Source organism: Thermoactinomyces sp. FSL K6-2592 (assembly GCF_038006465.1).
Lineage (GTDB): Bacteria > Bacillota > Bacilli > Thermoactinomycetales > Thermoactinomycetaceae > Thermoactinomyces > Thermoactinomyces vulgaris.
Genome location: NZ_JBBOVH010000002.1, coordinates 57,047 through 114,277, shown reverse-complemented (window position 1 = coordinate 114,277; position 57,231 = coordinate 57,047). Strand labels below are relative to the sequence as shown.

Below are 57,231 nucleotides of genomic sequence, written 5' to 3'. Positions count from 1 at the left end.
GCCGGCCTGATTCCGTTGCCGTCCGAAATGATGATCCGCAACCGCAAGTAACCGTTGCATTCGGATTATCGATACTGAATCCGCCGCCCATGACGGTCTCTTTGTAATCAATCACCGTTCCCTGCAGCAACGGTTGGCTTCGTTGATCAACCAAAATCCGGACACCAAACTGGTTCAATTCCATATCATTTTCTTTCTTTTCTTCATCAAAACCCATACTATATGAAAAACCGCTGCATCCGCCGTATTCCACGCCAACGCGCAGATAGAGGTTTTCCGGATGCTCTTGTTCGCTCAACATATCCTTCACTTTTAAAGCGGCTTGTTCCGTCAATGTAATCATGGGGCATTCCCTCCTTCTCTTTACAGTATACAAGGGAATCTTCCCCTGATACAACCGATGAGCTCAGATCGCTTTCATCATCGCCTGTTTGGAACGTTTTTTCGTTCTTTGCATCGGGGAACGAAGCGGATAGATGATTTCTTCTCCCCTTTGGTGAAGAATCGTTTCCTGCTCCCACAAATTATGCAGTTCGTCGAGCTCCCGGCTCAGTTCATAAACGGCCGGATGATTCAAACCGAAACGATCTGCCGCTTCTTCCATGCGTTTTCTTGCTTTTTCCAACTGATCTTTTAACGCCGGATCCCCACTCATCTTATGACCTCCTCTCCCCGGTCTTGACCCATCTCTCATCAAACAAGGCACATTTGTTCGAAATCTGCCAGTTATTTTCAGTATACAATGACAAAACTGAAAAGAAAAGCCGCATTTTTTACAAATTATTCAATTAAATATATTATTTAGACACAACTTCTTGTTATCTCCATCCTTTCCAAACTTTTTGCGCCGTTATGTAAAAAAATGTAACCCCCTTCCCTCCCGGGAAATTGACAAAATCCGGGCGACGGAAGAGGCCTTCCCGTTTGTTTTCCAATGATTATCCTTTGTGGTAGAATAATATAAGTTCGATTTGTTATTTAGACATTCGAAATAATTTCAGATATCATTGGTTCTTTGTTTGATCAGAAATGAGAGGAGGAACCCTCCATGTCGTTAACCTCCACGGTTTCAGACCGCAATTTGGATATGATTGTGGAGAAGGTGAAACATGGGGAACGCCTTACATTGGAAGACGGGCTCACTTTATACGAATCGCCGGACTTACTCACCATCGGCCAATTGGCCAATGAAGTAAACAGGAGAAAGAATGGGGATCGTGTTTACTTTATCCAGAATATGTACTTAAACCCGACAAACGTTTGTGAAGCCAGATGTGCATTCTGCGCTTTCCGGCGGGATCCCGGGGAAGAAGGGGCTTACACCATGTCGCCCGAGGAATTGCTGGAACATGTCGGCGAGCGGTACACGGAAGGAATCCGGGAATTCCACATTGTCGGCGGACATAACCACACGGTGCCGTTTGACTATTATCTTGAAACGGTAGCCATCTTGAAAAAACACTACCCGCATGTGACCATCAAAGCTTACACGGCGGCGGAAGTGGAATTTTTCTCCCGCTTGTCCGGGCGTCCGGTCGAAACGGTCTTGAAAGAACTGATGGACGCCGGCGTCAGCTCCCTGACCGGCGGCGGCGCGGAAATCCTGACCGAGCGTTACCGTTTAAAAATGAGCCCCGACAAAGCAAGCACCGACGACTGGTTGAATGTCCACCGCACCGCGCACCAGCTGGGAATGAAAACGCACAGCACCATGCTTTACGGATCGATTGAAACCAAGGAAGAACGGTTGATTCACATGATCCGCCTGCGTGAATTGCAAGACGAAACCAACGGCTTTTTGGTCTTTATTCCCTTGGCGGTACAACCCAAAAGCGTCAATGCTTCCATCAAACGTCGCACTTCGGCGATGGACGACCTGAGAACCATTGCCATCAGCCGGCTGATGCTGGATAATTTCCCGCATATCAAAGCTTATTTTATCAATATCGGAACGCAGCTGGCGCAATTGGCCACGCAATTCGGTTCTTCCGATCTGCACGGAACCCTGGTTCAGGAACGAATCAGCCATGCCGCTGGCGCTTTGACGCAACAAGCATTGACCAAAGACGAACTGATCTGGCTGATCAAAGGAGCCAACCGCACACCGGTCGAACGGGACACGTTCTACAACGAAATTGCGGTTTACTAGAAAAAAAGCATCCGGCTGAAACAACCGGATGCTTTTTTAATATCGAATTTCCATGTCTTCAATCTCCTCATAAATTTTCTTGAGAAGTTCTTTTCCGCTGTCCGCCGTGACGATTTCCCCGTTGACCAATGCATAGGGACCTTGCGCACAGATTCCGCAGTTCCCCAAACAGTCATACTCCAACACATCAATCCCCGGATCTTTTTCCAGCTCGTTTTTTACGGCCAACACTTCATCCGTCAAATTATTGATGCAAAACTCAACAAGAGGGATCATTTATATTCACTCCATCATTGACTTCATCTTTTGGTTGTTATTATATAACGATTCCATGGCTTTTCCCATTTCCAGAAAAAAACAGCACTCCGGGCCATGGATTCACCCGGAGTTTGGTGCATTCTGATTCTCTTCTTTGATTAATTTCAGGCCGGTTTCTTTCATCACCCGGATCGTCTCTGATTGGCTCCATTGCCGGTCCTCGATGATTTCATCCGTAAAAACCAAGGTGGACAAGTCGTCCAAGATGTCATGGGAAGCTCTCGTTCCCAATTTATTCTTTGCCTGGTTCAAATCCTGACGAAAAGCTTGGAAAAAAGCAAAGTACTTTCCGTTGTTTACATATTCGGGTTGATTAATGATGGATTCGATATTTTGAAATTCGCTCTCCGGATGATCGAGCGGGGCCCCCCATTCCGGCCCGAACACAAAATAGTGATCATGCTGATGGAGTGCGTCCAAAGATCTGGCAATCGCATCGAAATCCTCCCGCCGAAAAATCCCTTCATCCGGCTTGTCCAGTAAGGTTCCTTTCACCAACTGTTCCCGGTATTTTTCAATCGCTTGTTTTTCTTCAGGACTCAGCTGTTCCACATGACGAAAATCCATTAAAAAAAACAATATGGCTCCAATGATCAAAAAAGGAGTAAGTATTCGCAACAAACGCTTCATACCCATGCCTCCAACCCGTCTCCATTAGTCTGCACCAAAGCGAAAGGCTCCGTCCCGTCGTCCGTCAAACCCTCCTTCCATCTTGTTCTTACTCCGGTTCACCCGGATGCCTTGCACTCCCCCGTAATACATGCCCGTCGGTTTCACAATCACCTGATATCCTTTTTGTTCCAATTCTTTCTGGACATCGGCAGGCAACGCTTTTTCGACATAAACGATATTATCTTCCACGATAAACCGGGGGCGGTTGATGGCGGACTGGACCGAAAGATCATATTCCAAGACACGCAACACCACTTGTGTCAAAACCGGCGTAATCCGGCTTCCGCCTGCACTTCCGATCCCCAAAACCGGGCGTCCGTTTTTGGCAAAAATGGTCGGAGCTGTATAACTGACGGGCCGTTTCCCCAACTGGGGACGATTGGGAGAGCTTTTGATGATACTGAAATTTTTTAACTGGTTGTTTAAGAAAAAGCCATCCACGTATATCCCCGAGCCGAAAAAGTTACTCAAGGTATTGGTGGCCGTCACCATGTTTCCGTCTTTATCGACAACCACAAAATGGGTCGTATTGTCATGTTCCTCTTTGTCCGCGAGCGAATCGGCCACGGTTTGATACTGGCTCGAAATTTGTTTGAGGTTGATATCCTTTGTTAATTGTTGAATATATTGATCCGCCAACATCTCCTTTACCGGAACCTTGGAAAACTGAGGATCTCCCACGTTTTGGCGCCGCGCATGGTTCACCCTTTTGTCGATTTCCCCGAGCAAATGGATCTGATCGGCAGACAAGTCCTGGGTTTTGCCCACCTTCAGTTTATCCGCCATTTTTAACGACTCGGCCAACATAATTCCACCGGTTGGGGGAGAAGGGGTGATCATTTCATAGTCCCCGTATTTTACAACAATCGGTTCTTTGACCAACGGCTGATACTTGTGTAAATCACTGACTTTCACGCCTTGGGATTTATTCTCGATGTCTTTGGCGATCAAGCCTTCATAAAACGCTTTGGATCCGTCTTTTTGAATCGCCTTCAGTGTATTGGCCAGATCTTTTTGGACCAGCAAGCGGTGCGCCTGAATCGGCTCCCCGTCCGGGAACATGTGCTTCAGATCGTTGACCGGCAGCCGGTATTTAGCAGCCTGTAAGCGGCTGTTTAAAATCGGGGTGACTTCAAACCCCTGTTCCGCCAGCTCAATCGAAGGTTGAATCAACTGATCCATCGGCAATTTTCCGTATCGTTGATGAACGAGTTCCATTCCTTTCACAAACCCCGGAACCCCCACTCCGTTATCCGGAATGATCCCGGTGTATGGCGCTGTTTCCCGATAATCGATGACCACGGGGTCTTTCTCCTTGCTGTAAAAATCGATCAACATCGTTCCTCCGCCGCCAAGCCCCGATCCGTAAGGCTCAACGACGCCCAAAGCATATCCGACGGCAATCGCCGCATCCACCGCATTGCCGCCTTGCTCCAAAATGCGCATCCCCACTTTGACCGCTTCCGGATGCGCCGCTGCCACTCCGTATTTATGCTTGTTCTTTTGGTCAACGGTTTGCTCAAAGGCTTTGGAATCATACTCATTGCTTTTATAAAAATAAGCAAAAATGGTGCCGATAATAACAAAAACAGCCAAGATGACATGAAATTTTTTATTGTTCAACCTTTTTCCCTCCTTTCAGCCCGGGCGGAAGCGGAACCGTGCGGACAAGGATGTTGTTTTCCCGTTTCCATGTGCGATTCCACAAATCCGAATATATCCTCTCTTGTGTCATTTGCATAAACACCCGCTCACGCCGGTACGCCTGACTCCATCCCAGAAGCGGACGTGGTTGTCCTTCCCGGATCATTAACGGATAAATTTCCAACCGGGCTGTATCATTTTTTAACACCTTGTATTGCACCAGCACACTTTCGCGGGTACGGGTCCAACCCTGATCAAACACAAAATTGCCCAAGCTGTAGAAAATCACGCCGTTTTTATACACCTCGACCGGCTCCAACACATGGGGATGATGGCCGACCACAAGATCCGCGCCGGCATCGATCAAAGCATGCCCCAGATCTCTCTGCCGCGGATGATAGCGGCTGTCATATTCCAATCCCCAATGCATATGTACAATCACCAGATCCGCATTTTGTTTGGCTTTGGCCACTTGTGGAAACCAAACATCCGGATCCGCCGGGGCGATTCCGGAACGTTGATGCATCGCGCGGAAATCGACCGGCATCACATCGGAAAAGCCCAAGGTGGCAATTTTTATCCCGTTCACGGTTTGATATACCACTTCAACGGCTTCGTCCAAATGACTGCCAGCCCCGACGGTCTCCAATCCGGCATCCCGAAAAGCCTTCAATGTATCCAACAAGCCTTGTTTCCCATAATCCTTCATATGGTTGTTAGCCAGATTGACGGTGGAAAAACCGACCTTTTTCAATGCTTTGGCAGCTTCGGGTTTTGTGCTCAGATGAATAAATTTGTCCGCCTTGGGATAACCCGGCCGGTTCACGATGGGATTCTCGAAGTTACCCGTCACATAATCCGAATACTGAAAATAAGGACGAACATAATGAAACAAATATTCATAACCGTAGTTTTTGACGATCACATCCTCGATATGCCGCCCGAACATCATGTCCCCCACCAGCGTGACCGTCAGCCGGCTGTCGGGATCCTCCCGGACGGATACGGCTTTCACGCGATCCAAGGCCGCCCATCCCGTCATCAACACGATGACGAGGAACAAAGCAATGTACGAATGGATCACAGCCTTTTTTTTCTCGCGTTTCATGTATCGCTGGAACCTCTGCCGATAAGTCAACATTTCCTCCATTCGTCCCTTCACGATGTAATCTTAATCAAAATCAATTTCAAATGGAAGAAAATTTCCTATATCTTTTATGGAGCCAATTTTGCTTTTAGTTTCGGCGGAAGATCGATGGTGCGTACCAACGCGTCACCTTCCCGTTTCCACAAACGACTCCATTCCTTCGAAAAGACAGGCTCATCGGTGATTTGCATAAAAATCCTCTCCCGACGGTAAAAAGAACCAAAACCGGTTAAAGGCCTCGGGGTTCCCTGCCGAATGACAAGCGGGTGAATCACCAAATTCACCTTTCCATTCATCACTTTATACTGAGCCAAAGCACTTTCGCGGGTACGGGACCACCCCTGATCCGAAATAAAGTTCCCAAGGCTGTAAAAGATGACCCCGTGTTTGTAAACTTCCACCGGTTCCAAAACATGGGGATGGTGGCCGATCACGATATCGGCTCCGGCATCGATCAACGACCGTCCCAAATCCTGCTGTCTCGGGTGGAAGTTGCTGTCATACTCTTCACCCCAATGCATATGGACAATCACCAGATCGGCATTTTTTTTGGCTTTGGCCACATCATAAAAAAACACGTCCGGATCCGCCGGGGCCACACCGGACCGGTCGGACAAAGCGCGAAAATCTTTGGGAAGAATATCGGAAAACCCGAGGGTGGCAATTTTGATGCCCCGGATCATCTGATAGGTAACAGTGGAAGCATCTTGGATATTGTAGCCGGCTCCGACCGTCTTCACCTTTTGGTTTTGAAACACCCGAATGGTATCCAACAAGCCTTGTTTCCCATAATCTTTTATGTGGTTGTTGGCAAGGTTGACGGTCGTGAAACCTTCTTCTTTCAACACTTTGGCAATCTCCGGTTTGGTGGAAATATGCACCCGTTTGTCCGCTTTGGGATAATCTTCGCCTTCGGTGACGGGCTGATCAAAATTTCCGGTAATATAATCCGATTTCTTGAGATAAGGCCGCACATACTGAAACAACGACTGATATCCGTGATTGGGGACCACCACTTCATCGACATACCGCCCGAACAACATGTCTCCTGCCATGCTGATGGTCAAAAGGCTGTGATCATCTTTTTCCTCCACTTTTGGCGGCGAATCCAAAACCTGGCTGAGGACGATGAGCAAAACGGTGATGCCAAGAGCAATCAACGTGTGCTGCATCGTTTTTTTCTTTTGCCTTTTGATATAGCGTTGAAATTTTTGTTTCCAAGTTAACATGTAGAATCCATCCTTACACCTTGCATAAAAAATAAAGTTCGGGGTTAGAGCCTGTTTCTTTCTCCACCCCCGCATCTTTTGGCTGCCCTTTGATGTTTAGAAAAATTTCAGCAACACAAATTCGTATAAAAACATAATGACGAAAGTCGCCCCGCTTAATAACAACGTACTTCCGACGGTCGGAATCACGCCCTGTTTTTGAATGGTGTTGGCAATGAGTCCGGGAACAATCACACCGATCCCCCGGAATTCCTGCATTTCAAAAGGCAAATAAGGAAAAGTCATGGGAGCAAAATAATCAAAAACCAGCTTCAAGGCGACACCGACGGACAACATGGCGGCAAACTTTCTCCGCCCGTATAAAATGGTAAATCGCCCGACGACTTTTGTCACAATTATAAATGTTAAAAAACTAATCAACAAAATCACACAAATGAAAACAGGTTGATCAAAAACCAATCCCATATATCCGGGAACAATCAGTCCTGCAGGCATTACCCCCACTTTTTCCGCATACAACAGGCTGAGTACCACGCCGATAATTAACGAAACGTATAAGTCTGATCCAAACAACGAACTTTCCTCCTAGCTGACAATATGTGCCATTTTCTTGTTTTGTACCGCTTTTTGTTCATCTTCGGGTTGATTCGATTCAGACTCCAGCCGGGCGGTAAACTGCTCTTTGGCTTTTTGGTTCATCTGTTCAAACCATTCACACAACGGCTCCGCAGCCCCGTGAATGTTTCCGACGCCGTAAACCAACCGGTTATGTAATTTGCCTTGAATCGCTTGAACAATTTGTTCCACCGGCTGATTTTCCAGATCCAGCAGTTCACTGCACCGGATCAGGCCTTTTTCGCAGGCTTCCACGATCGGCTGAGTCGTTTGTCCGATGACGACAAGTGTATCGATGGACATATGCGGCAAAACATCCCTTGCGAATTGTTCGGTCCGATCCACCCGGTCCGGACGGCAGTTCATAATGACCACGGGATCTTTGACCGGATATCCCAACATTCCGACACGTTCCCAAATATTGAGGGTGGATGAAGCATCATTGGCTGCAAATCCGTTGACAAAATAGGCAGGATGTTCATCCGCACTCAGCGGAAGGATCCGCATGGCTCCCGGATCGGGATTTGCCTTCAACATGCCCCGGAAAGCCGTTTCCTGGTCAATGCCCAACGCTTCGGCAACAGCCAACGCCAATGCGGCATTCTCCGGAAACACCATGTAATCGAACTGGCGCAAAAACTTTTCCGAGATCTTGGAAGTATCGGCAACAAAAACACGCGTGCGGCGGCGACGGGCAACCTTTTTGAAAAAGGGAACGAAAGGCCCTTCGGATACAATCAGATATCCTTTGTACGGAATTGTCGCCGTAAACGCATCCGCCACCTCTTGCAACGTCGGCCCCATCACATCCATATGGTCTTCCAAAACATTGACAATCACGCCGACATTGGCTTGCAACATTTCTTCCTGAAATACAATCTGATAATCCGGATTCACTGCCATGCATTCGCTGACCAGACAATTGGCTCCGAGCTTGGCCACTTCTTCCACAACCACTTTTTGTTCCCGGATATTAGGCCCTTCCAGGCGTCTGCGAATCGGTTTTTCTTCCTTTTTATCCCAATAGATCATCCGGGCGGCCGTCCCCGTGGTTTTCCCGACCGCACGATATCCGGCTTCAATCATGACTCCGGTAATCAATCTGGTCACCGTGGATTTCCCGCGGATGCCGTTCACATTAATCCGCAACGGAATGGAATCAATATTTTTTTGGTGTTTTTTCTTTTCCCAGACCCCCAGGCCAAAAAGCGCCCCAAGCGACAGGGGGATCAACCACATATCCATCAACTCCTCGGTTCCTCCGTGATCCAAGCGGTGATGGCCATTTCATCACCCATCCGGAACATCCATTTTTTATCTGTTTATATTATACTATTAATGACTTTTAATAAGATTTTACTAGAACGTTAAATAGCAGACACATAATAAGATATCACGAACCCGCCGGAACTCGTAGCAAAAATAGAACAAAAATATTAAACCTTTTTGAGTTGCTGATGAAAACCCCCGATCCCCGAAGCAACAAAAAAAAATGCTGTGCAGAAACCTCTACACAGCAATCAAGCGGTCGATCACTTCACAGATTTTTTTCAGTTTCGGATTTCCTTCCGCAACCATTTCATCCTCAATGACCACGACGGGGTACCATAAATCTTCTTCGATGACCCGTTGGCTGAATGCTTTTTCTTTTTCTGTCTGGGGATGGAAAATATCCACATATTTTACCGTCACCTGCCCGGGATATTTTCGCCTGAGGGCCGCTTCCAACCAGGTTGCGGTCTCCTTGGAAGAAGGCAGGTTGACACAACTGGCACAAATTTCTTCCGCACCATAGACGTATACAACGACATGATTCACCGGCTTCCCTCCGCTTCTCTATTCTATTACCGAAGCGCCTGATCCAAATCCATGATCAAGTCTTCCACATCCTCCACACCAACGGAAATGCGGACCAATCCGTCCGTGATCCCGAGTTCCGCCCTGCGTTCGGCAGGAATCGATGCATGGGTCATGCGGGCCGGGACAGAAATCAGGCTTTCCACCGCTCCCAAGCTTTCCGCAAGGGTGAAGAAGCGGGTGTTCTCCAACAATTGATCCGCCTTTTCCGCGCAGCCCACATCAAACGAGATGATCCCGCCATAGCCTTTGGCTTGTACGGATGCCACTTCGTGCCCCGGATGGCTTTCCAATCCCGGATAATACACTTTCTCCACTTGCTCATGCTCATTCAACCAATCGGCAATCCGCCGGGCATTTTGTTCATGTTGGCGCATTCTCAATCCCAGCGTCTTCATTCCTCTCATCAAAAGCCAGGAATCTTGCGGTCCGAGAATGCCGCCGATCGAGTTTTGCAAAAAGTGGAGTTCCTCACCCAGGGATTTTTCTTTGGTGACAACCAGTCCGGCGACCACGTCACTGTGTCCCCCGAGATATTTGGTGGCACTGTGAAGAACAATATCGGCACCAAGGTCCAACGGGTTTTGCCAGTAAGGAGTCAAAAACGTGTTATCCACAATCAGCAACAACCCTTTTTCTTTGGCCAACTGTGCGATCGCCCGGATATCAGATACTTTTAAGAGTGGATTACTTGGTGTTTCCATATAAATGGCCTTCGTGTCGGGAAGAATGACCGCCTCGATTTGTTTTGGATCACTGGTGTCCGCAAACGTGGCTTTCAATCCCATCCGGTTAAACACCTTGGAAACCACCCGGTACGTCCCGCCGTAAACATCATCCCCGATGACCAAATGGTCTCCTTGATTGAAGTAAGAAAGGACAGTTGAGATGGCAGCCATTCCCGAGCTGAAAGCCAACCCGGCCGCACCATTTTCCAATTCCGCGATCAGCTGTTCCAATGCCGCCCGGGTCGGGTTCCCCGTCCGGGAATATTCATAACCGGAATGTTCACCCACCCGTTTTTGTTTATAGGTTGACACCTGGTATATCGGAACGCTGACGGCTCCGGTTTGGGCATCGCCAAAAACGCCTCCGTGAATCAATTTTGTATCCGTTTTCATCATTTACACCCCACCTTGGTAAATTTTTGAGCTGAGATAACGTTCGCTGCTGTCTGGAAAAATGACCACGATCTGTGCATCTTTGGAGCATTTTTTGGCTTCTTCCAAAGCGGCATAACAAGCGGCCCCGGAAGAACTTCCCACCAGCAACCCTTCCTTCGTCGCCAGTTCCTTGACGAGCCGGAAGGCATCCTCGTCCTTTACCGTATACACTTCATCGATCAAAGACCGGTCAAAGTAATCCGGGAACATTTCCATGCCGATTCCTTCCGTCTTGTGCGGCCCCGGCTTTCCGCCCCCGATGATGGATCCTTCCGGTTCCACGATCACCGTTTTGATCGCCGGATTTTTTTCTTTCAGGTAGCGGGCCGTCCCCATAAACGTTCCGGCTGAACCAGCCCCGGCCACAAACACGTCAATTTGGCCGTCCATCTGCTCCCAGATTTCAGGGCCGGTGCTTTGATAATGCGCCCGGGGATTGGCCGGGTTGACAAATTGTTGCGGGCAATAAGCGCCGGGAATGGATTGTTCCAATTCTTTCGCTTTTTCCATGGCCCCTTTCATCCCGAGCTCGGTCGGCGTATTGATCACCTCGGCTCCCAACGCGCGCATCAATTCTTGCTTTTCCACTGAAAACTTTTCCGGAACGACAAAAATCACCCGATAGTCCGTCCCCACCGCGGCCAAAGCAATGCCAATGCCTGTGTTCCCGGCTGTCGGCTCGATAATCGTCCCGCCCGGTTTCAGTTTCCCCGTTCTTTCCCCTTCGCGAATCAACGCCACTCCCAAGCGGTCTTTCACACTGCCACCGGGATTAAAAAACTCCAATTTCGCAAACAGTTTTATATTCTTCGGAGTTCCCATCCGTTTCAGACGTAACATCGGGGTTTGACCAATCAATTCCTTTACGTCTTCATAACGCTTTTTCATATACATACTCCTTTGAAATGAAACTGAGACATATCCATCATATCAATTTTCTGATTTGGAAAAAAGACTCGTTTTTCCCTGCCGGTTTCCGCCAATTAACCATTGATTTTGCTGGAAAAACCCCCTACAATGAATTTGATATTGGGATATCTGCTTGGTTTGTTACTCCTATTTAGAAAGGGGTTATGGTTGTGTCAGTAGAAGAACGCGTTAATGAAGTATTGGGCAAATTGCGCCCTTTCATTCAGCGTGACGGTGGAGACGTGGAACTGGTTGAAGTCGAAGACGGAATCGTGCGTGTGCGTTTGCTCGGTGCCTGCGGAAGCTGCCCCAGTTCCACCATTACACTGAAAGCCGGAATTGAACGGGCGTTGATGGAAGAAGTACCGGAAGTTCGCGAAGTCGAGCAGGTATTATAAGCTCTTTCTCAAATCCCTCTTACTTTTTGTAAAGAGGGATTTTTTATATTCATCTCGAAAACAAAAAAAGAAACTTATTTAATGTATAAATACAATTGCGATGAAGGAGGGATCTCCCGTACAAACCAAAACGCCTCCCAAAACATTAAAAGAACGTTTTTTATTGATCGGACCCGGGCTGGTTGCCGCCGCCACCGGTGTGGGAGCCGGAGACTTGGTCGCCGCCTTGGTGGCCGGAACCAAGTTTGGAACGGTTTTTGTTTGGACCATTATTGCAGGGGCCATCATCAAGTATTTCCTGAATGAAGGTGTGGGCCGTTTCCAACTCGCCTCCGGACAAACCATTCTGCAGGGATGGAGATCTTTGGGCCACTGGGCATTGATCTACTTTGGAATTTATATCGTGATATGGGGATTCATTTACGGAGCCGCCGGATCATCCTCCGCCGCTCTGGCCGCCACCGCCATCTTTCCACAAATCCCGTTGAAAGGCTGGGCCATCCTGCACGCCATTATTTGCTTAATATTCGTATGGATCGGAAGATATCAGTTTTTTGAAAAAGTGATGTCCCTGCTGACCGGCATTATGTTCATTACCGTCGTCGGCACCGCTGTCATCGTTCTGCCCCAGCTGGATCAAATTGCCACGGGACTCATCCCCCGCACGCCAAACGGCTCCATCACATATGCCTTGGGATTGATCGGCGGCGTTGGCGGATCCATCACCATCGCTTCCTATGGGTATTGGGTGCGGGAAAAAAACTGGTCGGGTCCTTCGTGGATTCCGGTCATGCGCCTGGATACCTGTGTCGCTTACACGCTGACCGCCATCTTCACCCTTTCGCTGTTGATCGTGGGAGCTGAATTTTTATACGGATCGGGCATTGAATTGCAAAACGAAGAAGGATTGATCCACCTTGCCGTCCTTTTGGGCAAAGAATTTGGCACCCCGGTCTATTGGTTGTTCCTGCTCGGTTTTTGGTCTGCGTCTTTCACATCGGTCTTGGGGGTGTTTAACGGTGTTCCCTATCTTTTCGCCGACTTGGTGCGCCATTTCAAAAAAGAAGTCCCGGGAACAAAAAAACCCGCTCCGGTTTCCGTGCGGGATCCTTTCTACCGCGGCTTTCTTTTGTGGATGACATTCCCTCCGATGTTGCTTTTGTTTTTGGAAAAACCGGTCGGCCTTGTGATTTTGTACGGAGTTCTCGGTTCCTTGTTCATGCCTTTTATCTCCGTCACATTGTTGATTTTGTTAAATTCCAAAAAATTGGATCCGGTTTACCGGAACCGTTGGTGGGCCAATGCCGTTCTGATCATCAGTCTGGTCTTGTTTGCCATCCTTGCTGTCATCCAAATCATGGATATGGTTTAGAAGAAGCCTTAAAAATTCTCATAAAAAAGAAATCCCGGTATGAAACCGGGTTTTCTTTATTGTTCATTATACAAATGGCAAGCCACCCAGTGTTTGGGTGCGGCTTCTTTCCATTCCGGAACGGCCTTGGCGCAAATGTCCATCGCTTTCGGGCACCGGGTCCGGAACCGGCAGCCGCTGGGAGGATCAATGGGACTGGGGACATCCCCTTCCAAAATAATCCGTTCCCGTTTTTTGGAAACATCCGGATCCGGGATGGGAACGGCAGACAGCAGCGCTTCCGTATACGGGTGCAACGGTTTGTCATACAGATCCTCACTGTCCGCAAGCTCCACCATGCTTCCCAGATACATCACGCCCACACGATCCGAAATATATTTCACCATTGACAAATCATGGGCAATAAACAGATAAGTCAGCCCTTTTTCTTTTTGGAGTTTTCGCATCAAGTTGACGACTTGTGCCTGAATGGAAACATCCAATGCCGAAATCGGTTCATCGGCAATGATAAACTCGGGATCGACTGCCAGAGCCCGGGCAATTCCGATCCGCTGCCGTTGACCCCCGCTGAACTCGTGCGGGAAACGGTTGGCATGCTCTTCATTGAGCCCGACCACTTTCAACAGCTCAATGACCCGTTTTTTCCGTTCTTCTCCTTGAGCCAGACCGTGGATGTCGATCCCTTCCGCAATGATATCCATGACTGTCATGCGTGGATTGAGCGAAGCATACGGATCCTGGAAAATCATTTGCATTTTCCGGTTAAATTCTTTCAGTTTCTTTCCTTTTAATTGATACACATCGTCCCCGTTAAACGTAACCGAACCTTCCGTCGCATGGTACAGCCGAATCAAGGTGCGGCCAATGGTGGACTTTCCGCAACCGGACTCCCCGACCAACCCGAAGGTTTCTCCCCGGTAAACGTCAAAGGTGACCCCGTCCACCGCTTTGACCACTTGGCCGTTACTGAGCCGGAAATGTTTTTTCAATCCCTTCACCGACAAAATCACATCTTTTTCCGGCCGTGTTTCATGATTTTTATTTTCTTGCTTACTCACTTTTCTCCCCTCCAATCGGTCCTTTCCGGACATTCGGCTTCGGCGCCATGGGATGTTCCAGCCAGCAAGTCACTTGATGCGTGGATGACACCTCGGTGACTCCCGGCATGTGTTCCTTGCAAACCTTCATCGCATGCTTGCAACGGGCTGCAAACGGACACCCTTTCGGAGGGGAAATCAAATCGGGAGGGGAGCCCGGAATCGGAAGCAATTCCTGCTCATGCGACAAATCCAGCCGTGGCATGGAATCCATTAACCCCCAAGTGTACGGATGGCGGGGATGATAAAACACTTCTTCCAAAGTGCCTGATTCCACGACTTGTCCGGCATACATCACCACGACCCGGTCGGCAATGTCGGCCACCACCCCGAGATCGTGGGTGATCAAAATGATGGAGCTTCCCGTTTTCCGTTGCAATTCTTTCATCAATTCAATGATTTGCGCCTGAATGGTTACGTCCAAAGCTGTTGTCGGTTCATCCGCAATCAGCAGTTTGGGCTGACAAGCCAGTGCAATTGCAATCATCGCCCGTTGCCGCATGCCTCCGGAAAATTGGTGGGGATACTGCTTGATCCGGGATTCCGGGCTGGGAATTCCGACCAATCTCAACATTTCCACCGCTTTTTCTCTGGCTTCCGACGCACTCAGATTCTGGTGTTTCATCAACCCTTCCGTGATTTGCCGTCCCACCGTCATGGTCGGGTTGAGAGAAGTCATGGGATCTTGGAAAATCATGGCAATTTCGGCCCCGCGGACTTTTTCCATCTCTTTGTCGTTGAGTTTTGTCAAATCTCTTCCTTCAAAAAGGATTTCGCCTTCTTTGATGATGCCCGGGGGTTGGGGAATCAAGCGCATGATGGTTTGCGAGGTGACACTTTTCCCGCATCCTGATTCTCCCACAACAGCCACGGTTTCCCCCTTGTTGACGTGAAAGCTCACACCTCTTACCGCTTTCACTTCTCCGTTATACGTTTTAAATGAAACATGCAAGTCTTTCACATCGAGTAATTTCTCCATACTGATTCCCCCCTTTATTTGCGCATTCTTGGATCAAGTGCATCCCTCAAGCCGTCTCCCAAAAGGTTGAAGGCGAGCATGATCAAACAGAGAATCGTTGCCGGATAAAAGACTTGATACGGAAAAATCTGCAAATATCTGGCGCCGTCATTCACAAGTGATCCAAGGCTTGCCAGCGGCGGGCGGATCCCCAGACCGATAAAACTCAAAAATGCTTCAAAGAAAATGGCTGAAGGAATGGCAAACGTCACCGCAACAATAATCGGCCCCATCACATTGGGAATCAAATGTTTGAGCAGAATGCGCCGGTGTCCGGCCCCCAACGTACGGGCCGCCAACACGTATTCCTGGGATTTCAGTTTCAGGATCTGCGCACGAACCACCCTGGCCATCGGCACCCATCCCGTGAGGGACAAGGCCAGCGCAATGGGGATAATCCCCGGTTCAAAGATCAGAAGCATCAAAATGATGATGATCAGGTTAGGAATGGAATATAAAATCTCCACCACCCGTTGCAAGATCATGTCCACCCGGCCGCCGAAATATCCGGAAACACTTCCGACGGTCACACCGATGCAAAGATCAAACAAAGCCGCCAAAAAAGCGATTTGCAAGGAAACCTGGGCCCCGTTCCATGTCCGTTGCCACAAGTCACGGCCAAAACTATCGGTTCCAAAATAATGGTCGGCAAACGGTTCCTTGTTTTGAGCGGAGTAATCCTGTGACCGGTAATCATAATCATTCATCAAGGGACCGGCAAAAGCGAAAAATCCAATAACCAAAATAATGACAAGGCCGATCATCGCTCCCCAGTTGGAACGAAAACGGCGTGCCGCATCTTTCCAAAAGCCGATCCGCTCCCGGGTAATCTGCTCCCCGGCCGATTCATCAGCGCCAATCGGCTCAAACATTTCCGGTGTGATCTCGTTGATTGTTTTTTCACTCATCGCTGATTCACTCCTTTGCACCCGTTAGTCGAATCCGGGGATCAATGATTCCGTACAAAATATCCACGAGAAAGATGGTGGCAAGAATCAAAATGGAGTAAAAAATGGTAACCCCCATAATCAAGGTGTAATCATTGACCTGGATTGACTCAACAAAGAATAACCCGATTCCGGGTACAGCAAAGATGGTTTCCACAACCAGCGAACCGGTAATAATATTCACCGCCAAAGGACCCAACACGGTAATCGCAGGGATGAGGGCATTTCGCAAAGCATGGCGGAAAACGATGGCCTGTCTTCCCAAGCCTTTGGCTTTGGCCGTTTTCATATAATCCTGATCCATCACTTCCACCATTTCGGTTCTCACATAACGGGACATCTGTGCAATAACGGTGAATGAAAGAGCCAACGACGGCAATATGGTATGTTCATAAGACCCCCACAACGCCGCCGGCAGAATTTGCCATTTCACGCCGACCCAATAAGATAAAAGAGCCGCCATCACAAAGCTGGGGATCGATATTCCCCCGACGGCAATCACTGTGGCCACATTATCCAGCCAGCCTCCGCGCCGGAGCGCCGCACCCACTCCGAGCAACAGTCCGACCAAAACCCCGAAAACCAATGCCTGTCCCCCGATAAAAGCAGACGCTTCAAATCCTTCCAACAGCATTTCGGTGACAGAACGTCCGTCGTGCGATAAAGATTTTCCAAAGTCCCCCTGCACCAGCCGTTTCATAAAGTTCACATACTGCACCGGCAACGGGTCATTCAAACCATAGGTTTCCATGATCTGTTCCCGGATCAAGGGAGGCAGTTTTTCTTCATTTTTCAACGGGGTTCCCGGCAAAGAGTGCATCAAAAAGAAAGTGGCCGTGACAATAATCCAAAGCGTAAGCACCATATACCCCAACCGGCTTAAAATATATCGCAGCAAACCGCTTCACTTCCTTTCCTTCCTGATTGAGCATGGATGAAGGTATATGCCAAACCGTTGACATATACCTTCTCCCGGCAAAACTCGGATCTTATTTTCCGGTATCCACTGATGCCCATTTCAACGTGTATTCCGGACCAATCGCGCTCCAGTACCAATCTTTGATAAACGGTCTTTTCACCGCAATTTTCGTACGGTAGTAAAGCGGTGCAATTCCTGCATCCTCAATCAGGATTTGCTCAGCCTTTTTCAAGTCTTCAAAACGTTGTTTAAAGTCCCCGTTTTCTTTCGATTTTTTAACAAGCTCATCATATTCCGGATTGCTGTACTTTCCGCGGTTGAAGGAGTTGTCGCTGGTAAAGAGATCGAGGAAAGTCATCGGGTCGTTGTAATCGGGTCCCCAACCGGAAATCAACAGATCGAACCGTTGGTTTTTCCCTCTTTCCAGACGCTCTTTAAACGGCACCGAGGTAATTTGGACATTAGCCCCCAAGTTGACGCGCAGTTGCTCTTGGATAAATTCCATACTTTGTTTTGCAGAAGCGGTGTCATCTCCAAGCAATTCAATGGCCGGCGCTTGGGACAAGCCCAATTCTTTCAATCCTTCTTGCCATAACTGTTTGGCTTTGTTCGGATCAAACTGCGGATCCATTTTCACCAAATCGCGGTATTTTTTGTTGTCATCCACGCCGCTGGCTTTGATAAACGGCGGAACCAATCCTCCTGCCGGAATCGATCCGTTTTTCAGGATATTGTTGACATACGTGTTTTTATCGATCGCCAAATTGATTGCTTGCCTGATTTTTTTGTTTTTAAAGAAATCTTTGGTTTGGTTCATTTCCAGGTACCAACTGGAACCGTCATAAATCGAAAAAGTGTTCGGATCGTCTTTAAATGCGTCGATAAACTCGGAATTTAAATAGGCAAAATCCAATTTTTCGGTGTTATAAAGGTTGACTTGTGTCGAGTTATCCTTTACAATTTGCCAGTTGATTTCTTCCAATTTGACAACCCCGCTGTCCCAATACCCGGGGTTCTTCTTCATTTGGAAGCTTTGGTTGTGTTTCCATTCGGAAAGAACGAACGGACCGTTGTAAACCAATGTGTTGGCTTCCAAGGAATATTTATCTCCATACTGTTCTACAATGTCTTTTCGTTGCGGCAAGAAAGTCGCAAAGCACAAGAGGTCTTTGAAGTAGGGAATCGGGCGCTCCAAAACCACTTCCAATGTTTTGTCATCCAAAGCCTTTACTCCCACATCGTCGGCTGAACCATTCCCGGTATTGTAAGCTTCAGCTCCTTTCAAGGGGTAAAGGATGTACGCATATTCGGATGCCGTTTTGGGATCCAGCGCCCGCTTCCATGCATATTCGAAGTCATGGGCCGTCACCGGCTTTCCATCACTCCATTTGGCATCACGCAAAGTAAAAGTCCATTTTAAATTGTCCTCGCTCACTTCCGGCTCTTTGGCTGCCATCCCGAGAACCGGTTTGCTGTCTTTATCCAAACGATATAGCCCTTCCATGGTGTTTCCCAAGATCATGAAAGACACCACATCTGTCGTTTTGGCACTGTCCAGGTTTGGCGGCTCGGACATTTCTGCCAAGTTCAATACCTGACTGTTTTTGGTCTCGGTCCCTCCCCCAAAGCAAGCCGTCAACACCATCGCTGACGCCAAAACCAGTGACAGCAAAGAAAACAATTTGATTCTCCGCCTCAAAACGTCTGCCCCCTTTTTTTAAAATAAAGTATATAGTTTAGACCAAAAAATGGTCATAAACCCTGAATGGAAAAAGACTGGTTGTTCCCTCCGCCTAATAATCTGAAAATAAATAATTCATCTGTTATTTTAAGGCAAGATGAGCGGTTCACCAAGAAAATCGAACAAAGAGTCAACTCAAATTTCTAACAATTTTTTATTCTAATTTTATCAAATTTTAGGCGTTATTTATATTTAACTCATATTTCATTGATTTGTAAAGGGGGTTTATCTTTTGTTGTATTAAATAAAAGTCTATAATAAAGGAATACCCTTTTTCATCCGCCTTTGATAACAAGCTGCACAAAAAAGCTCAAGCCCCTTTTGACAGTGGCTTGAGCTTTTCATCATTCTTCATTTTTCTCCACAATATATGCCCATTTCAAACTGTATTCCGGACCAAACGGATGGCGGTACAGGTCTTTGACATAAGACTTTTGCACAAACGCTTTAGAGTAGTAAATCAACGGCACAAAACCGGCACTCCCCTGATCATCCACGCCGGAAAGCAACGCTTCGGCCTGTTTTAACAACTCAAACTGCGCTTTCGGGTCTGAAGTTTGCCTTGCCTGATCCATCAACTGGTCAAATTTGGGATTGTTGTAATGGGAGAAGTTCATTTCATTATCCGACTCCCAAATTTCAAAGAAGTTGAACGGATCATTGTAGTCCGCCACCCAACCCAGCATGGCCATGTCAAAGTTTCTGTTTTTCACTTTGTTGACATGGGTTTTCCAAGTCGGGGAATCCAGCTTGATCTCCAAATTCAGCTTTTTCCGCAATTGCTCTTTGATGTTGATCGCCACATCCCTCAGCGGGGTTGCGTCATAACTGACCATCACGATATCCTTGGGCGGTTCGGACATTCCCAATTCCGTTAAACCTTCCTGAAACAAGGCTTGGGCACGGGCAACATCGGTTTTGACGTAGGATCCTGAAAGTTCACGGAAGTTTTTGCCGCCCACCCCGCTGATCGATGAAGGAATCAAAGCATCTGCCGGTTTGGATCCGCCTTTCATGATTTCGTTGGCAATCGTTCCCCGGTCGATTGCCAGATTGATTGCCTTCCTGATTTTTTCATTTTTAAAAAAAGGATCGTCATGATTAAACAGAATATAATAGTTTCTTGCCCTTTCCGCTTCCACATATTCTTCTGTATTTTTAAAGGCATCCACAAATGCCTGGTTCAGCGTGGCGGTGTCAATTTCCCCGGAGTTGTATAGATTGATTCCCGTTGCCAAATCCTTCACCACGTTGATTTCAACGGTTTCCAGCTTTACTCCGTTTTTATCCCAGTAATTTTCATTTTTTTTCAACAACACTTTTTGCGGTGTCCAACTGGCGACTTTAAATGGTCCGTTATAAATGGTTTCTTCCGCGGATGTTCCGTATTTACCCCCAAACTTTTCAACCACATCTTTACGTTGCGGCATGAAAGCGATCATGGTCGTACGCTGAATAAAGTTCAATGTCGGCTTTTCCAATTGCACTTCCAAGGTGTGATCATCCACCGCCTTGATTCCGACAGCAGACGCATCCACTTGCCCCTGGTTATACTGTTTGGCATTTTTAATCGGGAAAAAGACATAGGCATATCCGGAATCAGTTTGAGGATTGAGCACCCGTTTCCATGCATACTCGAAATCTTGCGCCGTCACGGGTTCGCCGTCACTCCATTTGGCGTCTTCCCGCAGTTTGAAGGTATACTTGGTTTTGTCCGGGCTGAGTTCATATTCATACGCAATCCCGTATTCCGGTTGTTTTTCCCTTCCCAATCGCATCAAGCCTTCATTCACATTATTCAGGACATTAAACGTGATCGCATCATTGGCCTTGACCGTGTCCAGTGTCGTGATGCCGCCTTCTTCGGCAATCCTCAACACCTGCTCGTCACTTAATTTCATGTTGGAACCACTGTTTGCTTGAAAACCGCACCCGCTCAGTACTAAACTGAAAGAGGCTGCGATTGCCAACAACACTTTCCCTGTCTTGAGCATGACTCCCCCTCCCTGCAGTCGAACCTTGGATACTTTCTTTTCTGACAATTCCCCTTCAGATCGTGGATCTGGACCGGGTTAACTTGTAACATTATAAATGAATTGCTAGCTTTAGAAAAGATTATATGGATATTGTCCAAAATAAACCATATTTCCATTTCAGACCGTAAACGGAGGAACGCCATGAAGATGCGAAATAAACGTGCTTGGGCAACCATTCTCATAACGATGGTCGTGTTTTTGTTTCTCGGCTTCATTTCCAAAGGGAATGCGCTTGCCTTTATCGATCAATCCTTTTTGGCCGGATTGCTCTTTTTGATCCTTGCCGCCGGCATTTTTGTCGTCCAAGGCGGTTTCTTTTCCGTCTTTTTGCGCACTTTTAAAAAATTCAACAAACTCCCCGGACAGAGGCGGGAGGATGAAGCCGAAGATGATTCCCCTTTGTCCAAAGCGGAACGGAGGGCTTTCCTCCAAAACCTGCAATTCATTTGTTTGAACGTTGGAATCATCTTCATTTTGGCGTCGCTTCTGTTCCTGTTCTTTCAGTAATCTTTTCTCACTCCCAAATAAAAAAGGCTGTTGAAAATCAACAGCCTTTTTTTTCGCCTGATTTTTCCAAACGGATCCATCCGTTTTCTTCCATCATTTGCAAAAACGTCGCAAGCCTGGGCAAAACCGGCTCTGCCTTTTCCCCGAATTCCGATTCCAGTTTTTTCTGTATTTCATCCACGGTATGGCGCCCGTCACACAGCCGGATCACAAAGCTTCCCAGTTCATCCAGTTTCACCTTGATGGCTTCCGGCTGTTTCAAAAAACGGATGGAAAAGCGTTCAATCCAGCTGGTCCGGGGGATCACCACAAAAACCAGCTCTTTGTCTTCCCTTGCCGGCTGCAAAGAAAGATGCGGCTTTAAACACGGGATTAATTCCAGCAGATTTTCTCTTTTCTTCTTCATCATTTGGCAGAAGAAGAAGATCCTTTTACATTTTTATTGGCAAATTTCACAGCGACAAATCCCAACAAGCCGACCAATGCAAGGAAAAGAAGCAATGGCAAGAGCTGGCTTTCCACTTTAAACGGAGCTTCCGGATCGATGATTCCCGGCACGATGAGCAAGGCAACGACAACGCTGAGCAACGCTTCCCCGGCAATCAAACCGGAAGCAAAGAGCGTTCCTGCTTCTTCGCGCCCTTGTTTTTCAGCTTCGGTTTTGCTGAACCGGGTCGTAAGCCAGCGGACAATACCTCCGACCATGATCGGCGCACTGATGGAAATCGGCAGATAAAATCCGACAGCCACCGTCAAGGAATTGATCCCCAAAAATTCAATCGTAATCGCCAGCGCCGCCCCCATTATGATGAGTTCCCAAGGCAAGTTTCCTTGCATCAGCCCCTCAACAATGATCTTCATTAACATGGCTTTGGGAGCCGGCAATGCTTCGCTTCCGATTTCATACGCCTGATCAAAGAGGTACAAAACGTATCCGATCAACAAACCGCTGGCCAGCACCCCGACCATCATGGCAATTTGTTGTTTCCACGGAGTTGCTCCCACCAGATAACCCGTTTTTAAGTCTTGGGAAATATCCCCCGCGACGGCAATGGCCACACAAACGATGGCTGCGGAGGTCAGTGAGACAATCATCCCCGTTTGACCGGTAAAGCCAATCGCCTTAAAAATTAAGGTGGTGATCAGCAAGGTGGCAATGGTCATGCCGGACACAGGCATGGATGAACTTCCGACAATCCCGACGATCCGGGAAGCAACCGCCACAAACAAGAACCCAAACAAGGCGATGCAAATCGCACCGATGATTCCGACTTTCGTCACCGGCACAAAAGCAATGATCAATATCAGCAAAATCGAACCGCCCAAAATATAATGCATCGGCAGATCCTTGTCGGTTCTTTCGATTTGCAAGGCCGCATTGTGATCTTGCTTCAACAAACCTTGCAGCGTATCACGTACGGAAGTGAACAATATGGGCAAGGTTTTCACCAACGTGATCAAACCGCCCATGGCCACCGCACCAGCCCCGATATATGTGATGTAACTGGAATAGATCGCGGAAGCATCCATTCCTCCCACTGGATCTTCCGACGGGAAAAAGACCGCAGGACTTCCTTGTGTAAAAAAGGAGATCATCGGAATGAAAACGACGGAAGCCAGAAGCCCTCCGGCAATCATTTGTCCCGCGATGCGCGGACCAATGATATATCCCACCCCAAGCAAGGCGGGCATGGTACTCATGCCGAGCACTGCATTTTTATAGCCAATGATTTGTGTTTCCACCGAAGTTTTAAACCATCTTAAACCATCTCCCAATGCTTTGAACAAGCCGCCGACAATAAACCCGGACAAAATCAGCTTGGCATTGGTTCCGCCGGTTTCGCCCGATTTTAAAACCTCTGCACATGCAGTTCCTTCCGGATACGGCAGCACTTCATGCTCGTTGACGATCAACAAACGGCGCAAAGGAACCATCATCAAAACACCGAGCAATCCACCGGTCACAACGATAAAAGCAATCATGGCCTGGCTTGGACTCAAATCCCACAAGTAAAGAGCCGGCAGGGTAAAAATCGCACCGGCCGCCACCGCTTCCCCGGCCGTGGTCATTGTTTGCACAATATTATTTTCCAAAATGGATTTTCTGCGGAACAACCCGCGCAAAATGGCCATTGAAATCACAGCTGCAGGAATGGAAGCAGAAACGGTCAATCCGATTTTCAGCCCCAAATAAGCGTTGGCCGCACCAAAAACAATGGCCAGCAAAATTCCGAGAATCATTGCGACAACCGTTAATTCCGGCAATGACTTGGACGCTGGAATATAAGGGACAAACTTTTGTTTGTTTTTTGACACTTTTTTCACCGCCTTTGATGTGTATCATTTTGACAAATTAAGTAAATTGACATGACCTAGTTCATAATAACATGGAAACCAAAATATATTAAATGTTTTTTATCGAAAAATAAAATTATTACTGTTACATCAACTGCCAATTCACTGCCCATTCCTATCCTCTCTGAAAAAACGGCATTTATCCATGTCGTTGTTTTTAGAAAAATTAAATTTATTAAATATTTTATATTATCACAACAATGGAGGTGGATACAAGCAAAACAAAGATTGTGGTAGCATAAAGATAAATCTTCTGCTACAGCCTTTTCATTTAGTATGGATGGGAAGTGAAAAGATGTCATTGGATCCTCAAATCATCCGTGAACTTGAAAAAATTGTGGGGCAACCATACTGCCGGACGGATCAGGAAGCCCGTCTCACCCATTCCTATGACGCCACACCGCTGTTTCAAGCCTTTCCTCATGCCGTTGTTTATCCGCAAAGCACAGAAGAAGTCCAAGCCGTCATGAAAGTGGCAAACCGATACCAAATCCCCGTAATTTCCCGCGGTTCCGGAACCAATCTCAGTGCTTCCGCCGTACCGGTCAATGGCGGTATTGTCATGGTTTTCAACCGAATGAACAGCATCCTGGAAATCGACACCCAAAACTTAACGGCCACGGTGCAGCCCGGCGTGATCACCCGGGACTTGCATGAAGCTGTTTCAGCCCACTCGCTTTTCTATCCGCCGGATCCCGGAAGCATGTCCATTTCCACCATCGGCGGCAACATTGCCCAGGGCGCCGGCGGATTGAGAGGATTAAAATACGGAACCACCAAAGATTACGTGCTCGGCCTTGAAGCCGTGCTCGCCAACGGGGAAGTCATCCGGACGGGAGGAAAACTGGCCAAAGATGTTTCCGGCTATGATGTCACCAAGCTTATGGTCGGCTCCGAAGGAACCCTTGCCATCATCACCGAGGCAACGTTGAAATTACTTCCCCAACCGGCTTTCCAACAAACCATGGTCGCCTATTTCCCTGAGCTTGATCTGGCTGCGGAAGCCGTTTCCAACATCATTTCCTCCCGGATCATTCCTTGCACTTTGGAATTTATGGATCAGGGCACGATGGAAGTGGTGGAAGCCTTCACCAACATCGGGCTGCCGACGGATCAAAAAGCCATGTTAATTTTGGAACAAGACGGCCCGCCGGAAGTGGTGGAACGAGATCTGGAGCAAATGGCTGAAATCTGCCGACGGCTTCAAGCCACCAAGATTGAAATCGCCCGTACACAAAAAGAAAGGGAATCGCTGTTGGAAGCACGCCGGACAGCCCTTTCCGCCCTGGCCCGTTCCACCCCCACCACCATTTTGGAGGATGCCACGGTTCCGCGCGCTTCGATTCCGGAAATGGTTCGCAAAATTACCGAGATATCGAAAAAATACAATATACGCATTTGTACGTTCGGCCATGCAGGAGACGGCAACCTGCACCCGACATGCATGACAGATGCCCGCAACAAAGAAGAAATCGGGCGGGTTAAAAAAGCATTTGACGAAATTTTTGAAACGGCTTTAAAACTGGGTGGCACCATCACCGGGGAACACGGTGTCGGAATAGCCAAAGCCCCTTATATGGAAAAACAGTGGGGAAAAGCGGGCATGGAGTTATTAAAACGCATCAAAGAGGCATTTGACCCTCATCATCTCCTGAATCCGGGGAAAATTTTGCTGCCATCCGAGGAGGAGTGATCATGGACAAATGGAACGAATCGCTTGCCAAACAGTTGCAAAACACGTTGGATGAAGACCAACTGACCCAATGCATGCGTTGCGGCTTTTGTCTCCCGGCTTGCCCCACTTACCGGGAAACCGGGTTTGAGGGAGCCTCTCCCCGGGGAAGAATCGCCTTGATGAAAGCGGTTTATGACGGTCAAATCAAGCCGGACCAAAACTTCATCAACCAAATCGACCTTTGTTTGGGTTGCCGTGCCTGCGAGCCGGCCTGCCCCGCCGGGGTTCCCTACGGGCAACTGTTGGAACAAACACGCGCGGCCATCCATCAAGAACGGCCGGGCAGCAAAAAAAGCCACATCCTGCAACAAATTTTGTTGCGGGATGTGATTTCGCATCCCCGCCGCTTAAAAGCGTTGGGTTCCCTGCTCCGTCTGTATCAGCGGTCCGGCATGCCCAAATGGATCAACAAGGTGCCTCTTTATCGCCTGTTGCCGGAGCCGGTCCGGGAAATGGAACGGATCCTGCCGGACGTGGAATCCCCCGCATTTTCCCCGGGAACCCGGGTATATCCTTCTTCCGGCAAAAAATCCGGACGGGTCGGTCTGTTTCTAGGTTGCGTCATGGATGTCCTCTTCAACCGGACCCATCGAAACACCATCCGGCTGTTGACGTCGGCGGGCTATGAAGTCGTAGTTCCTGGTGGTCAAAATTGTTGCGGCGCATTGCATGCCCATGCCGGGGACCGGGAGCAAGCCATCCGGCTGGCCAAACAAAACATCCAGGCTTTTGCCGGTGCAAAGGTGGATTTCATTTGCTCCAATGCAGGCGGATGCGGGGCCATGCTTGCCGAATATGCCGAGCTTTTCAAAGAAGAACCAAATTGGCGTGAACAAGCCCTCGAATTTCAGCGCAAAGTGAAAGATATCAGCGAACTGATTCTGGAACAAGCGGACTCCGGTTTGATCACCTTCTCCGCCGACCGGCACCAACGGATCACTTATCAGGATTCATGCCATTTAATCAACGGCATGCGGGTTTTTGCGCCGAGAACGTTGTTAAAGCAAGTCAAAAACACCACGTTTGTTGAATTGAAAGAAGCCAACCGGTGTTGCGGATCTGCCGGCATCTACAATTTATTGCAGACGGAAATGGCCAACCGTTTGTTGGACGAAAAAATGAATCATGTTAAAAACACGCAGGCAGATCTGTTGATCACCAGCAATCCGGGATGTTTTCTGCAAATGGCGTTGGGAGTGAAAAGGGCCGGATTGCAAAAACAAATCAAAGTCATGCACCTCGCTGACTTTCTGGCCTCCACCCTGCAACCCGGTGCAAAGAAACAAAAACATCCATCTTGATGAATTTGAAATGAAAATCTATGATTTGAATAAAAGCATTGGAACAGGTTACAATGCCACAAAACAATTCGTCGCCGCAAGAAAATCGTTGAGTGGTTTAAACGGAAAGATCACCGGGGTTTGAAAGCCCGGTTGTTCTTTCTTATCCGAGGGGAAGGATGATCCAAAAGAAGACTTGGAACGAATTTTTCAAACCGGATCAAGCGATCACCATCCAGGGGATCGCCAAATATTTTAATCACGTGATCCAAGAACAATGGGAAGTGATTTTGAAAGAATATCGCGAAGAATGGAACCGGAAATTTTATGAAATCGGGGAACAGGTGTACGGATTGTATCTGGGCAAGGTGTTAAACCCCGTGTTTCGTGAACTCTCGGAGGCTGGCTTTGTCACCAAACCAGGCTTTATTCTCCCCAACTCCATCGAACACTGGGGTCCGCCGGAAGAGCGGGAAAGATGCATGTGGTGTGTGGTGAAGGATCAAAACGGAACCCCATTGGGAACCTTGGTCCTCCGGGTGTTCCACTCCCATGTCCGATTTAACGTTCCTCATGCTCCGGATGTGTTCAGTCTGGAGGAAACAGAAAGAGAAGCGATCCAGAATGCCATCTGCAACGCTTCGGTCCGCCTGAACCAAAAAATACCGCGGGGTTTGGCAAGAGCAAAAAAACGACGGGTGGGAATACAGTGTGGAAACCGGCCTCGGCGATTACCTGAATGCCGGGCGCGGGGAAGTGTAAGTATCCTACCTGGACCATGCCCTCGCCTCCTGGGGAAGAAACGGCTGGGAACTGGTGTCTGTTGTTCCCCACGGAAATCGTTTGCTCGCTTTTTTCAAACGTCCGGTTCAAAAACAAAGCTGACTGCCAAAACGGGTCATCATTGGAATCCAGTCCAATGGATGACCCGTTTTTGACTTGAATGCCTGTTTTTCTCCTAGGAATATGGATCATTGGAAAATGAATCCTCTTCCCAATCGTTGTCATTTTCCCGGTAATGATCCCCTCCTTCCGGCACCGGATCCTCTTTTTTATGAATCCAATCAATTTCCGGAAAAGATGCGTGAAAATGGTCACGCGCAAGTTGTGCATAGCACTTCAGCAAATTCGCCTTTTTTTGTTCGGTTTGAATGGCCTGATGCACCAACCGGACGGTAAAATCCCCCGGTTTTTTTTCATTCAGATAGACATTCCGCAGATGGCGGACCAATTGTCCGGGAAAAAGCAACCGGGCATAAATCAAAGCATAATCGGCGTCGGTCAATTCCGATGCCTCCTGATAACCGCTCAGGATAATTTTGATCACTTCCGGGCTTTGGGTTCGTCCATAGGCATACATTAACCAGTCAGCGAGATCAGCCGCACGAACGTCGGCAACCATTTCATTCCAATCAATGAGCGCAAAAGCCCCATCCGGCTGGATTAACAGATTTCGCCTGTGCCAGCGTCCATGGCTGATGTTCCCGAACTTTTCCGTTTCCAGGCATAACCGGTCAAGCCCCGTTTTCACCGAATATTTCAACAAATTTTTCATCAAGCCCAGCGAATAATGGGAAACTTTCCGCCAGATTTCATCCAGTTCCGTGGGAACCGCTGTCCATCGGGCCGCCAAATGGAAAATTTCCATTTCTTTATACACTTGCAACCACCAATCGCCCCATTTCCCAATCCGGTTCCACGGATCGGGCATTTTCCGGGTTTCAAACCCGGCGGTTGCCAAATGAAAAGAAGCCATTCCCCTGGATAGTTGCCGCCACTCCTCCGCCTTGTTCAGTTGCGGAGTCTCTCCTTCCAGCCACGGGAGGAGAACATACGGATACCGGTAACCATCAAAAAAAATTTTTTTTCGTTTCGTCCGGACCGGATTTGGCATTCTAAACGACAGCCCTTTCTCCATCGACAAGAAATCAGCCAGTCGGGCAATCTGCTGCCAGCGGTCTTTTTCCCTCATCCGAACCCGTTTCAATACAAAAAAACCTTGGTCGGTTCCCAGCTTTAACACGCCTCCGACCGGTTCCACCGATACCAAGTCAAGTCCGTAATGATAGCGGATCCAGTCATCCAGCCGTTCTTCCCCGGTTAAGAAGGCCCACTCCTCTTTGTTTTTCAATACAGGCATTGATCCCTCACCTCTCATCCACCATGATATGTGCGGAGGCAAGGGATGGTTCCCTGTCACGCTTCGCGCTTGGAAGTCGGATGAATGACATCCAACCCGCCCGTCACTTGCAGGATGTTTCCCGTCACAAAATCGGATTTGTCTTCAAGCAAAAATTGAATCAACCGGGTCACATCCTCCCCCGAACCGGGGCGTCCACGCGGCGTTTCCCCGTCATCCAGCGCTTTGACCTCATCGATCCACATTTCTTTCCGTTCCTTGACGATATCCCCCGGACAAATCATGTTGACCGTGATTCCGTACGGCGCTTCTTCCACCGCCAAGGTTTTGGCAAAGGAAACCAATCCGGTTTTCGCCGCGGCATATACCGAGCGGTCCGGCCAGGCCGGGGCCTCCATCGCCCTGCCAAATCCAAAAAACAAAATCCTTCCCCACTTTTGCCTGCGCATCACCGGGATCACTGAATGCGCCATCCACATGGCACTTAACAAATTCCCTTCCACCATTTCCTCGATCTCGGCGGGTGTATGTTCAATAAACCATTTTCGTTCCCGAATAAACGGGCCGACCGCATGAATCAAAGCGTCAATCCGCCCGTACCGTTCCATGGTCTCTAAAACTACCTGACGGGCCGTTTCCCGACAGCGGAGATCTCCGACACTGATTTCGATCTCCGTCCCTTGGCGGGCCAGTTGATCCGCCCATTCATCCACTTCTTTTCTCCGGCGCCGGCAATTCACCATTAAAGACCATTGGTCCTGACTCAAAACCACGGCGGCCATTTTTCCCAAACCACCGGATCCTCCTGTTATCAATGCCACTTTCTTGTGACTCATTCCTGAAGGGACTCCTTCCTTTATCAAACTCATATTTCGATCGGTTACGGAAAAAATAATGTTCACGAGCTCCTGAAAGGAGAGATAGCATGGATCAAGAAGCATTTTCACCGGTTGCTGATGAAAAATGTTACCAAGCCACACTGGATTGGATTCAAAAACGGGGCGTCCGCCTTGAAGAGATTGCAGAACTCACTTTTTTCCTGCAGAAGGACTATATCCCGGATTTGACCATGGAGAAATGTCTTGAAAGCGTCCGTCACGTCCTCACCAAAAGAGAAGTCCAAAATGCAGTGATGACTGGCATTCAACTGGATATGCTCGCTGAAAAAAAACAGATTGAAGAACCTTTACTGAGTATCATCAACAATGATGAAGGATTATACGGAATCGACGAAATTTTATCCGTTGCCATTTTAAACGTTTACGGGAGCATCGGACTGACCAATTACGGTTACATCGACCGGATCAAACCCGGTGTGCTTGCCCGGTTAAACAATCATGACAGCAAACAAACGCACACCTTTTTGGACGATCTCGTGGGGGCCATTGCCGCTTCCGCATCCGCAAGAATCGCACACAGCCGCAGCTTTGGTCTGTAACGGAAAAGGCATGGAGCAAGGGGTGTTCTCCCATCGCTCCGTGCCTTTTTTCTCATTTCACAAAATAACGGTATTGGTCTTCGAACCACTCGCGGCAAATCTCTCCGTTGATTTTCAAGTATTCCAAATGAGCCAATGTTTCTGCCAAGGCAAACCGCAAATTGTGAATGTTCAAGTTGGTCCCGAACAAATCCCTGCACAGATCATACGCGGTGCAACGCCCATATGTTTTCAGCTTGTTCTTGATGGAAGCCAACCGTTTTTCATGATGGTCGATCAATGCGTCAATCCGCTCCCGGTAATGGGTAAACGATGATCCGTGGGCCGGAAACACCCGTTTCACCGGCAAGCTTTTCATTTTTCCCAGAGTTTGCAGATAAACTTGCAAGGGATTCGGGTGGCAAGCCGGCCATAAACTGATATTGGGAGTAATCTTCGGCAACAAGAAATCCCCGCCGATGAGAAATTCGCGTTCGGGATCATAGAAACTCAGATGACCGTCCGCATGGCCGGGGGTATGGAAGATGACATATTCACGGTCCCCCAGTCGAATCGTTTCCCCGGCCTCAATAAATTCCGGTTCGGGGTGAGGCTCCACCCATGGGTAAAAACTTTGCATATGGCCGGGAATTTGCGCGGTCCGTTCCGGCGTCAGCCCGTGTTTCGCGTAAAAATCAGCCAACTGCCCCGGCATGTTGCTTTCCCGGGAAAAGAAAAGCTGTGCCTGTTCAAAGTCGGTTTTGGACATATACACCGGAGCTTTCGTTTTTTGTTGCAACAGTCCGGCCAAACCGTAATGATCCGGATGATAATGGGTCAGGACAATCTTTTCCACATCCGCCCAAGACCAGTTCCCTTCTTTTTGTGCCTGCTCCCACCGGGCCAAATCCGCTTCGTCATGAAGGCCGGTGTCCACAATGGTGTATCCCGTCTTTCCTTTGATCAAATAAGCGTTAATGATCTTTAAAGCAAACGGCAAAGGAAGCGGTACTTCGATGATGTCCTCCCACTGTTTCATGAGGTTGTCTCCTCTCTCTTCATTTCATCCAGCTTGTCAAGCGATCCACCGCATAAGTAGCCTGAATCTCCGAACGTTTTGCCATTTCCGGGGTCGTGATTCCCGTGTAAACCAAAAGCGTATCCATCCCGCCGCGGACTCCTGCCAAAATATCGGTTTGCAAATTATCGCCGACCACAAGCACTTCGTCTTTCCGACAACCCAGTTTTTCAAGGGCGTAACGCATGATCACCGGTTCCGGTTTTCCGATAAAACGAGGTTCCACCCCCGCCGCCGCGGCGATGCCCATTGCCAGCGACCCGGATCCCGGCCAAAAACCTTCTTCAGTGGGCAAAGCCCGATCCGCATTGGTCCCGATCAATTCGGCTCCGGCCTGGATGCCCAAAAAAGCTTTTTTCATTTTTTCGTAGGTGAAATCGCGATCCAATCCCACCACCACTGCATCGGGATGGTCGTCGGTCACCACAAACCCGGCTTGTGTGATCGCTTGGTGAAGCCCTTCTTCCCCGACAATATAAACTGACTTCACATCCTCTTTTTCCTCCAGATAGCGGGCACAGGCCAACGATGAGGTATAAACCTGCTCCGCTTCTGCCGGAAAACCAAAGCGGTGCAACTTTTCAGCCACCTGTTCCGGCGAACGCGTCGAATTATTGGTCAAAAAAAGATAAGGAATTTGATCCTCATCAAGCCGTTTCACAAATTCCAAGGCTCCTGGTATCACTTGGTCACCGCGGTACAAGGTTCCATCCAGATCGATTAAGTATCCTTTGTATTGATTCATTTTTTCACACAACCTGTCACAATCATTCTTTTTCCTTCAGGAGAATAAGGTTCCCCGTCAAAATCCGAATAGACTTGCTTATGTTTTAAAGAGTATTTTTCCAACATGGAGATCAATTGTTCATAATCGTACATTTTGACCCGTTCCTGATAGGTGCGTTTTCCACGTTCATCGCTCAATTCGATCGACTTGCAGACAAAATCGCCTTCAATCCACCGTTTTTCCTTGGTCCATCGTCCGTCGACCTGCCGCCGGCTTTCCGGAACCAGGTTTTTCTCCACCGATGCCCGGTTTAAAAAATCAATCAAAAAGCGGCCACCCGGTTTCAACACCCTGGCAATTTCCGACAAAACCCGCTCATTGTCCGCGTCTTCTTTAAAATACCCGAACGAGGTGAACAAATTGAGCACCACGTCAAAAGACCCGTCAACAAAAGGCAGCATCCGCATATCCGCCCGGATAAACGGAATCGCCAGGTCTGCCGATTGTTCCAAGGCCTTTTTCAACAAAACCTCAGACAAATCAAGCCCGGCCACTTGATAACCCATTTTTTTCAGCGATATACTGTGGCGGCCCATTCCGCAGCACAGATCCAAAATCAAATCATCCCGGTTCAAATCCAGCCATTTGGCGGCTTGTTCTACCTCCTTGGATGCATCCTGCTGATTCCGGTGTTTATATACGATGAGATAGTCTTCTCCAAAACTTTCTTCATACCATTGCGGCATGGATTTCCCTCCTGCTTGTTTAAAAGGAACTATTCTCCTTGTAAATTGTATCACAAGTACCAGAAACTTCGAAAAAGAAAACGACACGCAACCCTCGTGCCGTTTTGAAAGTTTCCCTGTTTTCATTCCTTCCGCTCACGAATCACATAGACACAATTTTGTCCGCCCATCGCTTTGCATTCTTTCTGTTCCACCTTGGCATCCAACAGCTTGCAAAACCAATTCATTTCACATTGGCATGCCTGATTGTAAACACTGGCCACTTGTGAAATGGGACAATTGCATTCAACAAACCGGTAAACCCCTTCCCCTTCTTTTTCCCATTTCACCATGTATCCTTTTTCGTCCTGAAGTTCAGCCAGCCGTCTCACCTTTTCGTCCAAGCTCTTTCCTTGAAAATCAGACAAGTGTTCTTTCAGGAGGCGCTTCTCCCGGTTTTTGAAGACGGATTGGATCATCTCCTCTCCGTAATTCTCTTCCAAATCCTTCAGGATCTCCATCGCAAACCCGGCATACATTTTTGGAAAGTACTGCTCGGAACGTTCCGTGAGAAAGTATTGGTTGCTCGGTCTCCCCATGGACTTTCGAAGCAGTTGTGGCACAATCAATTGATCCCGCTCCAATTGGTTCATGTGCCGGCGGACCGCCATTTCCGTAACCCCCAACCGCTCGGCGATTTCGCTGACGGTCAAGCCTCCTTCGGTCTTGAGCATCGTCATGATCTGCATTCGTGTCGATCCGGTTTCATTCATTGCTTCCACCCCCTCCCCGCCATATGGTTTCTTTATAATTCTCTTTTCAGATAATCCTGTACTTGCACGCGGAACTCACGGTAAAGGCCGCTGTCTTTGAGAAACGGCTTCAGCTCGTCCAAGTCGACCTCAGTATAATACCGGACCAAGCGGTCCCGCAAATGGACATGTTCCTTTACCCGGTTGCCCACTTTTGAATCAATCACTTTTTCATCCAACAAAATGTCGACAATGTCCAGATATCCTCCGGGATCCCGCATGATAAACCCGTCAATCATGGCCGTTCCCACATCAATCATGCATTCCACGGCCAAGTGCAAAGCCCGCTCCAACGCAAAGCGGTCTTCTGTGTTTGAAGGCCCTTCTCCCAACCGTTCCAACACGATGGCGCATTGCTCCAAATGTTCCAACTGTTTTTCAATCCGCTCCACATCCACATCGTAAACCATGATTTTTCCCCTCTTTCTGCCGGTTTCCAACCGCGATAAATGTATCCTTCAAACAAAAATTATAAGGGAAGCCTGTTCAAGAATAAATGAAAACGATCCAACAAAGATTAATAGTAAATTTCCTGTAAAGGAGGATCCGTGTGATGCAGATCTCCACCAAAGATCTTTCGTACTTGAGCGATGAAATGTCCTGGGAACTTCTGGCGATGAAAAAATGTAATCACTTCGCCCAAGAGTGCCAGGATGAACAAGTTCGCCAACTGCTTCACCAAGTTGGCCAAATGCATCAAAATCACTACGAAATGCTTTTGAATCAATTACAACAAGCCACAGGACCGACCGGAGCGCCCGGCGCCGGAAATCCGTCGGTCACACAATAAGGGAGGGAATGATTAATGCAATCCACACCCCAACAAAACATGGGACCTCAGCAGTCAACCGGATTGCCGCAAGTGAAAAGTCCGGAGTTGAATGACCGGGACCGGATCAATGATATCCTGGCCACGGAAAAATATTTGGCATACGGTTACAACACAGCCTGCCATGAAGCAAGCCATGAAGGATTGTTTCAATTACAGATGCAGTGTTTGTCGGATGTCCAAAAAGCCAGCCGCGAACTGTTCAATCTGATGCATCAGAAAGGATGGTACAAACTCGAAGCGGCACAACCTGATAAAATCAGCCAGAAATTCCAGCAATTCAGCAACTACCGTACACAATTCCCCTATTCCTGAAGGATAAACCTCTCCTGCTTCCAGAAGCGGAGAGGTTTTTTCTGTCCGTTGAACAAGGAAATTGTCAGCAAATGACTTCCTTTGTCAGAAGGAAGGAATTTATTTACAGGTCTCGAAATCGTTAACAAATATACAGCGAAAAAAGGAGGATTCGGTTATGGCAGAGTCACACATGACCACCAAAGAAGCCGCTGAACAACTGCAAGTCCACGCCCGCACCATCCGGAAATGGATTGATACTTTTGAAGAATATATTCAACCCGATATCAACGAACGGGGGCATTATCTGTTATCCAAAGAAAGCTTTCAACGCCTGTCCCACATTAAAAGCCGGCTGCAAGAACCGCACCGTTCCATGAAACAAGTCAAAGAGGAATTGATCCAGGAAGGGAAAATGAGCCCTTATCCCGCTTCCCCCTCCCAGGAGTTCATGGAAGAGACGGAAAGATGCTTGCAAGACATGATGGATATGATGGATGGCATGACCGATTTATTGGAAGAGATGACGAACCGGATCAATCATATCGAAAAGCATATGATGAACTTGTTTAATTCCCTGGATGAAATGCAACATAAACTGTTGTCCGTCCAATATGAATCCGCCTCTTCCAACGAAGTTCACCAAATGTTCGATGAAATCCGGAAAAAACAGGATCAATTGCGAATGGAGCTGCGCAATGTGACCTTCACTCAACGGCTGACAGCGGCAACTGGGGAACAGGGACTATTGCCCAGGCGGCAGAAAAAAGCCCGTTTTTTCGGACTCTTATAATGGATCCTTTTCATGTATAATGGGGTCAAACGACGACAAAGGAGCAAAAAAGATGGAAAATCAGGACCTCATGGTTTTATATGATGAAAAGGAAAACACCCGTACCCGTTTTGTCAGTTTTGCCGGGAACACCAACCGGTTTGACCTTGCCATTACCTTTACGGATCGTTTCTACGGCAAACTTTTGGTTTTGGATCTCCAATCCAACCGGTTTGCCATTATCGGCCCGGACGACGTGGATGAGCCGGGTTATCTGGAAGAAGTGTATCAATTGAAAGAAGACGAAGCGGATGAATTACGGCAATTTTTGCATACCCTTGTTTAAAACGTATAACCTTCCTTTGGTTCACACAACTTAATCCCAAAGGGAGGAACTGTGCATGAAAAAAAAGCAGAATTTCCGGGAACTGAAAACGGTGGAATCACAACAAAACGAGCTTGTTCCGGAAGAATTTCCCGAAGGACCTTACGGGGCGGCTGTCAGCGGCAAGCCGGGAAAATCATCTCCCTGGCGGCCCACACAACACGCTTCTCCCCGTTTTACATATGAAATGCGGGAGTTTCATGAGGGGTTGCAACGGCATTTTCCAGGCAGCCATCCGACCCACGATGATCCCGATGATCATGAATAAACCCGCTTTCCATCGCAAACCGGCCCGCCGCTTGAGTCACGACGGGCCGGTTTGTCGTTAACTTTTTGCTTTTGGATTCACTTTTTTCAACACAAAATAGGCACAGCCAAAATTGCAAAATTCATTGAGATATTCCTCCAAATAACTGATTTTGGTATCAGCCGTGGCACGTGACCGGTGATCGGCAAAAAATCCTTTTAACCGCAGTTGTCCGTACCCCCAATCCCCGACAATATAATCGTATTTGTCCAGAATTTCGCTAAAACGGCGTTTAAACGCTTCCGGATCCCATCCTTCCCGATGGTTGGTCAATAACTCATACTCATGGCCATGTATATAAATTCGCTCCATAACGACCTACCTTTTCCATTACAAATCTCTACTTATATGTTACCATATCCCTCCTATTTTCCGGAAAAATTTAGCCCGTTATGACCGCCTCCTTTTGGGCAGTTTATAAAACAAAAGGAGGGAATGGCATGAAACGATGGATCGTCTTTTTACTCTCTGGCCTCTTTGTTTTTTCCCTGACCGCTTGTTCCCCTGACAACCGGGGAGAAAACGAAGGAAATCAGGGAATGGAAAATCAAAGTTATGAAGAACCTCTTTACCGTGAACAAAACAATGACACACGCATCGGCAGAACGAGCAACGATTCAATCAACGGGAACGAAGAAGCACGCGGCGGGGGACAAAACGAAATCGGATATTTCAAATACAACCCTCAAAATTATGACGAAAAAAGCGCGGGAAAAACCAATGTGTTTGTGGATCGTCCTTTGCTGGCAAGACATATCGCGGAAATGGTGACCAACCTGCCCAATGTCAAAGACGCGACCGCACTGGTCACGGATGACCGCGTGTTCATCGGCGTGAACACAAAGAACGGGAAAGTCGACCCGAAGACCGTCAAAGAAGCGAAACGTACGGCCGAAAGCTTAACCCCCCGTTATTACCGGGTTCATGTGACCAGCGACAAAAATCTGAATGAGAAAATCACCAACATCGGGATGCGGATGTCCACCAATAACGATGTGGAAGGTGTCCGGGGAGATTTGGAAGATCTGTTGCGTCGATTGGGAGACGACACCCCTCCGGACGTCAACGAACAAATCGAACCCAACGGACGCCGGGATATCAACCCGCTGGAAAAATAAACAAAAGCAGTGTCATCCCGTAAGGACGGCACTGCTTTTGTTGATTCAAGCCATTTTTTCTTCACTTTGTTTTGCAGACCGGACTTGTTCATGCGCATGATAAGAGCTGCGCACCAGCGGACCGGATTCGACGTGGGAAAAGCCCATTTCCAACCCGATCTCTTTCCATTTTTCAAATTCCTCCGGAGTGTAATACCGTTCGATTTTCAAGTGCTTTTTCGTCGGTTGCAAATATTGGCCAATGGTGACAATGTCCACTTGGTGATCGCGAAGATCCTGCATCGCTTCCACCACTTCTTCAAAGGTTTCCCCCACTCCGACCATGAGGCTGGATTTGGTGGGAACATCCGGTTGCATTTCTTTGGCCCGCTTCAATAATTCCAAGGAACGGTCGTATTTTGCTTTGGAACGGACCCGGTCGGAACGGCGGCGAACCGTTTCAATATTGTGATTCAAAATATCGGGTTTTGCATCCATCACGACTTTTAAGGCATCCCAATTCCCTTGGAAATCAGGGATCAGTACTTCCACACTGGTAAATGGATTCCGTTTGCGGATGGCTTTGATGGTTGCGGCAAAAATGGCAGCCCCGCCATCTTTCAAGTCATCCCTGGCCACGGATGTGACAACGGCATGACGAACACCCATCTGTTCAACCGCTTCCGCCACACGTTGCGGTTCGGCCCAGTCCAGTTCGGTTGGGAGCCCGGTTTTCACGGCGCAGAAACGGCAGGCCCGGGTGCAGATATCCCCCAAAATCATGAAAGTCGCGGTTCGGTTTGCCCAACATTCATAAATGTTCGGGCAACGCGCTTCTTCACAAACCGTATGCAGGGTTTTTCCCCGCATCATCTTTTTTAATTCGCGGAAATTTTCATTGGTGGTTAAACGCACTTTCAGCCATTCAGGTTTCCGCTGCCGGGTTTTTGCTTTGTTATCGCTTGCCACTTGAATCCCTCCACAATCAAAATCGACACCAAACCGCCCTTCCCAGCCTTGCAAAAAATTTCACAAAGTACAAGAGGGAACAGCCGGATCGTTTCCATTTTCACCATTGCAAAAAAATGTTTTTTCCACAAGTGTTTTTATCATTTTCACTTAAAATGGCAAAATCGATGTTCCTTTATACTATAACGCAAAAAATCATTTTTGCATAATCAAAAGACCAGCCGTGCATCAAGCTGGTCTTTCATTGGTGCTGACGGATCAAAAGATAAATGAAATAAGGGGCGCCGATCACGGCGGTAAACACGCCTGCCGGGATCTCCGCCGGCGCCATGACGGTCCGGCCGATCATATCGGCCACCATGACAAAAACGGCCCCCAACAATCCGGACAGAGGCAACATCGCCCCATACGAAGCCCCCACTAACCGCCGGGCCAAATGCGGCGCAATCAAGCCCACAAAACTGATTCCCCCGGCAAACGCCACTCCCGATCCGGCCAGACCGGTACTCAACAACAAGAACCCGATCCGTATCCGGTCACTGTTTCCCCCGAGCCCTTTGACCACTTCTTCTCCCAACTGCCCGCCGTTCAGATGGCGGGAAAACAGCAAGGCGACCGAAATCAAAATTAAAAGCCAGGGCCACAAGACCGCCACTTGGTCCCAATTGCTCCCGTAAACTGTTCCGGTGATCCACATTTTGGACTGGCTGGCATGGAAAACGGGTCCAAACAAAATAATGAGATTGGTCAATGCCTGGGTTGCCGTATAAAAGCCGATTCCCATCAGGACCAAACGAAGCGGGGAAACCCCCCGGTTCCATGAAAGAAAATAAATAAGCGCTCCAACCACGGAAGCCCCGATGAAAGCGGCAAACGGAACCCAAAATAAATGAATGGACAATGTACTGGACCAGTCGCTGAAAAAAGTGATCACGCCAACCGCACCCACGGAAGCACCGCCGGTCACCCCGATAATATCCGGAGAAGCCAAAGGGTTTCGGATCACCGCCTGCAAGATCGCTCCGGACAGGGCCAGTGCCGCCCCGGACATCATGGCGATCAAGATCCTTGGAAATCTCAGCGTCAGAATGACAAAAGCATTTTCCCCCCGGCCGAAGAAAGCCTGAATCACGTCCTGCAAAGAAACCGGGGTTTCCCCGATCATCAACCCGGCAGTGAAAATCAACCCCGTCAGCACGGCAAACAAACTGATGATCCACACCGCTTTTTTGTCCATCATGACGGAGAACCGGCTGCAACGCACGGAAAAATAACGCTTCATCCCCGCACCCTCCCTTTTCGTCTGGCCAAATAGATAAAGAACGGCGTTCCGATCAATGCCGTCATCACGCCGACCGGAATGGGCTGTTGCTGCATGATCAGCCGCCCCAGTATGTCTGCAATTAAAAGCAAGTTGGCACCGTACACCAAACAATAAGGAAAGAGCCAGCGATGATCATTCCCGACCAGCACACGAACCAAATGCGGCACAATCAGCCCGACAAAAACAACCGGACCGGCAACGGCTACCGATCCGCCCGCTGAAAATGCAATCATGACCACACCCAAAAGCTTGATGATTCCGACATTCATCCCCAGTCCTCTGGCCACATCATCCCCCATCATGAGCACATTAAAAGCCCGTGCCAAACAAAGCGCCATCACCGCGCCGGCCAAAAGAAACGGAAAAACCGGAATCGCCAAATCCAAACTCCGGCCTTCCACCGATCCGACCAGCCAAAACAACAATTCTTCCAAACTTCTTTCATTCATGGTCAAAAATCCTTGTGTAAGCGATGAAAAAAGCGCCATCACCGCAGCGCCGGCCAAGGTCAACTTCACCGGCGTCATTCCGTCCCGGCCGGCCGATCCCAATATATACACGATGAAAATGGCAAACGCGGCCCCGGCAAAACCCATCACCATCAAAGTGGACATCACAGTGACGGAAAATAATGACACCGCCAAAACAATAAACAAACCCGCTCCCTGGTTCACGCCTAACGTTGAAGGCGAGGCCAGCGGATTCCGGGTCAAAGCCTGCATCACCGCACCGGCAACAGCCAAACTGGCTCCCACTGCCACGGCAATGATCGTCCTGGGTACCCGGGTTGTCCGGACGATCAAATGTTCATTGGTGTTTTGAAAGTCAGTAAAGGATTCAATCACCGTTTCAAACGGGACCGGTGTCACCCCGACACTGATACTTGCCACACTGAGGAAACCGGCCAAAAATATTCCCAAAATCAGTCCCGTCCATTTCCATCCCTTGGTTGAAAAAATTTCGTCCATGCCCGTCCCCTTTCTGTCCAACCCTTTTCCCCCGGTAAACACGCATTTTTTCTTTTAAAAATCAATTTAAGTCTATGTGATCCGCTAAAAAGTGTCAACGATTTTGAAAATCATTATCAAATAGATTTGACAAGATTGTTACATTTCCCTATAGTAAAAATGCACGATAAATGATAATCATTTTCAATTAGAAAGGAGTCAAAACATGTCCCGTTGGATCAAAAACGGAATCCTCTTTTGCTTGCTTCTGTCTCTCATTGCCACCGGATGCACCAACTCCTCCACCACCACAGAAAATAACTCACCCACCCGGTCGATTGAGCATGCCATGGGAACCACTCAAGTTCCTGAGCATCCCAAACGAATCGTGGTGCTGACTAATGAAGGTTTGGAAGCCCTGTTGTCAATCGGGATCAAACCCGTGGGTGCGGTTCAAGGGTTTACCCCGGACGGGGGTCTGTGGTATGACCACCTGGAGCCGGAAATGTCCAGTGTAAAATCCGTGGGGACGGAACTTCAGCCCAATCTGGAAACCATTGCCGGTTTAAAACCCGATTTAATTATCGGCAACAAAGTGCGACAGGAAAAAGTGTATAACCAGTTGAGTGCCATTGCGCCCACCGTATTCGCCGAAGATCTCACCGGGGATTGGAAAGAAAATTTCAAGCTGTACGCCAAAACCGTGGGACAGGAAAAGAAGGCGGAAGAAGTCTTGGACGAGTATCACAAAAAGGTGGAAGCCGTACGGAAAAATGCCGGAGATTTAATCAATAAAGAAGTATCCGTTGTCCGATTTGTAGCTGGAAACACCCGTCTTTATCAATTGGACAGTTTTTCGGGAGTCATTTTAAAAGATATTGGCTTTAAACGTCCGGAAATCCAAAACAAAAACGATTTCGCCGCCGTGATCACCAAAGAACAAATTCCTCAGGCAGACGGGGATATTCTTTTCTACTTTACTTATAACTATGGGGATCCCCAAGGTGATGCTCAAGAAAAAGAATTCACTTCCGATCCGCTTTGGAAAAACTTGAAAGCCGTAAAAAACAATATGGTTTTTAAAGTGGATGATGTGATTTGGAACACTGCGGGAGGAGCCAAAGCCGCTTTCTTGATGCTGGATCAGTTAAATCAGCACATCAATGAAATCAAACAAAGAAAGTCTACTGCATCCGAATAAACAGCCTGCCACCGGGCTGTTTTTTCTGTGCATAATTTTTCCCGGGCCGTGCAAACTATTCTTATCATTCACTTAAGACACATGGTGATTCACATGATGAAACAGTTGATCACACTCGCACTCTTTCTTGCGTTTCTCTTTCCTTTCCCGTCTGCCGTCGCCACCGGCCGGAATCAAACGGATCAAGAGGAACTTCTGCATCTGTTTGAAGCCATGGAATCCGTATCCGGAGTCCCTTGGTATTATCTGGCGGCGGTCAACCAGTATGAAAAAAACATCCGGCAAAACCGGAACCAAGCCAAAGATGACAAAGCAAAAAGCAACGACCGGAAATTATTGTCCATTCAAATTCCGCAAGAACGTTGGGCCGGGAAACTGAATCCGGATCCGGATGACAACATTCCGGAGTCGATTTCATTTTTTCAAGGCATCGGCCGGGACGGAAACGGCGACCGTCTGGCAGATCGACAGAATGATATCGACGTCCTGTATTCCGTCGCTCTCTACCTGTCCGAAAACGGAGTGGAAGAAGACCAGATCCGAACCAGATTATGGGACTATTACCAACATCCCGTGGCAGTGGATGTGATCACCCATATTGCGAAAATTTATCAAAAATTCGACCGATTGGATTTGGAAGAAAAAAAATTTCCGATTCCGATCCAATATAATTACACATACCATGATACCTGGGGCGACCGCCGCGGTTGGGGCGGGTTGCGCATTCATGAAGGGACGGATATTTTTGCCGGTTACGGAACTCCCGTATTAAGCACCTGCTACGGCTATGTGGAATTGATCGGTTGGAACCGCTATGGCGGTTGGCGGATCGGAATTCGCGACATCCATAACAATTATCACTATTTCGCCCATCTGAACCATTTTCGCAAAGGGCTGAAAAAAGGGGATATCGTCCGCCCCGGAGACTTGATCGGAACGGTGGGCTCTTCCGGATACGGCCCTCCGGGAACCTCCGGTAAGTTCCCTCCGCATTTGCATTATGGCATCTACCGTTTTAACGGGGAAAACACATACTCGTTTGACCCCTATCCCCAACTGAAAAAATGGGAACGGGAAGCTTACAAACTAAAAAAGCAAAAAAAGAAAAAATCCGCTACGTTCAAAAACACCTGGAAATGGATTGATTGAGGAATGAATGGAAAAAGCATGGTGTGTTTTATACACCATGCTTAAAAACCCGTTCACATGTCATTAAGAATTGGAATCCGATTTTTTGCGAAGATTCGAATGTTCATATCCGTACACGAGGTAAAAGATGAGTCCTGCAGCAAACCAACCGAGGAAACGGATCCACGTCATCACCTCGAGATTGAAAGCCAAAACACAACAGAAGATAATAGCCAAAATCGGGACATACGGAACCAGCGGAGTTTTAAATTTCCGAGGCAAATCCGGCTGTTTGTAACGCAGGACAATCACAGCGACCGAGATGAGGACAAAGGCCGCCAATGTTCCCAAGTTGACCAGTTCGGCAAGCTGATCCAAAGGAACAAACGCGCCGAGGAATGCGGCAATCAATCCCAACGTCCAAGTGGAAACATACGGTGTGCGGTATTTTTTATGCACTTTGGACAAAAACTTCGGCATCAATCCGTCCCGGGACATCGCAAAAATGATCCGGATTTGGCCGTACAACATGACCAACATGACCGTGATCATGCCGATGGCGGCCCCCAAGCTGACAATCCCGACCAGCCAATCCTGTCCGGTCATGCTGATGGCATAGGCAACCGGGGCATCGGCATGCTTTTCAAACTGTTGAAACGGAACAATTCCCGTCATCAATGCAGACACAATCATATAAAGCAGGGTGACGATCCCAAGCGACCACAGAATTCCTTTCGGCAGATCTTTTGCCGGATTTTTGGTTTCCTCTGCCGCCGTACTCACCGCATCAAACCCCAGATAAGAAAAGAAGATCAGTGCGGCACCTTGAAATACGCCTTTGATTCCAAACGGCATGAAGGGGGTCCAGTTCTCCGGCTTCACATAAAAGGCACCCACCAGAATAAAGAGCAAAATCACTGCCACTTTGATCAGAACCATGATATTGTTGACTCTTTTCGATTCTTTCACGCCGATGGAAAGCAACCAAGTAATGAAGAGGATGATCAAAAAAGCCGGCAAATTCAAGATGCTTGTGCCGTCAATCAGGGGGGACTGGGTTAACACATGCGGAATTTCGATTCCAAAACCGGCCAGCAAGGACTGGAAATAACCGGACCAACCCACCGAGACCGAACTGACGGCAAGCAAATACTCCAGAATCAAATCCCAACCGATCACCCAGGCAAAAAATTCTCCCAGTGTGGCATAGCTGTAGGTGTAGGTGGATCCGGACACAGGAACCAATGAGGCAAATTCAGCATAAGTAAATGCGGCAAGCAAACACGTAAATCCCGCAATAATAAAAGAGAGCGGCAGTGCCGGTCCGGTGACCAGGGAGCCCACCCCGGTCAATACAAAAATCCCCGTCCCGATAATCGCCCCAACGCCCAGCATCGCCAGATCCACAGCGTTTAATTCTTTGCGGAGCGTGGTGCCTTGTTGAGTCGTTTGAATCATTTCCTGAATGCTCTTCTTGCGGAAAATCTCCACTCAGAAACCCCCTAACCCTTTTTGGTTTAGAAAAATCTTTCTTATTAAATTATTTTGAAAATAAAACTTTGTATATATTATATATTAAATTTTTGTAAAATTAAATAATGAATTATTCCATATAAGAAGAATTCATCAAATAAAAAATCCCCTTTGAAACCGTTGTTATCAAAGGGGTTTGATCCTTTGCGGCTGGTTTAATCCACATTGACATTTTTGTCTTGTTTTTCCAAAGCGGCTAAAATCGCATCCGGCTGCAATCCCTCGATGGCCTGACCATGCACGACCGTCACCGGGACGCCCAAAAATCCCATTTTTTTCACTTCTTCCAAGTAGGCAGGATTTTTTGAGCAATCTCTTTCTTCATACGGAATTTTATAGTCATTCAAAAACCGCTTCAGTACATTGCATTCCAAACAATGGGGTCTCGAATAAACGATTACTTTCAATGTCAGACACTCCTTTAATCCTCATGATCCCGCGCAAGCAAACTGTCCGTTTTCCGTTTATAATGTGGCTAGAGCCTAAATAGTCCATCAAACTGGGAGAGATGCAATTTGTATAGAAATTTACGTCAGTTCATCCAAAAATTAAAAGCTGAAGACGAGCTCGTGGAAATCCATGCAGAAGTGGATCCCTTCCTCGAGTTGGCAGAAATACACCGCCGCGTGATCGAAGAAGGCGGACCTGCTTTATTATTTACACAGGTAAAAGGAAGTTCCTTCCCGGTGGTCACTAATTTATTCGGCACCCCCCGGCGGGTGGAAATGGCATTTGGCCCGCGTCCCGAGCAATTGATGAAACAAATCGTATCGCTCATGGACAAGTTGATGCCCCCGACCCCGAAAGCCATTTGGAACGAACGGAACGTCTTCAAAGAGCTCTTGAAAGTCGGCCTTAAAACCGTGCCGGCCAACAAAGCGCCGGTTTTGGAAACCAAACAAAACGAAACGGATCTCACCCGGCTTCCGGTGATCACTTCATGGCAGGAAGACGGCGACCCTTTCATCACGCTTCCGCTCGTGTATACAGAGCATCCCCAAAGCAAACAACACAATCTTGGCATGTACCGCATGCAAATTTTTGACAAACAAACCACCGGCATGCATTGGCAAATCCATAAAGGCGGGGGATTTCACCACTATGAAGCCGAAAAACGAAATGAACCGTTGCCGGTCCATGTTCACCTGGGCGGGCCTCCGGCACTGATTGCCTCGGCCATTGCACCGGTTCCGGAATTTTTGCCTGAATTGATCCTGACCTCCTTGATCATGGGCGAAAAACTGCCGGTCGTCACCGGTAAAAACGGCTATCCTTTCATTGCGGAAGCGGAATTTGTGCTGACAGGGAGTGTTCCCCCGCATGAACGCCGTTTGGAAGGGCCGTTTGGGGATCATTACGGTTACTATTCCCTGGCACATGAATTTCCCGTCTTCCATGTGAAAGAAGTTTATCATCGCAAAGATGCGATATATCCCGCCACGGTTGTGGGCAAACCCCGTCAGGAAGATTATTACATGGGCGAGTTTTTGCAACGGTTGTTGTCCCCGGCTTTCCCCATGGTTATGCCCGGTGTGCGTGATTTATGGACGTATTCTGAAACCGGCTTCCATTCGCTGGCTGCAGCCGTTGTACGCGAAAGCTACCAGCGTGAGGTGCTGGCCAACGCTTTCCGGATCTTGGGCGAAGGGCAGCTGACGCTCACCAAGTTCTTGATCTTAACCGATCAGTCGGTATCGCTCGGGGATTTCCCGAAATTATTTGAAACCGTTCTTGAACGGATGGATCCGGCCACCGATTTGTTCATCTTTAACCACACTTCGATGGACACCCTTGATTATACCGGTAAACGGCTCAATCATGGAAGCAAAGCCGTCCTGATCGGCACCGGGGAACCGAAACGCACGTTGCCGGCATCCTTTCACGGGCCGGATATGAAAGGCATCCGCGACGCCCGGGTGTATTGCAAAGGTGCCCTCGTTCTGGAAGCGGAACCTTATGAACAAAATCCAAAACTGGCAGAACAGATCCTCCGCGACCATAAAGAGGACTTGGCCGGGTGGCCCTTTGTCTTTTTGGTGGATGACATCGAGGCGGCTAGCGGGCAAACCGCATTTTTGTGGACCATTTTCACCCGGTTCAATCCGGCATTTGACATCCATGCACAAACCCGGTTTCAACATCATCATCCACATTACCAATTCCCCTTCATCGTGGATGCACGAATGAAGCCGGGATACCCGGATGAACTGGTGCCCGACCCTTCCATCACAAAGAAAGTGGACGAACGCTGGAAAGAATATTTTGGTTCCTAAAGAATACAAAAACGGTGTGTCCCGAAACCGGGCACACCGTTTTCTTACTGTTTCATCCGCGGATCAAAAAGATCCCTGAGACCGTCTCCCAACAGATTAAACCCGAGAACCGTCAACATCATGGCCACTCCCGGAAAAATCATGGTCCAAGGTGCGAGCTGGATGAATTCACGCGAATCGGACAACATGGTTCCCCATTCCGGCTGGGGAGGTTGGGCTCCCAAGCCCAAAAACCCGAGCGCCGCGGCCTCGATCACCGCCGTGGCAAATCCCAGCGTCCCTTGCACCATGATCGGTGTCCAGCAATTGGGCAAGATATGTTTCCATAAAATGCGGCTGTTCTTCATCCCCAACGCTTTGGCCGCCAGAATATAATCTTCCGCCTTGACGCTTAACACTCTGGAACGCATCAACCGACCAAAGTTGGGGATATTGATGATGGCAATCGCAATCAAAGCATTGTTCAAGCTCGGCCCCAGCATGGCCACAATGGCAATGGCCAGCAAAATACTCGGAAAAGCAAGCAGAATATCAAACAAACGGGAAATGACCGAATCGACCCATTTGCCGTAATAACCGGCAATCAATCCCAAAAAACTCCCGATCACGATGGACCCGGTGATCGCCACAAAACCGATCCACAAGGAAATCCGCGCTCCATACACCACCCGGGTAAAAATGTCCCGTCCCAAATCATCCGTTCCAAACCAATGGGACGACGACGGGGGCTGTAATGTATCCGGACTGGAAGATTGATAGTCATAAGGAGTCAAGACCGGGGCAAAAATCGCCAGCAAGATAAAAATCATCACCAAAGAAGTGCCAATGAGCGCCGAACGGTGCCGGACAAAAGCTTGAAAAAAATCACGAAGAGAATGGGTTTCCGTGTTTTCTTCCAGACCCATTTCACCGGCTGCATCGGGAGCGGGCGGCTGAATTCCGGATGAAATTTGCTGCACCTTCATCACTCCTTCCCATATTGGATGCGGGGATCAATCCATGCATACAACAGATCAACGATTAAATTGATCACGACAAAAATCGTTGCAAGCACCAATATTCCGGACTGAATCACCGGATAATTTCTCTGTGTGATGGCGTCATAAATATACCGGCCCACTCCCGGCCAGCTGAAAATGGTCTCCGTCAAAACCGCCCCCCCGAGCAACAGGCCCATCTGCAGCCCCATCACGGTCAGGATCGGGATGAATGCATTTTTTAACGTATGCTTGTAAATCACCCAAAACTCGGATAATCCTTTGGCCCGGGCCGTACGAATATAATCGGATCTCATGACTTCCAACATGCTGGACCGCGTCATCCGCGCAATGATCGCCATCGGGATGGTCCCCAGCGCAACCGCCGGCAGAATCAAATGCTTCAACACATCTCCCAGCCACTCAAAATCCCCGTATAACAAGGAATCCAAAATATAAAAATGGGTGAGCGGCTCAAAACCGAGGCGGGGATCCACTCTCCCGTTGGACGGCAACCAATCCAGAACCTGGGCAAAAAGCCACTGTTCCATCAACCCCAGCCAGAACACGGGAATGGAAACCCCGATCAATGCAATCAGCATTGATCCATAATCCAGCCATGAATTTTGCTTCCAAGCCGATAAAATCCCGAGATTCACCCCGAAAAATACGGCAATCAACATGGCAGCCAAAGTGAGTTCAGCCGTGGCGGCCAAAAAAGGAACGATTTCTTCGGAGATGGGGGTATTGGTGATCAAGGATGTCCCCAAATCCCCTTGCAACAGTCCTTTGACATAGTTGAAATATTGAATGTAAAACGGCTGATCCAAGCCCAGACTTTCCCGGATTTCCTGCAATTGTTCCGGTGTCGCTTTGTCACCCGCTATCGTTTTGGCCGGATCCCCCGGGATGGCATGAACAATGGAAAATGTAATGAGCGACATGCCGATCAACACAGGAATCAACATCAAAATCCGGCGTATCGTGTAAGCCAACATAACATCCATTCACCACCTGACTCTTGCAATGAATAAGGAGGCACTGCGGACTCCCCGCAATGCCGCCTTTACACCTGTTTTCAGTTCTTCAGATCAACAAATTCCAATTTCAACTGTGTTGTCGGATGAGGAACAAAGCCGGTGATTTCTTTTCGCCCAGCAAAGCTGACGGTCGCATGCGCGATGGGAACCCAAGGCGCATCCGCTTTGATGATTTCCTGTGCTTGTTCATAAAGTTTGGCACGTTCTCCCTGATCGGTTAAGCTTTGCGCCTGAATCAAAAGATCATGCACGGCATCACTTTTATAGAAAGCAATGTTTCCGGCGTCAGGCATCCGCGTGTTGTCTTTATCCAACAAGACGTACAAGAAGTTATCCGGGTCTCCGTTGTCCCCGTTCCACCCCATCAACGCCATTTGGTGTTCCCCTTTTCCGGTCTTATCCAAATACGTTTGCCAGTCATAAGTCACAATTTTGGCCCGGATGCCGATTTTGGCCAAATCCGCCTGAATAAATTCCGCAATTTTCTTTCCGTTCGGCATATACGGACGGGGTTCGGTCATCGCATAAAATTCCACTTCAAAACCATCCGGATAGCCAGCTTCTTTCAGCAATTGCTTCGCTTTATCCAAGTCATATTCATAATCTTTCACTTGGTCATTGTATCCCCACATCATGGAAGGCATGGGGTTGACGGCCGCCACGGCCTGGCCTGCATAAAAGTTTTTGATAATGGCGTCTTTATTCACCGCATGGTTGATCGCCTGCCGCACTTTGACATTGTTAAACGGTTCCTTCTCGGTATTTAAAGCCAGATAACCCACATTCATGCCTTCTTGTGCGTACAGTTCAAAGTTTTGATCCTGTTTGACCAGTTGGACATCATTGGGGTTGAGTCCGTCCATCATGTCAATATCCCCTGATTTCAATGCAGAAAAGCGGGCCGCATTATCCGGAATCGATTTAAAAATAACCCGGTCCAGTTTCGGCTGACCTTTTTTCCAATAGTTCTCATTTTTCACGAGCACGACCGTGTCATTTTTCTTCCAGCTTTCAAACTTGAAGGGACCGGTTCCGACCGGATGTTGTGCAAACTTCACCGGATCTTTTTTCACAGCCGTCGGGGAAGCAATTCCGAACGGAGACATGGCCAGGTTGCTGAGGAAAGGCCCCAATGGCTTTTTCAGTTTAAACTGCACCGTATATTCATCCTGGGCGCTCACGCTTTCAATCAAATGGCCTTCATCCCCTTTAAACCCGCCAAACATATATCCGTAGTAGGGAAATTCCCCGCCTTTATGCTCAGGATGTTCCGGATCCATCCAACGTTGGAAGTTATAAACCACCGCTTCGGCATTAAATGGAGTGCCATCATGGAACTGGACGCCTTTTCGCAAATGGAATGTCCATGTCAGTCCGTCTTCGCTGGTTTCCCAACTTTCAGCAAGTCCCGGAACCACTTCGGTTGTTTTTTGGTCATATTCGACCAGGTTATCAAAAATCTGGTCTGTCGGCTTAAAAGATTCTCCATCCGTCACCTGAATGGGATCCAATAATTTGGCGTCGGCTCCCCTCCCATAAATCAAAGTCTTTCCGCTTTTCGCCGAATCTTTTTCGACACATCCGGCCAGGATGGTGGAAAAAAGGAAAATGGCCATCACACTGACAATCCAAAAACGCTTTTTCATATTTCGTCCTCCTTTATTGGTTTTTCGTTTGATTGCATCGTCACGTTTTCCCGATCAACCACCTCCCCCATCAAGTCAAGGGATCTTCTTTTCAACCCTCATGAACCAAGTGGCAGGCAACCAAGTGTCCGCCGCCGGCATCTTTCAACTCCGGGCGTTCCTCCTTGCAACGGTCCGTCACATATGGACAACGCGGATGAAACGCGCAGCCTTGTGGGGGATTTTCGGGACTCGGCACATCGCCCTCAAGAATGATGCGTTCCCGCTTGGCTGTCGGATCCGGAACGGGAATGGCCGACAACAGAGCCTGGGTGTAGGGATGCAACGGCTTTTCATAAAGCTCGTCGCGCGGGGATATTTCCACCATGCGCCCCAGATACATCACGCCGACCCGGTCGCTGATATGTTTGACAACACTCAAATCATGCGAAATAAAGAGATACGTCAGTGAAAACTGTTCCTTTAAATCCATCATCAGATTTAAAACCTGCGACTGGATCGACACATCCAATGCCGATACCGGCTCGTCGGCAACAATCAGTTTGGGTTTGGTCGACAATGCGCGGGCAATCCCGATCCGCTGCCGCTGCCCCCCGCTGAATTGATGGGGGTAACGGTCACCGTGAAATGCATTGAGCCCGACCACCCGAAGCAATTCTTGCACTTGTTCTTTTCTTTCCTTGGGCGTTCCCATGGAATGGACGATCAAAGGTTCCTCCAGGATTTCGCGCACTTTTTGCCGGGGATTGAGGGATGCAAAAGGATCCTGAAAAACCATTTGCAAGTCTCTGCGGGCTTTTCTCATCTCCTCTTTGTCCAAGGCAAACAAATTTTTCCCGTTAAATTCCACTTCGCCGCCGCTGGGTTCAACCAAACGGATGATGGTTCGCCCGGTCGTCGATTTCCCGCAGCCCGATTCCCCGACAATCCCCAACACTTCTCCTTCTTCAATGGCGAAACTAACGTCATCCACCGCCTTGACTTCCCCGACTTTTTTGCTCCACAATCCCCCGTAAACCGGGAAACTTTTCTTTAAGTTTTTCACGTTAATCAGTGCCATGTACCGGTTCCTCCCTCTGATGCAAAAAACAGCGGCTGTAATGGTTCTTGTCTGTTTCGGTAAGTTCGGGCGTTTCTTTGCGGCAACGATCCATGACAAATTCACACCTCGGCGCAAACCGGCATCCTGCGGGCATGTTCCGGGGCGTCGGCACCTGGCCGGGAATGGCATACAACCGTTTTTTTCTTTCTTTCAACTTGGGAATTGACTTTAACAATCCCCGGGTGTAAGGATGCTTCGGATTGCTAAACAGACGGTGGCGGTCGGTTTCCTCCACCACTTGCCCGGCATACATGACCACAATGCGGTCACACATTTCCGCGACAACCCCCAAATCATGCGTGATCATTAAAATCGCCGTTTGATACTCTTCATTCAATTGTTTCATCAAATCAAGAATTTGTGCCTGAATGGTGACATCCAGCGCGGTCGTGGGTTCATCGGCGATCAATAACTTAGGGTTTAAGATCATGGCCATGGCAATCATGACTCGTTGGCGCATTCCGCCGGACAATTGATGCGGATATTCACGCAAAATCCCCTTCCGGGAGATCCCCACTTTTTCCAACATTTCAACGGCACGGGCTTCCGCTTCTTTTTTGGAACATTTTTCATGCGCCCGGACCGCTTCCACCAATTGATTTCCAATCGTAAACAACGGATTCAGGGAGGTCATCGGTTCCTGAAAAATCATTGCAATCTCTCTACCTCGAATTTTCTGCATCTTTTTCTGTGAAAGTTTGGTCAGGTCTTGTCCCTCAAACCAAATGGAACCGTTGACGATTTTCCCGGGCGGTTGCGGGACCAGCCCCATAATGCTCAGTGAGGTCACGCTTTTTCCGCATCCCGATTCTCCCACCAGTCCGACGATTTCCCCCCGGCGGATGGTCAGGTCAATCCCGTCAACCGCTTGGACCACTCCTTTTTCCGAAAAAAAATGCAGCTTCAATTGCCGGATATCCAACACGGGCTGAGTCAAATGGATCACCTCAAACGATTTGTTAAAAACCTCTTAAATCCAATCATAAGCGGATTTTTTCTTTTAATTCCCATTTTTCCAATTAATTATTTTTTATTTTGAATAAAAATATTATCAATTCCTTATATTCTCTGTATAATCAAAAATCCCTTTTAAAAAATAAATCCTTTCCTTTCTACTTTTGGCCGCTTTCTTCCCCCAAATGGAAAATACCCCCTCGTTTTTTCCATCAAAAAATAATAGAAAACAGGGCGGATTGTTCCATCTGCCCTGTTATTTCAGATCCTCGTTTCCGTTTTTTAACCGGTAACCCATATGAAGCACGGGACCCACATATTCATTTAACGGAAATCCGCCGCGAATGGCTTCGGTGATGAAGGCTTTGGCCAGGCGAATGGCTTCCGAAACCGTTTTTCCTTTGGCCAATTCGGCGGTAATGGCTGCGGAAAATGTGCAACCGGCACCGTGAACATAAGGGGTTTCCACCCGTTCTTCTTCCATCACTTCGAAGGTACGGCCATCATAGACGACATCAACCGCTTTTTCGTGATCCAACTTACTTCCGCCTTTGATAATCACCACTTTTGCCCCCAGGTCATGAATGCGTGCCGCCGCTTCTTTCATTTCCTCCACCGTGCGGATCGGATGCATTTTGCTCAGCTGGCCGGCTTCAAATAAATTGGGGGTCGCCACGGTCGCCAGCGGAATCAGAATTTCCCTCAAGGCATCGGCTGTTTCGGGATTGAGCACCTCATCCGTTCCTTTGCATACCATCACCGGATCAATCACCACCGGGACCTCTTGGGAACGGATGGTTTTGGCCACATATTCAATGATCTCTACTGATCCCAACATGCCCGTTTTTAACGCATGGATGCCAATCCCTTGCAAAATCGTTTTTAATTGATCCTGAAATGTATCGAAAGGAATGGGGAACACCTTGTGATTCCATTGATGATCCGGATCCATCGCCACAATGGTGGTGATGGCTGACATTCCATAGACGCCGCGCTCCTGGAATGTTTTCAGGTCTGCTTGGATTCCTGCACCTCCGCTGCTGTCGGAACCTGCAATCGTCAGAACTTTGTATCTGGTTGTCATCTTTATCCTCCTACCTTTCGTCAGCTCAAAATTAGCTTAAACTTTCTCACATCATTTCACAACATTTTTCTCCATTTTCCATTGGAAGGAATTTTGCTAGAATGTAAGGCAATGACAGGGAGGGTGGAAGTATGAAACAGGAGCAAAAAATCGATTTATCCCATTATGTATCCAATCTTGATAAAAATGTATACACCATTTTTAATTTGCCTGAAGAAGTGATTGCCGTCATTTTTGCCTATGTGAGTCGTTCTTCAGCCAGCTTCCGCGACAATTTGCGAAAGCTGTTGTCCGATGAAGAGTTAAATGTCAACCTGAAGACGGCCGGTGCCGCCAAGGGGCATTCGGAAAAAGCGGCCCGCTTCCATGAAAAATGGGTTGTCGGTTACGGCCACAGCAGCGTGGCGGAACATGCCGTTGCACACATCGGAATTGAAAAGATCAGCCGGCTGGCATCGGCCGAATTGGAACTGTCCAACCCGTTTAACAGTTTCACCGAATACAGCCAGCGTTATCAGCGGCCAAAACGGGGCGATTTTTATGTCCCTCCCGTTCTGGAACAAAACCCCGGGTTGAAAGAAAAATTTTTGTCTTTGCAGGACAAAGCTTATGACACGTATGAGCAATTGCTCAGCGGCCTGACCGCGTATTTGGTGAAGGTGATCCCGCAAAAACCGGAAGAATCAGAGCGTGCCTACCGGATGCGGATTGAAAAAATCGCGTTTGAAGATGCCCGTTATGTCCTCACTTTGGCCACGTTCACCAACCTTGGCATGACCGGGAACGGACGCGCATTACGGGACACTTTGGTCCGTCTTCTGTCCAGCCCTTACGACGAATGCCGCAAACTGGCCAAGGAAATGGAACGGGAAATCAGCCAGGTGATCCCGACGCTGTTGAAATATGTAAAACCGAACGATTATCTGCTACACACCAGAAAAAAGCTAAAGGAGCTTTTCTTTGAACAAACAGCGTCTTTGCAACCGGTCCAAGGCCCGCGCGCCCGCATGGTTCACATTCCGGACTATGAAGAAGCTTTGACCGAATTGGTCACCCGTTTGATCATCAGCGAAACGGCTCTTTCTTATGAGCAAGCACACCAACAAGCCCGTTCGTATTCCAGAGAACAAAAAGAACAAATTGCCGAAACGGCTTTAAGCGAACTGCGCTTTTTTGACAATCCCCGATGGGAATTTGAACATATTCATTACCAGTTTGAATTGCTCATTTCCGAGGCAAATTGGCACCAACTGCTCCGCCACAACCGTCGCACGCACTTCAGCCATGGTTTGCCAACCATTCATCTCGGATATACCATCCCTCCCCACATCCGGGAAGCCGGACTGGAAGAACGTTACCAATCCTTCCTCCATGAAGCGGAAAACGTCTACCAAGACATTGAGTCATGGAATCCGGAAGCCGCCGCCTATGTGGTGACGAATGCGCACCACCGGCAAGTCACCGCCACGGCCAGCCTGTGGGAGCTGTACCATCTGATCAATTTGCGAACATCCCCGGAAGCTCAATGGGATATTCGCCAAACGTTTTTATCTTTGTTTGAAGAACTGAAAAACCACCATCCGGCACTGGCCAAATATGCACAGCGCCGGATTAATAACTGACCGCTTTGTCACGGCATGGAACCCGCTTTCATGCCGTGATGTATTATTCTGTTTCAGTAAAAGCAAAATATTCATGAATTACCCGATAAAAGGTATAATAGACTTATAACAGAAACGGAGGTGTTCGATCCCGTGTCCAAACCTTTTGCTCAAAATGAACTGATTTCCACCAGCGAGCTCAAGGAAATGAATAACCGCCACTTCTTTGATGATCTGTTGAACACCTGCAAAAAGCTCGGATTGGTCCATGACAATCAGTTGCGGGCCGTGATTTTGGATATAAAGACGTATGAAAAGCTGATGCACCGTTTGGAAGAACTGGAGGAAATCTTGGAGGACATGAAATGGAATGAAATGTTGCAGGAACGGATCCGGCTTCCTGAAACCAAATGGCTGGAAAAGCCGGAACAAATGTCCCGCCTTGCCTTCTTTGAACAAACGATCGACAAAGGGTCATCGTCCTCATGATTGAAAAGTATCACCCGCAATTTCGCGACGACTTGTTATTCATCGCCAGCAGGTTGGGACGAAAACGGTTCCAGGAATTTTTGATCCAACTGGATCGCGCCATTGTCCAAGTCATCCGAAACCCTTACAAAGCCGCCCGGTTAAAATATCCCCCGCTGACCGGATTCCGGAAGAAAAAATTTTTTTCCGTCGCTCGCCCACGCAAAAGACAACGCCCTGATCTCCGATTGATCTACCGGTATATTCCCGAAAAAAAAACCATCTATTTTGCAGCCGTCGGATTTCGTATTGCTCAAAAGCCCCGCAACCCCCATGACGTTTACCAACGGGCCAAGAAAAGAGATTTGTCGGAAGGAATCGAAAACAATTCATCTTCCAATTAATCACCTCTGTTCATTCGGATTGTTATATTCATCCAATGACGAAATGTATTTTTTTGTGATATAAAATAAATTGTGTAAATGTGTAAATTTCTTGAACAGAGGTGATCGGATGGTCGATCTATTAGACAAGTATGTACTGGCAATCAATGATGTGTTATGGACGTATGTCATCGTGGCTTTGTTAATTGTTGCGGGTTTATATTTTACCATTCGTTCCCGCTTTGTCCAATTCCGGTTTATCAAAGAAATGTTTCGTTTGCTCGGCGAAGGAATGGGAAAAAAAGACGGGATTTCATCGTTTCAGGCATTTTGTATCAGTACGGCATCCCGCGTCGGCGTCGGGAATATTGCCGGTGTTGCCATGGCAATTGCAATCGGCGGTCCGGGTGCTGTTTTTTGGATGTGGCTGATTGCCCTCATCGGCAGTGCCTCCGCATTCATTGAAGCAACCTTGGCGCAAGTTTATAAAGTAAAGGACGGGGATACGTTTCGCGGCGGACCCGCTTATTATATGGAAAAAGGGCTCAACAGGCGGTGGATGGGGATTTTGTTTGCGATCCTGATCACCTTGTGCTTCGGCCTTGTTTTCAACTCCGTACAGGCAAACACCATTACGGTGGCTTTTGAATCCACCTACGGCATCAACCGGGCCGTTCTCGGACTCATCATTGCTGCGGTTTTTGCAATCATTATTTTTGGCGGAATCAAACGGGTGGCCCGCTTTACAGAATGGATTGTTCCGATCATGGCGGTCATCTATATTTTGCTCGCTCTTTATGTCGTGTTGACAAATATTACACAGTTGCCGGCCGTATTCAAGCAAATTTTCGCCGGTGCGTTCGGGCTGGAACAAGCAATCGGCGGCGGAATTGGTGCGGCCATGATGCAG

The 57,231-nt window shown here is 48.2% G+C and carries 60 protein-coding genes (2 of these 60 only partly in view); 21 read left to right on the top strand and 39 right to left on the bottom strand.

Annotation, left to right across the window (positions count from 1 at the left end; translation table 11 throughout):
- Positions 1 to 343, bottom strand: the 5' portion of a protein-coding gene (locus tag NYE37_RS12280; RefSeq protein WP_037997398.1) for a HesB/IscA family protein. The gene continues 17 nt to the left of window position 1, outside the view; only the first 343 of its 360 coding nucleotides appear in the window; its start codon is at positions 341 to 343; its stop codon lies beyond the left edge, outside the window.
- Between the two features lie 63 nt (positions 344 to 406).
- A complete protein-coding gene (locus tag NYE37_RS12275) occupies positions 407 to 655 on the bottom strand; it encodes an aspartyl-phosphate phosphatase Spo0E family protein (protein WP_340712065.1) in 249 nt (82 codons plus the stop codon).
- A 393-nt stretch (positions 656 to 1,048) separates the two neighbouring features.
- Here NYE37_RS12275 and mqnE point away from each other — a divergent pair, with 393 nt between their 5' ends.
- Positions 1,049 to 2,149: an aminofutalosine synthase MqnE gene (gene mqnE, locus NYE37_RS12270; RefSeq protein ID WP_049719675.1), complete on the top strand. Its 1,101-nt coding sequence runs from the start codon at positions 1,049 to 1,051 to the stop codon at positions 2,147 to 2,149.
- A 36-nt stretch (positions 2,150 to 2,185) separates the two neighbouring features.
- Here the strand turns inward: mqnE and NYE37_RS12265 are convergent, their stop codons facing one another.
- The 10 genes from NYE37_RS12265 to cysK form a co-directional block, all read right to left on the bottom strand.
- Positions 2,186 to 2,425 carry a DUF1450 domain-containing protein gene (locus tag NYE37_RS12265; protein ID WP_037997390.1) on the bottom strand — a complete coding sequence of 80 codons (240 nt, stop codon included), beginning with the start codon at positions 2,423 to 2,425 and terminating at the stop codon, positions 2,186 to 2,188.
- Positions 2,426 to 2,527: 102 nt separating this feature from the next.
- Positions 2,528 to 3,097 carry a hypothetical protein gene (locus NYE37_RS12260; RefSeq protein WP_037997387.1) on the bottom strand — a complete coding sequence of 190 codons (570 nt, stop codon included), beginning with the start codon at positions 3,095 to 3,097 and terminating at the stop codon, positions 2,528 to 2,530.
- A gap of 24 nt (positions 3,098 to 3,121) precedes the next feature.
- Complete coding sequence (gene ggt, locus NYE37_RS12255; RefSeq protein ID WP_037997384.1) at positions 3,122 to 4,762, bottom strand: gamma-glutamyltransferase; 1,641 nt, start codon at positions 4,760 to 4,762, stop codon at positions 3,122 to 3,124.
- Positions 4,752 to 5,891 carry a CapA family protein gene (locus NYE37_RS12250; protein ID WP_165489713.1) on the bottom strand — a complete coding sequence of 380 codons (1,140 nt, stop codon included), beginning with the start codon at positions 5,889 to 5,891 and terminating at the stop codon, positions 4,752 to 4,754. The genes ggt and NYE37_RS12250 overlap by 11 nt, the downstream gene beginning before the upstream one ends.
- A 107-nt stretch (positions 5,892 to 5,998) precedes the next feature.
- Positions 5,999 to 7,159: a CapA family protein gene (locus tag NYE37_RS12245; RefSeq protein ID WP_049719673.1), complete on the bottom strand. Its 1,161-nt coding sequence runs from the start codon at positions 7,157 to 7,159 to the stop codon at positions 5,999 to 6,001.
- A 96-nt stretch (positions 7,160 to 7,255) separates the two neighbouring features.
- Positions 7,256 to 7,732 (bottom strand): poly-gamma-glutamate biosynthesis protein PgsC, encoded by a 477-nt coding sequence (pgsC, locus tag NYE37_RS12240; RefSeq protein WP_037994174.1) that lies wholly within the window; start codon positions 7,730 to 7,732, stop codon positions 7,256 to 7,258.
- Positions 7,733 to 7,744: 12 nt separating this feature from the next.
- Complete coding sequence (gene pgsB / locus NYE37_RS12235) at positions 7,745 to 9,013, bottom strand: poly-gamma-glutamate synthase PgsB (protein WP_069201534.1); 1,269 nt, start codon at positions 9,011 to 9,013, stop codon at positions 7,745 to 7,747.
- Positions 9,014 to 9,283: 270 nt separating this feature from the next.
- Complete coding sequence (locus NYE37_RS12230) at positions 9,284 to 9,592, bottom strand: YuzD family protein (RefSeq protein WP_037994172.1); 309 nt, start codon at positions 9,590 to 9,592, stop codon at positions 9,284 to 9,286.
- Between the two features lie 26 nt (positions 9,593 to 9,618).
- Positions 9,619 to 10,752, bottom strand: coding sequence for a bifunctional cystathionine gamma-lyase/homocysteine desulfhydrase (locus NYE37_RS12225; RefSeq protein ID WP_049719721.1), 1,134 nt, complete (start codon positions 10,750 to 10,752; stop codon positions 9,619 to 9,621).
- 3 nt (positions 10,753 to 10,755) lie between these two features.
- Positions 10,756 to 11,682 (bottom strand): cysteine synthase A, encoded by a 927-nt coding sequence (cysK, locus tag NYE37_RS12220; protein WP_049719672.1) that lies wholly within the window; start codon positions 11,680 to 11,682, stop codon positions 10,756 to 10,758.
- A 191-nt stretch (positions 11,683 to 11,873) separates the two neighbouring features.
- Between cysK and NYE37_RS12215 the strand changes: the two genes are divergently transcribed.
- Positions 11,874 to 12,101: a NifU family protein gene (locus NYE37_RS12215; RefSeq protein WP_181732635.1), complete on the top strand. Its 228-nt coding sequence runs from the start codon at positions 11,874 to 11,876 to the stop codon at positions 12,099 to 12,101.
- 100 nt (positions 12,102 to 12,201) lie between these two features.
- Positions 12,202 to 13,473: an Nramp family divalent metal transporter gene (locus NYE37_RS12210; RefSeq protein WP_049719671.1), complete on the top strand. Its 1,272-nt coding sequence runs from the start codon at positions 12,202 to 12,204 to the stop codon at positions 13,471 to 13,473.
- 56 nt (positions 13,474 to 13,529) lie between these two features.
- Here the strand turns inward: NYE37_RS12210 and NYE37_RS12205 are convergent, their stop codons facing one another.
- From NYE37_RS12205 to NYE37_RS12180, 6 genes are all read right to left on the bottom strand, one after another.
- Positions 13,530 to 14,531, bottom strand: coding sequence for an ABC transporter ATP-binding protein (locus NYE37_RS12205; RefSeq protein ID WP_240790232.1), 1,002 nt, complete (start codon positions 14,529 to 14,531; stop codon positions 13,530 to 13,532).
- On the bottom strand, positions 14,524 to 15,549 hold the full coding sequence (locus NYE37_RS12200) for an ABC transporter ATP-binding protein (protein WP_037994164.1): 1,026 nt from the start codon (positions 15,547 to 15,549) through the stop codon (positions 14,524 to 14,526). Before NYE37_RS12200 ends, NYE37_RS12205 begins: the two co-directional genes overlap by 8 nt.
- 14 nt (positions 15,550 to 15,563) lie before the next feature.
- Positions 15,564 to 16,496 (bottom strand): ABC transporter permease, encoded by a 933-nt coding sequence (locus NYE37_RS12195; RefSeq protein ID WP_049719670.1) that lies wholly within the window; start codon positions 16,494 to 16,496, stop codon positions 15,564 to 15,566.
- 7 nt (positions 16,497 to 16,503) lie between these two features.
- Entirely contained in the window at positions 16,504 to 17,433 is a 930-nt protein-coding gene (locus NYE37_RS12190; protein ID WP_049719669.1) for an ABC transporter permease, read from the bottom strand.
- A 91-nt stretch (positions 17,434 to 17,524) separates the two neighbouring features.
- A complete protein-coding gene (locus NYE37_RS12185) occupies positions 17,525 to 19,153 on the bottom strand; it encodes a peptide ABC transporter substrate-binding protein (protein WP_037994158.1) in 1,629 nt (542 codons plus the stop codon).
- Between the two features lie 386 nt (positions 19,154 to 19,539).
- Positions 19,540 to 21,189, bottom strand: a complete 1,650-nt coding sequence (locus NYE37_RS12180; protein WP_049719668.1) for a peptide ABC transporter substrate-binding protein — start codon at positions 21,187 to 21,189, stop codon at positions 19,540 to 19,542.
- A gap of 189 nt (positions 21,190 to 21,378) precedes the next feature.
- Between NYE37_RS12180 and NYE37_RS12175 the strand changes: the two genes are divergently transcribed.
- Positions 21,379 to 21,738 carry a DUF3899 domain-containing protein gene (locus NYE37_RS12175; protein WP_198051051.1) on the top strand — a complete coding sequence of 120 codons (360 nt, stop codon included), beginning with the start codon at positions 21,379 to 21,381 and terminating at the stop codon, positions 21,736 to 21,738.
- A 37-nt stretch (positions 21,739 to 21,775) separates the two neighbouring features.
- On the opposite strand, the gene NYE37_RS12170 is transcribed toward NYE37_RS12175, so the two are convergent.
- Both NYE37_RS12170 and NYE37_RS12165 read right to left on the bottom strand, forming a co-directional pair.
- On the bottom strand, positions 21,776 to 22,144 hold the full coding sequence (locus NYE37_RS12170) for a PqqD family protein (RefSeq protein ID WP_231564576.1): 369 nt from the start codon (positions 22,142 to 22,144) through the stop codon (positions 21,776 to 21,778).
- Positions 22,144 to 24,063: an OPT family oligopeptide transporter gene (locus tag NYE37_RS12165; RefSeq protein WP_428843392.1), complete on the bottom strand. Its 1,920-nt coding sequence runs from the start codon at positions 24,061 to 24,063 to the stop codon at positions 22,144 to 22,146. The genes NYE37_RS12170 and NYE37_RS12165 overlap by 1 nt, the downstream gene beginning before the upstream one ends.
- A 325-nt stretch (positions 24,064 to 24,388) precedes the next feature.
- Between NYE37_RS12165 and NYE37_RS12160 the strand changes: the two genes are divergently transcribed.
- The 3 genes from NYE37_RS12160 to NYE37_RS12150 all read left to right on the top strand — a co-directional run bounded on the left by NYE37_RS12160 (position 24,389) and on the right by NYE37_RS12150 (position 28,046).
- The gene (locus NYE37_RS12160; protein WP_049719666.1) at positions 24,389 to 25,786 is read left to right on the top strand and encodes an FAD-binding oxidoreductase; all 1,398 of its coding nucleotides are present in this window, start codon (positions 24,389 to 24,391) and stop codon (positions 25,784 to 25,786) included.
- A gap of 2 nt (positions 25,787 to 25,788) precedes the next feature.
- Positions 25,789 to 27,129 carry a (Fe-S)-binding protein gene (locus tag NYE37_RS12155; RefSeq protein ID WP_049719665.1) on the top strand — a complete coding sequence of 447 codons (1,341 nt, stop codon included), beginning with the start codon at positions 25,789 to 25,791 and terminating at the stop codon, positions 27,127 to 27,129.
- A 158-nt stretch (positions 27,130 to 27,287) separates the two neighbouring features.
- Positions 27,288 to 28,046 carry a DUF6022 family protein gene (locus tag NYE37_RS12150; protein ID WP_049719664.1) on the top strand — a complete coding sequence of 253 codons (759 nt, stop codon included), beginning with the start codon at positions 27,288 to 27,290 and terminating at the stop codon, positions 28,044 to 28,046.
- Positions 28,047 to 28,066: 20 nt separating this feature from the next.
- Here NYE37_RS12150 and NYE37_RS12145 read toward each other — a convergent pair whose 3' ends face one another.
- Complete coding sequence (locus tag NYE37_RS12145) at positions 28,067 to 29,248, bottom strand: phosphotransferase (RefSeq protein ID WP_049719663.1); 1,182 nt, start codon at positions 29,246 to 29,248, stop codon at positions 28,067 to 28,069.
- A 56-nt stretch (positions 29,249 to 29,304) separates the two neighbouring features.
- Positions 29,305 to 30,084, bottom strand: coding sequence for an SDR family oxidoreductase (locus NYE37_RS12140; RefSeq protein ID WP_037994140.1), 780 nt, complete (start codon positions 30,082 to 30,084; stop codon positions 29,305 to 29,307).
- An 89-nt stretch (positions 30,085 to 30,173) separates the two neighbouring features.
- Between NYE37_RS12140 and NYE37_RS12135 the strand changes: the two genes are divergently transcribed.
- Positions 30,174 to 30,686, top strand: a complete 513-nt coding sequence (locus NYE37_RS12135) for a phosphatidylglycerophosphatase A family protein (protein ID WP_037994138.1) — start codon at positions 30,174 to 30,176, stop codon at positions 30,684 to 30,686.
- A gap of 52 nt (positions 30,687 to 30,738) precedes the next feature.
- Here the strand turns inward: NYE37_RS12135 and NYE37_RS12130 are convergent, their stop codons facing one another.
- The 5 genes from NYE37_RS12130 to NYE37_RS12110 form a co-directional block, all read right to left on the bottom strand.
- Positions 30,739 to 31,704: an MBL fold metallo-hydrolase gene (locus tag NYE37_RS12130; protein ID WP_049719662.1), complete on the bottom strand. Its 966-nt coding sequence runs from the start codon at positions 31,702 to 31,704 to the stop codon at positions 30,739 to 30,741.
- Positions 31,705 to 31,723: 19 nt separating this feature from the next.
- Positions 31,724 to 32,488 (bottom strand): TIGR01457 family HAD-type hydrolase, encoded by a 765-nt coding sequence (locus NYE37_RS12125; protein WP_049719661.1) that lies wholly within the window; start codon positions 32,486 to 32,488, stop codon positions 31,724 to 31,726.
- Entirely contained in the window at positions 32,485 to 33,216 is a 732-nt protein-coding gene (locus NYE37_RS12120; protein WP_049719660.1) for a class I SAM-dependent methyltransferase, read from the bottom strand. Before NYE37_RS12120 ends, NYE37_RS12125 begins: the two co-directional genes overlap by 4 nt.
- 122 nt (positions 33,217 to 33,338) lie before the next feature.
- The gene (locus NYE37_RS12115; RefSeq protein ID WP_049719659.1) at positions 33,339 to 33,968 is read right to left on the bottom strand and encodes a helix-turn-helix transcriptional regulator; all 630 of its coding nucleotides are present in this window, start codon (positions 33,966 to 33,968) and stop codon (positions 33,339 to 33,341) included.
- Between the two features lie 32 nt (positions 33,969 to 34,000).
- Positions 34,001 to 34,417, bottom strand: coding sequence for a DUF86 domain-containing protein (locus NYE37_RS12110; RefSeq protein WP_037994135.1), 417 nt, complete (start codon positions 34,415 to 34,417; stop codon positions 34,001 to 34,003).
- A gap of 143 nt (positions 34,418 to 34,560) precedes the next feature.
- Between NYE37_RS12110 and NYE37_RS12105 the strand changes: the two genes are divergently transcribed.
- The 5 genes from NYE37_RS12105 to NYE37_RS12085 all read left to right on the top strand — a co-directional run bounded on the left by NYE37_RS12105 (position 34,561) and on the right by NYE37_RS12085 (position 36,555).
- Entirely contained in the window at positions 34,561 to 34,797 is a 237-nt protein-coding gene (locus NYE37_RS12105; protein ID WP_049719658.1) for a spore coat protein, read from the top strand.
- A 15-nt stretch (positions 34,798 to 34,812) separates the two neighbouring features.
- Positions 34,813 to 35,151 carry a spore coat protein gene (locus NYE37_RS12100; RefSeq protein WP_340712064.1) on the top strand — a complete coding sequence of 113 codons (339 nt, stop codon included), beginning with the start codon at positions 34,813 to 34,815 and terminating at the stop codon, positions 35,149 to 35,151.
- 157 nt (positions 35,152 to 35,308) lie between these two features.
- Positions 35,309 to 35,923, top strand: a complete 615-nt coding sequence (locus tag NYE37_RS12095) for a MerR family transcriptional regulator (RefSeq protein WP_037994131.1) — start codon at positions 35,309 to 35,311, stop codon at positions 35,921 to 35,923.
- 52 nt (positions 35,924 to 35,975) lie between these two features.
- Positions 35,976 to 36,248: a DUF3055 domain-containing protein gene (locus tag NYE37_RS12090; protein ID WP_082813455.1), complete on the top strand. Its 273-nt coding sequence runs from the start codon at positions 35,976 to 35,978 to the stop codon at positions 36,246 to 36,248.
- 55 nt (positions 36,249 to 36,303) lie between these two features.
- A complete protein-coding gene (locus NYE37_RS12085) occupies positions 36,304 to 36,555 on the top strand; it encodes a hypothetical protein (protein ID WP_037994129.1) in 252 nt (83 codons plus the stop codon).
- A 57-nt stretch (positions 36,556 to 36,612) separates the two neighbouring features.
- Here the strand turns inward: NYE37_RS12085 and NYE37_RS12080 are convergent, their stop codons facing one another.
- Complete coding sequence (locus NYE37_RS12080) at positions 36,613 to 36,906, bottom strand: YutD family protein (RefSeq protein WP_037994127.1); 294 nt, start codon at positions 36,904 to 36,906, stop codon at positions 36,613 to 36,615.
- A gap of 128 nt (positions 36,907 to 37,034) precedes the next feature.
- Here NYE37_RS12080 and NYE37_RS12075 point away from each other — a divergent pair, with 128 nt between their 5' ends.
- A complete protein-coding gene (locus NYE37_RS12075) occupies positions 37,035 to 37,712 on the top strand; it encodes a YhcN/YlaJ family sporulation lipoprotein (RefSeq protein WP_037994126.1) in 678 nt (225 codons plus the stop codon).
- A 45-nt stretch (positions 37,713 to 37,757) separates the two neighbouring features.
- Here NYE37_RS12075 and lipA read toward each other — a convergent pair whose 3' ends face one another.
- The 3 genes from lipA to NYE37_RS12060 all read right to left on the bottom strand — a co-directional run bounded on the left by lipA (position 37,758) and on the right by NYE37_RS12060 (position 40,952).
- Positions 37,758 to 38,660 (bottom strand): lipoyl synthase, encoded by a 903-nt coding sequence (gene lipA / locus NYE37_RS12070; protein WP_049719656.1) that lies wholly within the window; start codon positions 38,658 to 38,660, stop codon positions 37,758 to 37,760.
- A 241-nt stretch (positions 38,661 to 38,901) separates the two neighbouring features.
- Positions 38,902 to 39,942: a FecCD family ABC transporter permease gene (locus NYE37_RS12065; protein ID WP_049719655.1), complete on the bottom strand. Its 1,041-nt coding sequence runs from the start codon at positions 39,940 to 39,942 to the stop codon at positions 38,902 to 38,904.
- Positions 39,939 to 40,952 (bottom strand): FecCD family ABC transporter permease, encoded by a 1,014-nt coding sequence (locus NYE37_RS12060; protein WP_049719718.1) that lies wholly within the window; start codon positions 40,950 to 40,952, stop codon positions 39,939 to 39,941. The genes NYE37_RS12065 and NYE37_RS12060 overlap by 4 nt, the downstream gene beginning before the upstream one ends.
- Before the next feature lie 205 nt (positions 40,953 to 41,157).
- Here NYE37_RS12060 and NYE37_RS12055 point away from each other — a divergent pair, with 205 nt between their 5' ends.
- Both NYE37_RS12055 and NYE37_RS12050 read left to right on the top strand, forming a co-directional pair.
- Positions 41,158 to 42,132: an ABC transporter substrate-binding protein gene (locus tag NYE37_RS12055; RefSeq protein ID WP_049719654.1), complete on the top strand. Its 975-nt coding sequence runs from the start codon at positions 41,158 to 41,160 to the stop codon at positions 42,130 to 42,132.
- A 93-nt stretch (positions 42,133 to 42,225) separates the two neighbouring features.
- A complete protein-coding gene (locus tag NYE37_RS12050) occupies positions 42,226 to 43,281 on the top strand; it encodes a M23 family metallopeptidase (RefSeq protein ID WP_049719653.1) in 1,056 nt (351 codons plus the stop codon).
- 63 nt (positions 43,282 to 43,344) lie between these two features.
- Here the strand turns inward: NYE37_RS12050 and NYE37_RS12045 are convergent, their stop codons facing one another.
- Both NYE37_RS12045 and NYE37_RS12040 read right to left on the bottom strand, forming a co-directional pair.
- Positions 43,345 to 44,718 carry an amino acid permease gene (locus NYE37_RS12045; protein WP_049719717.1) on the bottom strand — a complete coding sequence of 458 codons (1,374 nt, stop codon included), beginning with the start codon at positions 44,716 to 44,718 and terminating at the stop codon, positions 43,345 to 43,347.
- Positions 44,719 to 44,948: 230 nt separating this feature from the next.
- Positions 44,949 to 45,200 carry a glutaredoxin family protein gene (locus NYE37_RS12040; protein WP_049719652.1) on the bottom strand — a complete coding sequence of 84 codons (252 nt, stop codon included), beginning with the start codon at positions 45,198 to 45,200 and terminating at the stop codon, positions 44,949 to 44,951.
- A 108-nt stretch (positions 45,201 to 45,308) separates the two neighbouring features.
- On the opposite strand from NYE37_RS12040, the gene NYE37_RS12035 reads away from it, so the two are divergent.
- Positions 45,309 to 47,066, top strand: a complete 1,758-nt coding sequence (locus NYE37_RS12035) for a menaquinone biosynthesis decarboxylase (protein WP_198248819.1) — start codon at positions 45,309 to 45,311, stop codon at positions 47,064 to 47,066.
- A gap of 44 nt (positions 47,067 to 47,110) precedes the next feature.
- Here NYE37_RS12035 and nikC read toward each other — a convergent pair whose 3' ends face one another.
- The 6 genes from nikC to pdxK all read right to left on the bottom strand — a co-directional run bounded on the left by nikC (position 47,111) and on the right by pdxK (position 53,869).
- Positions 47,111 to 47,971, bottom strand: a complete 861-nt coding sequence (nikC, locus tag NYE37_RS12030; RefSeq protein ID WP_049719716.1) for a nickel transporter permease — start codon at positions 47,969 to 47,971, stop codon at positions 47,111 to 47,113.
- Between the two features lie 59 nt (positions 47,972 to 48,030).
- Positions 48,031 to 49,041 (bottom strand): ABC transporter permease, encoded by a 1,011-nt coding sequence (locus NYE37_RS12025; RefSeq protein WP_037994111.1) that lies wholly within the window; start codon positions 49,039 to 49,041, stop codon positions 48,031 to 48,033.
- Positions 49,042 to 49,121: 80 nt separating this feature from the next.
- The gene (locus NYE37_RS12020) at positions 49,122 to 50,729 is read right to left on the bottom strand and encodes an ABC transporter substrate-binding protein (protein WP_049719651.1); all 1,608 of its coding nucleotides are present in this window, start codon (positions 50,727 to 50,729) and stop codon (positions 49,122 to 49,124) included.
- 91 nt (positions 50,730 to 50,820) lie between these two features.
- Positions 50,821 to 51,789 (bottom strand): ABC transporter ATP-binding protein, encoded by a 969-nt coding sequence (locus tag NYE37_RS12015; protein ID WP_049719715.1) that lies wholly within the window; start codon positions 51,787 to 51,789, stop codon positions 50,821 to 50,823.
- Positions 51,776 to 52,768, bottom strand: a complete 993-nt coding sequence (locus tag NYE37_RS12010) for an ABC transporter ATP-binding protein (protein ID WP_049719714.1) — start codon at positions 52,766 to 52,768, stop codon at positions 51,776 to 51,778. Before NYE37_RS12010 ends, NYE37_RS12015 begins: the two co-directional genes overlap by 14 nt.
- A 273-nt stretch (positions 52,769 to 53,041) precedes the next feature.
- On the bottom strand, positions 53,042 to 53,869 hold the full coding sequence (pdxK, locus tag NYE37_RS12005) for a pyridoxine/pyridoxal/pyridoxamine kinase (protein WP_037994107.1): 828 nt from the start codon (positions 53,867 to 53,869) through the stop codon (positions 53,042 to 53,044).
- A 131-nt stretch (positions 53,870 to 54,000) separates the two neighbouring features.
- Between pdxK and NYE37_RS12000 the strand changes: the two genes are divergently transcribed.
- The 4 genes from NYE37_RS12000 to NYE37_RS11985 form a co-directional block, all read left to right on the top strand.
- Positions 54,001 to 55,491 carry an FAD-dependent thymidylate synthase gene (locus NYE37_RS12000; protein ID WP_049719650.1) on the top strand — a complete coding sequence of 497 codons (1,491 nt, stop codon included), beginning with the start codon at positions 54,001 to 54,003 and terminating at the stop codon, positions 55,489 to 55,491.
- A gap of 132 nt (positions 55,492 to 55,623) precedes the next feature.
- Entirely contained in the window at positions 55,624 to 55,959 is a 336-nt protein-coding gene (locus NYE37_RS11995) for a hypothetical protein (protein ID WP_037994104.1), read from the top strand.
- Positions 55,956 to 56,342, top strand: coding sequence for a hypothetical protein (locus NYE37_RS11990; protein ID WP_037994102.1), 387 nt, complete (start codon positions 55,956 to 55,958; stop codon positions 56,340 to 56,342). The genes NYE37_RS11995 and NYE37_RS11990 overlap by 4 nt, the downstream gene beginning before the upstream one ends.
- Before the next feature lie 109 nt (positions 56,343 to 56,451).
- A protein-coding gene (locus NYE37_RS11985) for an alanine/glycine:cation symporter family protein (protein ID WP_037994101.1) crosses the window boundary here: on the top strand, positions 56,452 to 57,231 show its 5' portion. The gene runs 636 nt beyond the window's last position; 780 of the gene's 1,416 nt are visible here — the first part of the coding sequence; it begins with the start codon at positions 56,452 to 56,454; the stop codon falls past the right edge of the window.

Bases quoted from the DNA above. Each gene is read 5' to 3' on its own strand.
- NYE37_RS12275 (WP_340712065.1), bottom strand. From the start codon at position 655: ATGAGTGGGGATCCGGCGTTAAAAGATCAGTTGGAAAAAGCAAGAAAA.
- mqnE (WP_049719675.1), top strand. From the start codon at position 1,049: ATGTCGTTAACCTCCACGGTTTCAGACCGCAATTTGGATATGATTGTG.
- NYE37_RS12265 (WP_037997390.1), bottom strand. From the start codon at position 2,425: ATGATCCCTCTTGTTGAGTTTTGCATCAATAATTTGACGGATGAAGTG.
- NYE37_RS12260 (WP_037997387.1), bottom strand. From the start codon at position 3,097: ATGAAGCGTTTGTTGCGAATACTTACTCCTTTTTTGATCATTGGAGCC.
- NYE37_RS12250 (WP_165489713.1), bottom strand. From the start codon at position 5,891: ATGAAACGCGAGAAAAAAAAGGCTGTGATCCATTCGTACATTGCTTTG.
- NYE37_RS12245 (WP_049719673.1), bottom strand. From the start codon at position 7,159: ATGTTAACTTGGAAACAAAAATTTCAACGCTATATCAAAAGGCAAAAG.
- pgsB (WP_069201534.1), bottom strand. From the start codon at position 9,013: ATGTGGTTGATCCCCCTGTCGCTTGGGGCGCTTTTTGGCCTGGGGGTC.
- NYE37_RS12225 (WP_049719721.1), bottom strand. From the start codon at position 10,752: ATGAAAACGGATACAAAATTGATTCACGGAGGCGTTTTTGGCGATGCC.
- cysK (WP_049719672.1), bottom strand. From the start codon at position 11,682: ATGAAAAAGCGTTATGAAGACGTAAAGGAATTGATTGGTCAAACCCCG.
- NYE37_RS12210 (WP_049719671.1), top strand. From the start codon at position 12,202: ATGAAGGAGGGATCTCCCGTACAAACCAAAACGCCTCCCAAAACATTA.
- NYE37_RS12200 (WP_037994164.1), bottom strand. From the start codon at position 15,549: ATGGAGAAATTACTCGATGTGAAAGACTTGCATGTTTCATTTAAAACG.
- NYE37_RS12195 (WP_049719670.1), bottom strand. From the start codon at position 16,496: ATGAGTGAAAAAACAATCAACGAGATCACACCGGAAATGTTTGAGCCG.
- NYE37_RS12180 (WP_049719668.1), bottom strand. From the start codon at position 21,189: ATGCTCAAGACAGGGAAAGTGTTGTTGGCAATCGCAGCCTCTTTCAGT.
- NYE37_RS12175 (WP_198051051.1), top strand. From the start codon at position 21,379: ATGCGAAATAAACGTGCTTGGGCAACCATTCTCATAACGATGGTCGTG.
- NYE37_RS12170 (WP_231564576.1), bottom strand. From the start codon at position 22,144: ATGAAGAAGAAAAGAGAAAATCTGCTGGAATTAATCCCGTGTTTAAAG.
- NYE37_RS12160 (WP_049719666.1), top strand. From the start codon at position 24,389: ATGTCATTGGATCCTCAAATCATCCGTGAACTTGAAAAAATTGTGGGG.
- NYE37_RS12155 (WP_049719665.1), top strand. From the start codon at position 25,789: ATGGACAAATGGAACGAATCGCTTGCCAAACAGTTGCAAAACACGTTG.
- NYE37_RS12150 (WP_049719664.1), top strand. From the start codon at position 27,288: ATGATCCAAAAGAAGACTTGGAACGAATTTTTCAAACCGGATCAAGCG.
- NYE37_RS12145 (WP_049719663.1), bottom strand. From the start codon at position 29,248: ATGCCTGTATTGAAAAACAAAGAGGAGTGGGCCTTCTTAACCGGGGAA.
- NYE37_RS12140 (WP_037994140.1), bottom strand. From the start codon at position 30,084: ATGAGTCACAAGAAAGTGGCATTGATAACAGGAGGATCCGGTGGTTTG.
- NYE37_RS12135 (WP_037994138.1), top strand. From the start codon at position 30,174: ATGGATCAAGAAGCATTTTCACCGGTTGCTGATGAAAAATGTTACCAA.
- NYE37_RS12130 (WP_049719662.1), bottom strand. From the start codon at position 31,704: ATGAAACAGTGGGAGGACATCATCGAAGTACCGCTTCCTTTGCCGTTT.
- NYE37_RS12125 (WP_049719661.1), bottom strand. From the start codon at position 32,488: ATGAATCAATACAAAGGATACTTAATCGATCTGGATGGAACCTTGTAC.
- NYE37_RS12120 (WP_049719660.1), bottom strand. From the start codon at position 33,216: ATGCCGCAATGGTATGAAGAAAGTTTTGGAGAAGACTATCTCATCGTA.
- NYE37_RS12115 (WP_049719659.1), bottom strand. From the start codon at position 33,968: ATGAATGAAACCGGATCGACACGAATGCAGATCATGACGATGCTCAAG.
- NYE37_RS12110 (WP_037994135.1), bottom strand. From the start codon at position 34,417: ATGGTTTACGATGTGGATGTGGAGCGGATTGAAAAACAGTTGGAACAT.
- NYE37_RS12105 (WP_049719658.1), top strand. From the start codon at position 34,561: ATGCAGATCTCCACCAAAGATCTTTCGTACTTGAGCGATGAAATGTCC.
- NYE37_RS12100 (WP_340712064.1), top strand. From the start codon at position 34,813: ATGCAATCCACACCCCAACAAAACATGGGACCTCAGCAGTCAACCGGA.
- NYE37_RS12095 (WP_037994131.1), top strand. From the start codon at position 35,309: ATGGCAGAGTCACACATGACCACCAAAGAAGCCGCTGAACAACTGCAA.
- NYE37_RS12090 (WP_082813455.1), top strand. From the start codon at position 35,976: ATGGAAAATCAGGACCTCATGGTTTTATATGATGAAAAGGAAAACACC.
- NYE37_RS12085 (WP_037994129.1), top strand. From the start codon at position 36,304: ATGAAAAAAAAGCAGAATTTCCGGGAACTGAAAACGGTGGAATCACAA.
- NYE37_RS12080 (WP_037994127.1), bottom strand. From the start codon at position 36,906: ATGGAGCGAATTTATATACATGGCCATGAGTATGAGTTATTGACCAAC.
- NYE37_RS12075 (WP_037994126.1), top strand. From the start codon at position 37,035: ATGAAACGATGGATCGTCTTTTTACTCTCTGGCCTCTTTGTTTTTTCC.
- NYE37_RS12065 (WP_049719655.1), bottom strand. From the start codon at position 39,942: ATGAAGCGTTATTTTTCCGTGCGTTGCAGCCGGTTCTCCGTCATGATG.
- NYE37_RS12060 (WP_049719718.1), bottom strand. From the start codon at position 40,952: ATGGACGAAATTTTTTCAACCAAGGGATGGAAATGGACGGGACTGATT.
- NYE37_RS12055 (WP_049719654.1), top strand. From the start codon at position 41,158: ATGTCCCGTTGGATCAAAAACGGAATCCTCTTTTGCTTGCTTCTGTCT.
- NYE37_RS12050 (WP_049719653.1), top strand. From the start codon at position 42,226: ATGATGAAACAGTTGATCACACTCGCACTCTTTCTTGCGTTTCTCTTT.
- NYE37_RS12045 (WP_049719717.1), bottom strand. From the start codon at position 44,718: ATGATTCAAACGACTCAACAAGGCACCACGCTCCGCAAAGAATTAAAC.
- nikC (WP_049719716.1), bottom strand. From the start codon at position 47,971: ATGGGTCTGGAAGAAAACACGGAAACCCATTCTCTTCGTGATTTTTTT.
- NYE37_RS12025 (WP_037994111.1), bottom strand. From the start codon at position 49,041: ATGTTGGCTTACACGATACGCCGGATTTTGATGTTGATTCCTGTGTTG.
- NYE37_RS12020 (WP_049719651.1), bottom strand. From the start codon at position 50,729: ATGAAAAAGCGTTTTTGGATTGTCAGTGTGATGGCCATTTTCCTTTTT.
- NYE37_RS12015 (WP_049719715.1), bottom strand. From the start codon at position 51,789: ATGGCACTGATTAACGTGAAAAACTTAAAGAAAAGTTTCCCGGTTTAC.
- pdxK (WP_037994107.1), bottom strand. From the start codon at position 53,869: ATGACAACCAGATACAAAGTTCTGACGATTGCAGGTTCCGACAGCAGC.
- NYE37_RS12000 (WP_049719650.1), top strand. From the start codon at position 54,001: ATGAAACAGGAGCAAAAAATCGATTTATCCCATTATGTATCCAATCTT.
- NYE37_RS11990 (WP_037994102.1), top strand. From the start codon at position 55,956: ATGATTGAAAAGTATCACCCGCAATTTCGCGACGACTTGTTATTCATC.